Below are 44,659 nucleotides of genomic sequence, written 5' to 3'. Positions count from 1 at the left end.
AGACATCTGCGCCAGCGCGCAATCGTCCCGGTCATTCCCGGCCGCTCAAATCGCAAGCGCGTCATTCGCTACGACGCCAAGCGCTACAAGAGCCGTCATCTCATCGAAAACGCCTTCTGCCGCCTCAAGGACTTCCGGCGCGTCGCAACTCGCTAAGACAAACTCGCCAGGAACTTCCTGTCCGCTGTCGCCCTCGCAACACTCGTCGCATTCTGGATATGATTGAGTCTGAACCCTAAATTGACACAGTCATCAGTCTCGAAAGAGTGTTGGCTGCATAACCCACTTTTTAGCTGTCAGTTCAAAGCGCCATAGTAGTATCGAAAAAAAGAAGACTAACATGAGGTAGATTGAAATGCTAACATTATCAGAAAATTCTAAATTCAATGAAGTAATGAATCGCAAGATGATTTGGTGACACATATAAAGCGCAAAAGATATATTTCCTAAAAAAACAGAAACTTTCCAACTAAAAATACTTTTTGCATTTGCAAAGGCAACAACCCAAAGTATGGCAACAATGCAGAGACCTGACTGAGCAAACCAGATCGCTGTGTACCGACCACCAAACATATACACAAAATGTAGAATTTCTTTCCAAAAAACTAGTGATGTCGCGAGCAAAGCAACGCTGATAATCCGTAAAGCGTACCATAACGCAGGCCGCAATCGTCCCTTCAGATACCTCCAAAGTGGATATGCTGTTACACCAAAGGCGAATTCAAACACCCTTGCTAACGGGTTTATGTACAACACGGCAGTACTAGTAAGCTCACCTGTCAAAGCAGAAGTGTACGGCGGGAGTTGTAACCAGATGCAAATGCCTATAGCTCCAACCAACAAGAGCACCGAAAACAGCAGCCCGAATAACCTCGACCAGAGGATAAGTGGAAAAAAAAGGTAGAAGAATACCTCGGTTGAAATACTCCAACTCACAGAATTAAAGCTGAAAATTAGCCGGAAATCCGGCCACCATGCTTGGACTAAGAAAACGCTCGCTATAAACCGACTTATATACTCAAAACTACTTTGGGCACCCGTTACATCGCCAATCAGCACAGCGGCAAGAACGAGGCAAAGCAAGTGGCTAGGCCACAATCTAGCAAAACGCGCCAAATAAAATCGTTTCCAGTTTACTTTTGATCGATAGACGTGTGCTAGAATAAATCCTGAAAGCACAAAGAAAAACGAAACACCGCTTCCTAATGGAATGTGAGTAAAATCATAAGCAATACCAAAATGACCGCGCATGTGATGTAAAAGCAATGCAAATGCGGCAACAAATCTCAGACTTGTAAGCGCTTTCAGATCTTCCGGCTTTTCCATCAAAGACGTGTACTTATCTGTCTTTTACTCTAAAAAATAACCTCTCATCGATGCCAGGGAAGATTATCAAGCACTTTACCAACAGGATGTGCGAAAATATTTTTTGCTTGACCGGTGATGTACCTTGAAGTGTATATTTCAACTGTGCGTGGTTACCGGCCAATTTTCTGCACCCGGTTAAATTGGAGCTTTATTTCTTATTTGAGAGGCTCGTATGAGTTTTTTTGAAGCAAACGATGACCTGTACCCCAATCAAGCCGTTGCCTACATAATCGCGGAATTTCCAGACGGTTCAAAGACACAGGGATCTGGCGCGCTTATTGGCAACAATGATTTGCTTACTGCGTCTCATGTAGTCTATGACCGCGATCGGGGCGGTTCGGCATCATATGTGGATGTATATTTCTCTTATGACGTCGATGATGGTTTTCACCCACTCCGTAATGGAGTACGCGTCAATTACAAATACGTTCTTGACAACAATGACACGGCCAGGTTCTCGAATGACATTGCAATTGTTTCCTTAAGTTATGCTGCAGGTTTGGAGTTTGGATACTTCGGGCTTAAAACCGGATTTATCGAGGGGGCGATGACAATACTGGGTTATCCGGGCAGCGCCGGCGGTAATTTGATCCAAACAAATGGATGGGCATATAAAGACTTTGATGACGGCGTAATTAGATCTCTTGCACCGGGTTCTGGTAACAGTGGCGGGCCCGCATTCGTATACCATGATGGCACCCCGAGGGTGCAAGGGATTTACAACGGTAGTGCGGCTTTCGGAGACTTTGCTGGGGTCATTACACCTATTGACCCTCATTATGAGTGGATTACGAACATCATCGACAACAATGACCATTTGATTACCAGCGTTCCCGGAACGAACCAAGTCATTATTACCCCTGATCCGATTGACAACAATGAAAGTGGTGACCCGGACCCTGTGGTGTTGGCTCCCATAGAAAACGTCTATAGGTTTTTCAATCCAGATACCGGCTCGCATTTTTTTGCTACCGGAAACACCCAGCGTTCGACTACGGCGATTAATAACCCTGGCTGGTCGGATGAAGGAGCTGCTTTTCAAGCTTCAACAACAGCGTCGTCGGGTACTGTCCCTGTAGTTCGCATGTATAATGAGCAGTCTGGTCGGTATCTTTTTACCGCGAACAATACTGAGATCTCAATCATACAAACACAGGGTTGGACGACACAAGAGATCGGTGTTTGGTACGTCACGCTCGACCTAGACTCATCTCTCGGATACACGACTGGTGTTTACCGACTTTATGTGCCAGCCCTGCAGGGGCATGTTTATTCATCCAACATAACTGAAATCAGTATACTACTCGACACATTGGACGCGAATAATGAGGGTGCCGCATACTATATCAATCCATCTCTAGTGACTGAAGCTAGCGCACCTTTTGAATATGGCCTAAGTGAAGACATGTCGGCTAGCGAAATAAGTAAATTGGTGGGTATAAATTCAGCACCGCACAATACCGATTTCTTATAGCGGTATCAATCACACCTGGAAAGCACTAGGCTTGCCGGAAGGGGGCGCTGGTCAAAAAAGGCCACCCTTAATTCTAGGGTTTCTAAATCTGCTGGTGGGTTCGTTCCGCCCGCCGCAACCGGGAGCGTGCCGCCGTATTCGAACGGTCTACGGCAATTAACCAGATTCATCTGCCCGTTGGTCAAAGCCCAAGATTGGGTTAATTAGCAGATACAATTCAAAGGTAAAAAATGAACCTTTGGCGGTCTCTCTTGAGGATAATGCTTTATCGAATTCTTTTACAGTTCCCTCTTAGCCGTGAGACCGATATCCGAAGTGCTCATCATTAAAACCTACAAAGTTGCTACAGCGTCGTTATCCCCGATCCCCACAAAAGCGATTTCTTCAGCCCTATTCATTTCATTTAGATCGAGCGCTCTATTGCTGGCGGCCGAGGAAGAAATAGACGAGTTCAAATAATAAGCAGCACCTTCATTGTAGGCGCCTAGAGTATCAATCAAATGGCTTATTTCTGCATCGTTAGAAGAGTACACATGCCTGTCCGTCGTCAGGGTATTTGGAACAGATAGCCGTGTTATTTAACGGAGAGATTGGCTCCAAGTTCAACCGAGCCGGAGTAGATGCGGAATTGCAGGCCGTTTTCGGAGGCTTTTTTGATGCGCTCAAGGCGGGCCTTGACGTTGAGGGCCAGCGTCTTGATCTGACCAGTGAAGCCGTTCTTCGTAGTGGTGAATGTGCCGATGTTTGCCATTGTCTTCATTCTTTCGATGTTTCGGGCCACGACCATCGCGGCCTCGATGGCTGTCGAAGAGATCGGGAACGGTCGGCGCGCATTCCTTTGGAACCGAAACGAAGGGGAGGACGGCGGGAAGATACTTTCTTGGCTACCCGCGAGGAATTCGAGCACCGGTTCGAAGGGGAAGAAAGTTTCGATCCGCCGTTGCGTCAAGCCGACCGAGGCGAAGCCGGGTCCCGGTCAGACATGCCTTAATCGAGACCGCTTAGGGCGACGCCTTTGTGACAGATTAAGGAAATGAAGACCTGCGAACGTCGTGTTCGGACCACCCATCTACGGCAGCACCCGAGGCGAGAATGAGCTTGCGTGATTTACGTTGATGCCAGTCTGGAGAACTGTCATTCTTTCAACTCCGAACAGACCGGCAATCCCTGCTTTGTCCGCGTAAGTCCAGCGGCAGGTCGGGATGGCAAATGCCAGCGACGGAAAGGCGAACCGTTGCACATTGCATCAATGCCTCCGACACAGGCTCCCGCGTTGCCCGTGCCGCACCAGGAATACCATCCATGGAAAGAGCGGGATTAGATTGCCTCTGTGAAATGTGCCTGTTGCTGTACGCATCCTGGCAACGACTGAAGTGGACAATCAGCCATCCTTTCCAACCGCAACGAAAAGTGGGAGGCATTGAAGAACGGTGGTCTTGCCGCCCGGGAGCGCACGAAGCGAAGTCAGGTCCGCTTCACGGCTTTGATGGGAGAAGTTTGGGCTGCTTGCTTGATGGTCGTGGCAAATCTCTCGGAGAAACGCCGCGATGACCGAGCTGATAGGCTCGGTGGAAACAAAGCCATAGTCCTTGTCCATCTCGACGCGATTGAACTTGTCGAGAAGGACCCAGCACGGAGATGTAAGGCCAGTGCGCCGACACTCGATTTCAGGAACGTTTAGCGCAACCTGTACATACTGTCCGCCCATGCCGACGCGAATGAGATCATGCGCTGGCTGGGCAATTTCGAGCGGCCACCACTCCTGACATTTGTCACAAACGGATAGCCCTATGGCTCTGACCAACTGCGGCACCGGATCGAAAGCGAACTTGGGTGGCGCTGTTCGGTCCGGTATTACCTGGACACAACCGCCCGGCTCTGACAGGCCGTTCTTCTCTGAGTTCCAAACCGCAGAAATCTGCCATGCCATCGGCCCGTGGATGGCATGCCGAAAAACACGTCTCACTGGGACTGCTGACGTTAGGCCGGTAATAGTCTTCACATAGCGTTTTTGTTTTTCAGCGCAGCGATACAACCCAAGCTAAATAGAACTTCTAGGAAATTACCTAGGATATTAAGAGGTTATTCAATTACTTCGCACATTGTGATTTAGTGTTTTATGGAGTTGATGGCTTCCTAGATTGAAACAGGGATCTATTTCGAAAATGCTCGGGTACATCTGGGGATCAACGCAGCGAAAATTTCTCGTCATTATGCTCGCAACGTTGATTGCCGTGAACGGCCCGCTTTTGCTGTTGTTTTTCGTTGTCACCAAAGACACGCTGGAACGCGAAATGGTCGCGAAACAGCAGGTTCTCGTTGACGTCAACAGCAAGGTCCTGAGCAAGCTGATCTGGGATTTCGACGACGAAAACCTGAAGAAATGGACGGCGGCCATCGCCACGGAGCCAGACATTTTCAGCATCGAAGTCCTGGACGATACCAACAACCGGCTCGCGTTCTTTTCAAACGCCGATGACAGCAACCCGGCCTCTCAAGAAGGCGGAACGCTGTTCTCAAAGGACATCATCCACGTCATTGATGAGAACGACTACAATGTCGGCACACTGAACGTCTGGTTCATGACGGAACGCCTGCGGAGCGCCGCCATCGAACAGGTTGCCTACCCCGCCATTTTGTTTGTTGTCTCGACGATTTCTGTACTTATCGTTGCCCTGCTTGCCAACCGGATCATGATCAACCGGCCCTTGAGCCGGCTGAATGAGGCCATCGAGACCACCCATCGGTCGGGAACCCGCAAACGGGTGGATTGGTCCTCATCAGATGAATTCGGCAGCGTCACGGAAGCCTTTAACGAGATGCAGGACAGCCTCGACAAGGACGAAGCCAAGCTGTTGAAGGCGAACAAGCGCCTGGCATTTCTGTATCACAACACGCCGGTGATGCTTTACTCCATTGATCATGAAGACCGGATCCTGAATGTGTCCGATTATTGGCTGAGCGCCACGGGGTACGCGCGGGAGGCCGTTATAGGGCGCAAATTCAGGGAGTTCCTCCAACCCGATTGCACAGAGGAATATCTCGACAGCCGCAAGCGCCTCTTCTCAGCGGAGCACATGTCTTTTGAAATCACCTCGGTTTTCATCAGGGCCGACGGGTCGCCGCTGGATGTTCTGATCACCGAAATCCGAGATTTCGACAAGAGTTCGACCGGCCGGCAGTCGCTCTCCGTCATGGCTGATATCTGTCAATTGAAAGCCGCAGAGGCAAAGATCCTCCATCAGGCGCGAACGGATTTCCTGACCGGTTTGCTGAACAGGCACGGCTTCACGCACCGGATGAACGAGGCGATCGACGCAGCCGATGCGGACCATGAGATCTCCGTCCTCTTTTTTGATCTCGATAACTTCAAATGGGTCAATGACAATCTCGGTCACTTTGCCGGTGACCAGGTGCTGAAGCTGGTCACACAAAGAGTGTCCAAGCTCTTGAAAACCGATGATTGTTTCGGCCGATTTGGCGGCGATGAGTTCGCCATCTTGCTGTCCGGTGGCGATGTGCGCGCGCGCGCTGTTGACCTTGCAACACGTATCAACCAGGTCCTGAAGCAACCGATCAGCCTTTCCGGCAGGCAGCTGCAAATTTCTGCCAGCATCGGGATTTCCTATTATCCGGAAAATGCGGACACGGCGGATGACCTGCTGCAGACCTCCGATGTCGCCATGTACCGCCAAAAAGGCAGCGGACGGAACGGACACTGCGTCTTTGATGTCCAATTCGGCCAGGAAGCCGCACGCCAATTGGAGGTCAAGGAGCTCATTTCCGAGGCTCTGAAACATGATTGGTTTGAGCTTTACTACCAGCCTATCGTTCATCTCAACGAGCGGAGCATCGTCGGGTTCGAGGGCCTTTTGCGGCTCGTGCACCCGGACATGGGCATCTTGCCGCCTCGAGAGTACATCACGGTTGCAGAACAAACCGGCAGCATTTTGGAAATTGGCGACCGGGTCTTGCGGCTCGGCATGCGGGCGCTCAAAGAGCTTGAGCAGCAACCCGACTGGCAGGACGCCTATGTGACGCTCAACCTGTCAGCGGCCCAGTTCAGGCGGGAACTACCGGACACATTGGCCCGGTACCTTGCGCAACATGATCTGGTGGGCGACCGCTTGGTACTCGAAATCACCGAAACAACTTTGATGCAGAACAGCGCCGACCTGGACGGGCTGATCGAGGATATCCGGAAACTCGGATGTGCCCTGGCACTCGATGATTTTGGGACCGGCTTTTCATCGCTAAGCTACATGAACCGCCTCCACGTTGATACGGTCAAGATCGACCGGTCGTTTGTTCAAGGACTTGGAGATATCTCCAACAAAGATGCGTCCGGCAAGACCGCGCCACTTGTTGAAGCCATTGTCGGCCTGGCGGAGAAGCTGGATCTGACCGTGATAGCCGAGGGCATCGAGACCGAAGAACAACTTGGCAGCTTGACACAACGGAATGTAGTGTTTGGTCAGGGTTTCCTCTTCGGAGACGCCAAACCGCTTGATGTTTGGCTCAATGGGCCTTTGAAAAGCCGGTCAAGCAGATACGCTTTGCCGGACCTGAAAGAGTTGGAAGCCAGGCCATACTGAAAACCATGTCACCGACAAGGGGCAACAGATGAAGGCAGTGACAAGACGGACCGTTCTGGCAGGCATGGCTGTGTTAGCGCCCTTGCCCTCGCTCCGCTTGTCCCGGGCGAGTGCCGACCTTGCAGGCCTCCAGGTGATGACAGAAGAGTACCCCCCCTACAATTACCAGGAAGGGGGCGAGCTCTTGGGGCTCAGCGTTGAGATCATGGAAGAGATCTTCAACCGCACGGCGTCCGGTTACAACCGATCGGATATTGCGCTTCTGCCATGGGCGCGGGGCTACAATCTGACCCTTCAGCGGTCCGGGCACGCCCTCTTTTCGACGACCCGCACACCAGACCGCGAGGACCTTTTCAAATGGGTCGGGCCTTTTGTTCCGACCGTCGTGGGGCTGATTGCCAAAAAGAGCCGTAACCTGAACATCGAGACCGTTCAGGACCTTGAGGAATTGCGGATTGGGGTGGTCAAGGACGATGTCGGGCAGCTCCTTCTGCAGGCCAGGGGCGTGCCGAATGACCGGATCGAAGCGGTGCTCTCAAATGATCAGAATTTCCGAAAACTCATAGCAGGCCGTGTGGATGCCATCTCCTATGAGACCAGAGTGACCCGTTGGGCTTTGCAAACACGTGATGTTGCCCTGGATGAGTATGAAACCGTTTATGAACTGGACCGCGGCGAACTTTATCTCGCCCTCCATCGCCAGACGCCCGATGACCTCGTCGATCTCCTGCAATCGGTGTTCGACGCCATGATCGATGACGGCACCCATGCCCGGATCCTTCAGCGTTATGGGATCGAGTCTTGAGGCCCGCCTTTTATATGCTTCGAATTGGCCTCTGCACATGCTCCCTGACCGGTTAGCGGTCACTTCAGTTCGTCACTGACCGCGTCCAAAAGAGCTTCCAATTCGCCGCTTTCGATCGTTGCCCAGATGATATCTGCGTCGACGCGGAAGTACTCATGGGCAATGTGATCGCGCATTCCGGCAATCAGCCGCCAGGGAATATCCGGATGGCGGGTTGTGACTTCGGGCGGCAACGCCTTTACAGCCTCGCCGATTTCCTGAAGGCAGGCCGTTACGGCGCGGAACGTCTTGCGGTCCTCCAGCGGTGTTTTCAGGAAGGCTGCCTGATCCAGGCCCGCGACAAACGTGCGAATGTCGAGAATGGCACGCAGGATGTCTTCCAGCCGGTGGCGGGCGTCACGCATGGCGCTTCAGAAAATCCGGAGTTCATCGTTTGCGGCAGCCTCGGCCACATGCGGAGCAAGACGAGCGCGCGGCGCCAGATCCACCCGGCCAGGCATGTCGAGCGCGGTCTCCAGAACATCCTTCAAACGCGCGAGATCAAACAGAGACAATTGCGCGCCTTGTTTCGGCTCGTAACTCAAGTCGATGTCGCTACCGGCCTGCGCCTCGCCCCGCGCGAGAGAGCCGAAGAGATAGAGATGGCCGATCCCCTGCCCTTCCAAATCCCCGCGAACGCTCCTCAACCGGGCAATGACATCGGTCGCTGCGAGCGGGCCGGATGACTGGTCATCCACATACTCCTGGACGATCTGCTGCAGCAAATCCTGAACCTTTGCGCCGCGTTCCGCAGCCAGTGCCTTGAACCGGTTTTTCAGTGGCACTGGCACTCGGGCAGATAAGAACGCGGTTTCGGCACTGTCGGAAACGAACTTGGAGGTATTCTGCACTGACATGGAAACCATCATCCGTTATTTTGTGCACAAATGCACGTTACCACGTATAGCGGCCCTTTTTCAATGCTGTTTCAAAGTTGACAGCTGTCAACTCGTTTCTGCGCTCCTGGAATACAGCCGGTCTGATTGGAATTCCATCGGTTCCCCCTTCTCAAACATGCGACACAGTCGACGGTGTCCTCTCCCGGCTATGATCCGTCGTTTCCCGCACAAACGTTCAAGACAGGTCCGGTTGGATTGAAGTACCGTGGGCGCATTGAAGACAGATAGCCCCTGCCCTTCTTGGCAGTTCACAGGACGGACCGACATGAAACCCATCAATCTCTCCGACAAGCTCTCAATGTTTGCCACTCATTGGAATCCTCATGTGGTCGCCGATTACAACACCAACGACGTGATGGTGGTGAAGTTCAAGGGAGAGTTTCCCTTCCATCAACATGAAGACACCGACGACTTCTTCCTCGTCCTTGAAGGCGAGATGGTCATGGACATCGAAGGCCAGGACCCGCATGTGGTGAAAGCCGGGGAGCTCTTCATTGTGCCGAAAGGCGTTGTCCACCGGCCGCGCGCCGAAGAAGAAACCAAGGTCTTGCTCATCGAACCTAAGGGCGTTCCAAACACCGGCGATTCTGGTGTCGAACCGGCACCCAAACCCCGGATCTGATCTTCTGACCAGATACAAGCACCTCATGAGCCAAAGCCATCCGAACGCGCTTGTTTGTTGACAGCTGTCAACTCTCACTTGGCAGCCCCCTGCCCTCACCGGTTCATGAGAGAGTCGAGCATTGGCCGGAGCCGGAATTTCCCGGCTTCCGCCTTCTCGCTCAGAACCCGCAAATATCCGCCAGCGGATTTGATCTCCTCCGCCCTTTCCACCAGATACGCCATCGTCACGATTGCACCGGCTGGCCCCATATGCTGTTGCGCCCGCAGCCAGGCATCTTTCGAAATCCCGAGCATCGGCCGGATCAGCTCCGCCGCCTTTCTGGCATCCGACCAGTTGCCCAGGCCTTCGAGCGCATAATCGGCAAACGACGGACACGCCCGCTTCAGATCTCCGAGGGAGACTTGTTCCGACTCTCCATTGGCGCTTCCCCGGACTTCAGGCGCTTCGGTCTCTTGATGGTACCCCTGCCCGGCTTCCGGTCTACCATGATCAAGGTGTTGCCGTTGCCTGATGTCGGCTGCACGATCATCTATTTCATTTTTTTCTGAGTAATATTCAAATGAGTCGTCTTTGTTTGAATTCTGAATGTGGCGCTCATTACGAGCGTCGTTGCCGCTCATTCTTGATTTTAAATGAGAGATATCCCCGGTTTGTGCAGATGCTTCTTCGCAGTCTCTTTCGCGCAAATCCGCCTCGTCCATTCCAGCCAAGAACGCGCTTTCAACGCGGGCCCGTAAGCGCACCAGACCGTCACAGCGCTGCTTGTGGTCACTGAGAGCACCGTTACGCGCAACCCGGCCGGAGAGCGCTTTAAGCTCGTCCGTGAAACCCAGCCAGAGTGCCGGGCTGTGTGCGCCCTGCCCGTCCTCGAAAGCGGCCTCGATCATCTTTGAAATGTCCCGGAGGTGCAGCGTAATCTCTGCCCGAACCTTTCGGACTTCCGCGGCATGCGCACGTGCCACCTCGGCGTGCTCGAAGACTTCAGGGGCCATCAGAGCGGCAGGAGCCAGGTTGAAGCCAAAGGCGTCACGCACCTCACCGCCCGGCCCTTTGCGGGCGAAACGCTTGCCATTCGCGCTGTCTTTGCGCAGCAGAAGACCCGTTTTAACCAGCGTTGCGATATGCCGGCGCAGGGTTGGCGCGGACATTCCGCGGGTGCGTAAGGACAGTTCGGCATTCGATGGAAAGACGATGATGTCTTCCGACCCGTCCAATTCCTTTTCCGGATGAAAGCTCAAGAGCGCCTCCAGAACCGTGATTGCCCGATCGGACAAGGCATAGACATCGCGGGCCTCTGTCAGGGCGCGCAGGAACTGCCACTTGTCCGTTTTACCCGTCCGGTTGCCGGAGGATTTGAGAGCTGCACGGTCGGTCTCAAGCTTCTCATGTGCCTTGAACAAGGCAAGAGAAAAGGGTCCGCCGCCGAAAGGCGTCGTTGCAATTCGATCCGTCATGTCCATCACCTTCAAAAAGGCAATGAAAAGGCGTTCCCGGTCGCAAAACAGGGGCTCACGTCTTGACAATTTCGGGCGGAAGTGATTCTCTCAGTTTGCTACATACAAAGAGGGCTTCCGGAGCAATTTGCTTTGGGGGCCTTTTTTCTTGCCTTGTTTCCTTCCCTTCCTTGTTTCCAAATCCTTCAGCGCGGCAGTTCCGCCTTCTGAAAGTTTACAGCTGTCAACCGGCCTTGAATTCAGCCGTCTGGCAGCTCCTTGTTCTTGTCCGCCTCGAACGCCGCCAAGAGATCTGGCAGCTGTTTGGCGAGATAGTGGGTGAATCCATCCGGGGCCGTCTTGGCGAGCTGAATGGTCGAGCCCTTGATGTCGGCGATCGGTTTGCCGGACCGGCTTTTGATCGTCTGTTTTTGGGCTGGTTTCGATTTCCGTTTTCCAAGCCGTGTAAACAGGCGCTGGAACCGCTGATCGGAATCACAGGCGAGAAACACCTCGGAGGTGATCTCGTCGCGGGCAATAACCTCCGCGGCCTCTCCGTCGAACATCTCGGCAAGCTGGTGCCAGCGTGGCCGGCCGGCCTTGGGCGCCGGCCCAACAGCCTTGGCGATCGGGTAGGGCACCTTGTCGGCGACCTGCAAGAGCCGGGTCATTTCCGTCTTGTGAACACCGAGCGCGTCCTGGACCAGGGAGCGTTCAAATCCATGATCGATCAGCGAGCGGGCGAAGAACGCGCGTTCAATGAAGGACAGATCCCGCCGCTCGGCGTTCTCTTTACCTTGCGCCAGGATCAGGGCGTCATCGTCGAGATCCCGAACGATCGCCAGAACATTGATACCAAGTTCCTTGGCAGCTCGGATCCGCCGGTGGCCATATGCGGCCTGGTACCAGCCGTCCGCGCGCTTAGCGGCATCGGAATGACGGCGTACAAGAACCGGAACCTGTTGACCCCGGCTTTCAAGGCTGGCTTTCAGTTCCGCAAATCCCGCATCAAGATGCGCTTCTACGGTCAAACGGTCGGCGACGGGCGACGGCTCAATGTGTGACGGATCGAGTGTCACCACCCGCTCGCCAGACTGTTCTTTCAGCTCCTGCGCCATTTGCTCAAGCGACAGCCCCATGGCTTTCACAGCGCCGGAGGCCGAGCGCGGGCGCTCGCTGACAGGATCGCTTTTGGGAGCGGGGGCGGGGGCAGGGGCGGCAGGCACCGCCTTCTTCTCATGCCGGGCTTCTTGCGGCTGTACCGGAGCGGGCGCAGCCGCACTCTCCCCCGGTGCGGTTTCCGGTTCACCAGCAAACAGGGCTTTGAGGCGGTCCTTGCGTTTGGTCATGGCCACAGTGTCTCCGGACGAATTGGATCAAGCAGCCTCAGTGTAAGGCCGCCCCGGTGACCGTGGATAAGTTTTTCAGAAACGTTCATTTCCCTGCCTCCGCACGGCCCCAGGCTGTGAGCATCAGGGTTTCGATCTCAGAGTTGACAGCTGTCAACGACTCCATCGCCCGGTCATAGGTGGCCCGGGTAAAGTTCTCCCGGCCGACCTCGTACAGGGTTTGTTTGGTGAGCCCCGCATCGGAAATCGCCGTCGACTTCACCATGGGAGCGGTTAGAACCCGGTCGCCAAACTGCGCACGCAAGAACCCTGCGATCTGGGTCTGTGGGCCATCCTGCGGCTCATAGCGGGTGACCAGATAACGCAGGAAATCGAAATTCAGCGTACCGCCGGCTTCGCGAACAACGGAGAGGAGATCCGATGTCATGAACAGGAACTGGCTCATGGAGGCCACGTCGAGCATCTGAGGATGCACTGTGACAATCACGGAGCTCGCTGCACAGAGCGCGCCGAGGGTGAGGTAGCCAAGTTGCGGCGGGCAATCGAGCACCACAACGTCGTAATTGTCTTCCACGGACTTCAGCGCCGTCTGGACCCGGGCAAAGAACAGCTCCTGCGGGTCGGATCCGGCCGGCCGGTTTGCCAGATATTGCGGTGTCGTGTGCTCGAATTCCTGAAGTTCCAGATTGCCCGGCACCAGATCCAGCCCGTCGACGTAGGTCTTGCGGATGATCTGCTCGAGCGGCACGCGCTCCGCATCATAGCGGATTGCCCCATAGATCGTGTCGTTGCCGGTGAGATCCAGTTCCGGCTGATAGCCGAACAGGGAGGAGAGGGAGGCCTGCGGGTCAAGATCTACCGCCAGCACCCGGTACCCACGAATGGCAAGATACTGAGCCAGATGGGTTGAGGTCGTGGTCTTGCCGCTGCCGCCCTTGAAGTTGGTGACCGCAATCACCTGGCAGTGTTCGCCGCGCTCCGGATCCCGGTGGCGGACATAGCTGCGCGCCTTCGCGCTGCCCGGCTCGTGCTGGCTGGCGAGATGGCTTCTAAGGGCGTTGATGTCGGCCAGTGTGTAGCTGCGGCGGCCGCGGTCATCCGTTGCCGGGGAGGGGCCATCGCCGGACAGTGCCAACTGGCGCAGATACCCATCGGAGACACCGATAAGTTTCGCAGCCTCGCCGGAGGTAAACGAGCGCATTACTTTCAAGCTCGACGGCGGGAACAGGCGGGCACGCAGCTCCCCGAGCTGAACAGACAACTGTTCGGCGTCTTGCGCAATTTGTTGGTCGGCAGCCATCATCGTGTCGTCAATCCTTGCCTCAAACCCGGACAGGCCAGCTTTTTCGAAAAACGGAAATGTCCGACTGGTTGTGCCCTTAGCGCATGGCCGTAGGGTGACTGCTGCAGTCGGCTTTCCGTTTTCCTCCTGGCCGCAGCATCCTACCTTGGCCCAAAATCATCTCTTCATCGATCCGGAAAGTGTCCGGATCACGACCGGGCGGGGAGGGGGCTTGCACAGATTACCGCTGCGCGTTTGTGTTCCTCACAGTCCTGAGCCGTCAATATTGCGCAGTATCGGCAGATTCGCAAAATGCGGCAACGGCGATCAACGCCATGGACTGTTGTCAGCGCCCACGATCCCCAGTTACGGCAAAACCGTCAATTCAGGAACCGTTGGCGTAGATAAAGCCGGGGAACGTTGTTAACGTCAAGTTTTTTAAGGTTAACGAGAGGTTAACGCAAAGAGCGGGGGGCCTCGTAATATCTGCCAAGTAACCCTTCGCGAGGAACTTCATAGTGTCTTCCGCGCTGTTTCAATGCGCGTTTCCAGCGCATGAATCGCCGCTAGATCCTTGATATCAATTGCTTTTTACGGTCCGGTCGCCCTGGCCCTTGCCGATGAAAGTCCCCAGGATGATTTTGAGGTCAAATACCAGTCCGCGGCGCGCGATATACTCGGCATCTTTTCGCGCAAGACGCACCGGATGGCTCATATCAATGCCTTGGATCTGCGCGAATCCCGTGATTCCCGGCAGGATGTCGAGCACACCCCGCTTGGTGCGTTCCGCAACAAGTTCCTCCTGCACCGGTAGACAGGGGCGGGGGCCCACCAGACTGAGTTCCCCTTTGAGGATGTTCCAGACCTGCGGGAGTTCGTCAATCTTGGTCTTCCGCAGAAACGCTCCAATCGGGGTCACCGCGCTTTCTGAAATCTCATGGGTCCCGGCCTGTCGCGTGTCCTTGCCCATGGTGCGGAACTTGTAGCAGGTGAAGACCTTGCCGCCCTTTCCAACACGCTCTTGGGCAAAGATACCCGGACCGGCAGACCCGGTTTTGACCAGGACCCAGACAAGCAGCAACAACCACCAGAAAATGAGGATGACGGCCAGCGCAAAACCGAGGTCGATCAGCTTGCGGCCAAACCTGTAGACAAGGTTCTCGTCCTTGTTGTCCGCCAGCAAAACCGGCTCATCAGAAGCAACCTTCGTCAGATCCTTACCCACGAACGCCGCAATCCGGTCGACATGAACCACCGGCGCGAGAGCCGAGACGACCGCGAATCCGGCTGTTCGCAAGAATCCCGGCAATTTCTTCAAGATCGCAAGCTTGCCGGCAAAATCATCGCCATAAACAGCAGGAAGGTAAAGATTGAACGCATTCAGATCCGCGACCTGCCTAAGCGCCTCAGCTCCTGCCCGTTTGCTGCGGGCATACGGCGTCTCCGGCCCGTCTGGAAGTGCGTGAAAGCTGGAGAAATTGACAAACACCGGCACGTGGGCGGCCTTGGCTTGCGCGGCGAGCTGTTGTGGAAGCTCGGTATTGACCTTGAAGAAGGTCTCTTCGCTCGCATCAGCATCGTTGTTGACAGCTGCGAGGTTCAAAAAGCAGTCCGCCCCAGAAGCCGCCGCCGGCATGTCATCATAACCGGCAAAGCTGACTTGCGGATCTACAGTGTTAGCGCTCGAAGGTGTGCGCCCGATGGCAACGACCTGATGCCCCGCACCCGTTAAACGTCTCACGAGCTGGCGGCCGACAAAACCGGATGCTCCGGTGATCACATACTTCACTTTATCGCCCTTCCGGCCACCTACAGTCCGCTTGCACGTCTATTGCCGCTGCGGTCATTTCGTACTCAGCACGCGATCAGGTATCGCCCTGCGGTGTTTCCAGCCCGTGCCGGCATTTCAGCTCGATCAACCACAAGACGCTGACCAGGCCCACCAGGCACCACCACCAGGCCTGCCAGGCGCCGTGGCTCACCAGCGCCACCGTCCAAACCGCTGCAACGGTTGAGAGTACAGCGGGAAGCAGATCCACGGGCACGGCGCGGAGCGCGCGGAAAAACAGAAAGATCAGCGCCCCAAAGAGCCCCACACCGACCACCCCAAGCTCATACCAGACCTGGATTGCAAAATTGTGCGGGTGGCCCCAGCCCAAAAACGGCGCTGCAATATCCAGGTCTTTGTAATCGACCGCTGCCATATAGCTGGCATCAACGCCGTGGCCAAGGAAGAAGTGGTTGCTGATCAGGCTGGAAAACGCGGTCCAGATGTCCGCCCGGATCCCAACAGAGCCGTAGGGGAGGCGGCTTGCCAGAACATCCGGGATCAGCGACATCACATGCGGCGAGATCACCGGCATCAAGATGAATGTACCGAGCGTCAAAATCCCAAGAAACCAGATGCCCTTGTCTTTCAGGAGCACAAACACTGGCAGCAGCAGAATTGCGGCGATGAACGCCAATTTTGCCGTCTCACTGTCCGACATGAAGGCTGCAACACCGACGGCCAACACCTCTGCCAACCGCAACCCCGGCACTTTTTTCGCCTGCGGCAGGGCGTAAAGCACAAACGGCAGCATCAGGACCAGCGCGACGGCTGCCCGGTTCATCCGGAAGACCTCTGGCGATGCCCCGACGAGGGCACGCACAGGTGTTCCCAAAATCACTTCGGAAACGAGAAACAAAGCCGTCCCGATGATCGCAAGGGGAAAGAGAATGGACCTGATCAACTGTGCGGACGCACAGACTGCCAGCGCCGCGACACAGAGACCAAAAAGCGCCAGATTTCCGGCAAAATGAACCGTTGTCTCGAGGCTCCGCTCGACCGATGTCGACCAGCCAACCGACAGGCCCATGAAAACCACAAGAACTCCAAACAGGAGCGCGGCCGGGCTTCGGCCTGTGCTTATGCCGGACTGCAGCACCGCCTTGAGACCCCGGTCATTCGCCGCGCACAGCAGCAAAAACGCGGCGACCAAAACAAAAATGGGCGTAGCAATGTTGCGCGACAGAACCATCAAAAACGGTGTTGCGAAGATTGTCACAACAACACTATTGAGGTTTAAATATTTGGAAACGTTCATCTATCCGGTTTCAAACTTTGATTAATCGCGCCAGGTAATCCGTAAAACCGGGAAGCCTGTTTTGATTAGCAAAATATGCGGGCCACACCAAGGCAAATTGCATTCTTTCCAGTATGGTGTTAGCCGACGCAGGAGTATCCACGTTGAGTTGCGCACAAACAGCATGAACTTTTTGAACAAAAGACTGATTGCCATTCTCCATGACGCGTTCATGTCTGGACTGGCGCTGTTTGCCGCTCTCGTTGCGCGATACGGCATCGACTATTTGCCACCAGCGCCGACAGTCGCCGCATGGATTGCAATTTTCGTCGCGATCTCAGCTATCGTCTTCAAGTTCATGGGCCTCGGCCGGGGGCTCTGGCGCTTTGCCTCGCTCGCCGATCTCAGGGCAATTGTTGTCGCCTCGCTGATCAGTATCGTGATTTTCGTTCTGGTGCTCTTCTTGATCACCCGTCTGGAAGCCTTGCCGCGGTCCGTGCCTGTCATCACCTGGTTTGTCATGGTGGTGCTGATCGGCGCTCCGCGGCTTGCCTACCGCGCCCACAAGGATGGCGGCCTTGGACGTCTTGGCGGGCTCGGCAAACCGCCGGAAGGCATCAAGCATGTTCTCCTCGCCGGTCATGTGCGCGACGCCGAGCAGGCGATCCGCACGCACCAGCTGGAACGCTCGGGCCTTTACAAGGTCCACGGCCTGATTTGCGCCAATTCCGCCAAGAGCGGACACAGCATCCGCGGCATTCCGATCCTCGGCAATGTGGATGAACTCTCCGATCTCGCAAAGCGGCTGGAGCGCTCCGGCACACCCGTTGAGGCCATCTTGTCCGTCACGCCCCGGCCCCCGGCGGACTTTACCAAGGCTCTGACGCAATCCGCCGCAGATCTTGGCATCCCAGTGAAGCGCGCGACGCCAAGGCCGCTGGATCTCAGCGAGCCGGATTTTTCCGAACTCACCATCGACGATCTGCTCGGCCGCCCGCCGGTCAAGCTCGACACCAGCCGCATGAGCGATCTGATCAGCGCCCGTACCATCCTGGTGACCGGCGCCGGCGGCAGCATCGGGTCCGAGGTCGTCCGCCAGATCCTGAAGTACAATCCGGCCCGACTGGTGCTTCTGGAGAATTCCGAGTTCGCGCTCTACAAGATCGATCAGGAAGTGCATGGCAGGGCACCCGACCTCTCACGCAGCGCTGTGATCGCCGACGTGCGCGACCGCCAGCGGATCTTTGACGTCATCCAGTTTGAGAAACCGGCCATCATCTTCCACGCCGCTGCGCTGAAACACGTGCCGCTGGTCGAAGACAATCCGCTGGAAGCCATCCAGACCAACATCATCGGCACGCGGAACGTCGCAGATGCCGCCGTTGCTGCGAAGTCGGAAGGGTTCGTCCTGATTTCCACGGACAAGGCCGTCAAGCCGACCAGCATCATGGGGGCGACCAAACGGGCCGCGGAAGTCTACTGCCAGGCGCTTGATGTGTCCGGCACCTGCACCCGCTTCATCACCGTGCGCTTTGGCAATGTTCTGGGGTCCAACGGCTCGGTCATTCCGCTCTTCCGTCAGCAGATTGAAGCGGGCGGGCCGGTGACCATTACACACCCGGACATGCGCCGCTATTTCATGACGATTCCGGAAGCCTCCGAACTGGTCCTGCAAGCGGCAGCCTTCAGCGTCGACAACTCCAACCAGCGCGGCCGCATCTACGTCCTCGACATGGGCGAACCGGTCAAGATCACCGATCTTGCCAAGATCCTGATCTCGCTCGCCGGCCTGAAGCCGGAGAAGGACATCGACCTTGCCTTTACCGGCCTTCGGCCCGGCGAAAAGCTGTTCGAGGAGCTGTTTGAGAGCAATGAGGAAAACCTGCCCTCCGGCGCGGATGGCGTGATCGTGGCAACCGCCAACCAGATGGAATTGAAGACGATCACCACCCTAGTCACCGACCTTCAAGGCGCTGCGTCAAACGGCGATGTGCCCTTAAGCGTTGCGCATCTCTCCACCATCGTGCCGACCCTGACCAACGACAAGCTGGAACGCAAACAAGCATAGGTACCCGGCGGACGGACTTGTCGGGAGTGCGTATTGTGAAAGCTATTTTGAGGAAAGCAGGGTCGCCACTTTTTGAGGCGATATGCGGTCAACGTACGGTTGCCGGCAAGGCAGAAACAAAAAAAACATCAGCCATCTGGCCCGTGGGCCAGAATGGCTAAGGAAATGGCCGTCTAACCAATTCTATCAGACGAAATCGACGTAATAGGCAACGCCTTCATCATTGAACTGCGGGAGATTGGTGTTGATGCTCTCGCGTTCTTCCGGGTTTGCGGTATAGACGTGCCCGCCGGTTTCCGTGTTGAAGAACCGGAACAGCTCGGTGTTGGAGCCATTGTCTTCCGCATAAGCGTAGTAGGCAATGCCTTCGTAATTGAGTGACGGGCTGTTTTCGATCAGGTTCAACCGCTCATCCGCGCTCGCTGTATAGAAATGCGTGCCTGAGTCTGTGTTGAAGAACCTGTAGACGGCAATCCCGGTGTCGGCATTGGCATCGGTACTGAAAACGGCACCTTCGAAGCTCATTACCTCATTGTTGGCAATCACATAGTCCTTTTCCTCCGCACTTGCCGTAAAGAAATGCGTGCCGGTTTCGGTGTTGAAGAAGCGGAAGATTTCGGAAGTACCCGTGTCCGTAACCGGATCACAGCTGTAGTCCGCCAATGCAAACAGGCCGTCTTCGAACTTCACAAACTCAACATCTCGCAGAAGATCCCGTTCACCGAAGTCGCCGACAGCAATGAGATCGTTGCAATCATCGACAAAGACATCGTTGACCGACCCTTGGGCATAGTAGATGTCGTTGCCCGCGCCGCCGACCACATAGGAGGCAAGGCCCGTGTCATAGAGTTTGTCGTGGCCGTCTGTTCCAGCTTGCTGGTTCAAGATCCGCAGGCCGCCTTCATTGGGTAGAACAATGATCGTGCCGCCGGTTACGCCATCAAGACCAAGCTGCGTTTCGAACGTTCCGTCGTTATCCAGGTCCATCTCAAGGGTCGACCCGGTGCCGTTGGCTGTCAGCTTGACTTGGTTCGCATGCGAGATGCCGCCGATATCGATTTTCTCGCCGTATTCGTAGTCGGTGATCTTTTCACCAGCGGCGATATCGCCGTCCAAGAACACGAAAGTGTCGTCGCCTTCACCACCCGTCAGCGTATCGGCATCGGCACCTCCGCGCAGCGTATCGTTGCCGGTTCCGCCGTTCAGCGTATCTGCTCCTTCTTCACCGGCCAGGTAGTCATTGTCCGCACCGCCGTTCAAGGTGTCATTGCCAAGGCCGCCATGAAGCTCGTCATCACCGGCATCGCCGTTCAGCGTGTCATTGCCGCGGCCACCGCCGATCAGATCCGGCCCGTCGCCACCATTCAACGTGTCGTCGCCATCACCGCCGATGATCGTGTCGGCTCCGGCTGCGGCAAAGACAACATCATTGCCCGCAAGTGCAAAAATGATGTCGAGACCATCCGTGCCTTCATGGAAGCCGATGTCTTCCAGATCGATCATCGTCGCCTCGGTAACCTCCGGTTCGACATATGTTACGCTGGTTTGTGCGGCCTGTTTGATTTTGATCGTCGTTGTCGGGGTCGTGCAGCAATTGGCATCGACCTGAAGCTGGCCGCGCTTGTCTCCATCAAGAATGATGGTGCGGTCAACAGTCCCGTCTTTGTCGAGGTCAAGCTTGAGCCGTGTCTGATTGTTGGCGGCGTCATATTCAAGCGAGACGTCTCTTGGCCCAAGCCGCACCCCAGTGATATCAATATCTTCTTCGAATTCGTAGTCAGTGATCCGATCACCGTCATCTAACGTGTCACGATTGAAGTTATTTGGATAATCTGTGTGGAAGTAAAATTGATCCTTACCTGCACCGCCTGTCAGTACATCTGCACCACTTGTTCCAGAAACAAAGTCGTCTTCGTCTGTTGGTGTATTTGTGTTCGGCATTTTCTTCTCCTATGTTTGGAATACACTAAGAGAATACACGAATACCGGTATTGTTCTGTGTTTTGGATCACGAATTTACTTTACGGAATATTCGTAGTTTTCGCAGGAGCAATGGCGGTGAATGGATGACTCTCGGCCCTGTTTGCGGCTCATCATCCCGAGCGCAGCAAAGCGGCCGCCCAAAGCTTGGAACATGATACGGCCCACGCTCAGGGCCGGAGAGGCGGGCTGGTAGGAATGGAGGCCATAGGCCGGATTGGCCTCGGCAGTTCACAAGGCCTGGCCAGCCGCGATATGCCGGTTGAGTGGGGCATTCGAAAGGCGTGCCAACCGGAACGGGCTTACGCTCCGGATTGTTCAGACAAGCTGAAGAGACCAAGCGCTGCGACAGTCGCAGCATCTTTGATGTCGCCTGAGCGGATCATGTTGGTGATCTCAGCGCGGGTAAATGCGGCCGTTGCCATATCCTGCTCGGTACTCTCGCGTCTGGCCTCGCCGGACACCAGCCCTTCGGCGAGATAGACGTAAAACCCCTGATTGGAAAAGCCATAGGCTTCGAAGAGATGGCCAAGCTTCGTCAGGGACTTGGCTTTAAAGCCGGTTTCTTCCTCCAGCTCGCCAAGCGCCACCTGTTCAAGATCCGCGCTTTGTACGCTCTCCCAGGAGCCTTGCGGAAACTCCCAATACCGGCCGCCAACCGGGTAGCGGTATTGCTCAACAAGCTGAAACCGGCCATCGTCATGCCGAGGGATGATCAGCGCGAAATCCGGCTTGTCGACAACGCCATAGATGCCCTCCGATCCATCCGGAAACCGCGCCGCGTCCTCGTGAACCTGCATCTACCGGTTCTTGTAGACGGTCTTGCGGCAGAGTTTCTCAGTGTTTCTCATGAGCTGCTTCCTAGCTCATTCAAACGAAATGGCCAAATCGAGAACTGAGTGCTATGCGATATCCACGTACCCCACGATGCCCTCATAATTGTATTGAGACAGCGTGTTTATAATATTGTCTTTTTCAGTCTCGTCTGCGGTGTAGAAATGGGTTCCCGTTTGCGTGTTGAAAAACCGGTACAGGGCGAAGTCGTCTGAATCTGCTGTACTGTGAAGATAATAGGCTATGCCTTCATAGTTAAACTGCGGAAGCGTAGAAATAACTGTGTCCCGCTCAGTCGAGCTTGCAGTAAAGAAATGAGTGCCAGTTTCGGTATTAAAGAACCTGTAAAACTCGACCGCATTTGCATCACTGCTGCTCACACTGCGGTACGCGACACTTTCATAATTGTAAGCGGCGAGATTATCGTTGATTGAAGTCGCTTCGGAATGGTCCGCTGAATAAAAATGTGTCCCTGTCTCGCTGTTGAAAAACCGATACACACCTAAGGCAATACTGGGGATCGAGACGTTCGGCCCGGTCTCTGTCACGTTGAGCACGTAAGTTCCCGGGTCAGTATCTTGTCTATTAAGACCCGCGACCTGGATTACAGCAGCATCTTTGTAGGTTTCATAGAAATCCAGAGGCACACCACCCGATTTTGCTTCGATGTAGTAAACTCCGCTCGTCGAAGGTGTGAAAGAAATACTGGCGTTGTTCCCGGTTCCTGAATCGTCATCAGAACCTCTCGTAGCGGTCCCGTCGGTATCGTAAAGATACAAATATGGATCCAGCAGCGTCCCAGCACCGGTCGAGGAACCGGCGAGATCAAACGTATAGGTGTTCCCAGCGGTAAGGTTTACAGCGAACCAATCAGTGTCGCCTACGAGTTCAAATTTACCGGAGACTGCCGTTCCAATCCAGTCGCCACGTTAGCCTCCCAAAGGTTTGATAACCGAACATCGAAGGCCAAATATATTGGAGTTGGCAACTTTTGTTATTGTGTTGAATGCGTAATGGATACCAATCGCAGATCCAGCTTGGGCTCACACATCAACGTTTCCTGAGTTTCAAATTTGATGGCACTTTGAGTGGCACGAAACTGGCTCGACACCTAGGGTAGTTAAGCCAGATCAACGTAGTAAGCGACGCCCTCATAATTAAGGTGACCCAAAGTTGAAATAATGTTGTCGCGTTCGCTTTCTGATGTCGTGAAAAAATGACTACCGTTCTGCGTATTGAAGAAACGGTATAGTGCAACACCCCCGCCATCGGCCGACGTATGAGCATAGTAGGAGATGCCTTCATCATTCATTGATGGAAGGTTCGCACGAATATTGGCGGCCTCATCGGCACTAGCTGTGTAAAAATGTGTTCCGGTTGCTGTGTTATAAAATCGGTATACTGCTGCTCCACCGTTATCTGCGGTGGCATTGGAATCGAATACGTTTCCTTCATAGTTCATCGCAGAATTATTACTAATGAGGTTGTCTCGCTCCTCGATGCTTGTGGTATAAAAATGATTTCCGATCAGCGTGTTGTAGAAACGATAGACTTCGTAAGGGCTGTTATCTGCATCGGTTACCTCTTCGACGCTTGGAATATTGCCAAGATGGGGAGTAATCGCTAATCGAAAATCCACTTCGCCCGGGAGACCCCCGCTTTCAATAATCTGATCGGTCGTTCCATTGTATTCGTATCCGTACACTTGGACGATCACAGTCTCGCCCGTAAGGTGCCAAACCGCCTCAGAATCCGGAAAAACATCACGTGACCATGTTGCTGCTGACGTGTCGATGTCAGGACTATTGTTTATTAAGTAATCGTATATTTGGGTTACCACAGAGGTTGCCTGAGCCTCATATATCGACGAACTATGCTCTCCACCAGTCATGACTCCCATCATGTCGCCTTCAATTTTTGAGACGCCCTGAACAGGCAAAACAACCAGATAATTGGCATAGTCACCGACGGTACTTGTGGTGAAAGTCGCTCGCACGGATGCCAGTTGATAGGTATCGAACCTGTAGTAGTCGACCGGATCTTCTGTACCAAAGGCGTTTACGTCATCGAATTCCCAAAAATTAATTGAAGATACGACATCAGGTGAGGGATTGCTGGCAAAGGCCAATGTGCCCAGGTCCGTCGCTGTGCCCTGCGAGTCGTTTTTGAAGATCTCAACCATGTCCGCCCCCCAGCAAGTTACGTTATTGTTTCAGATACGAAAATATTGAATTTCTAATCATCAAGATATTTGATAAAATCCTACGATTCCACATTTGGCAAAATATAACGGAATTCAGTATTTGATGTTATTGCCTTTATAACGTAAGGGAATTTCCGTATTTGAGATGATAACAGTGGTGTCCCCCCATTGGGTGGTCCGGATTAATTTTTAGTGCATCGTCGGTCTCTGGTCTATCGGAACGATGCTTTCTGGCGCTGGGGGACGATATCCCAAGGCGCTGTGCGGCCTGACGGTTTTGTAGTGAATGCGCCACTTCTCGATAAGGATTTGTGCCTCTCGTAGGCTGTAGAACAGCTCACCGTTTAACAGCTCGTCCCTGAACCGTGCATTGAAGCTTTCGCAGTACCCGTTCTCCCAGGGCGAACCTGGTTCGATGTAGGCTGTCTTGGCCCCGACGGCGGCGATCCAGTCGCGTACTTTCTCGGCAATAAACTCCGGGCCATAGCACGTCGGGAATACGGGCTGCAGATGGGTTATGGCCTCCTGCGCAGCCCTCACATAGCGCAGCGGGTGGCCATAACCGGTCACAGGTCTCAACAGTGGTTTTACATGAACCACACCGCTGAGGAGACCGGCTATGACCGCCAAACATTCTACCGTTTCGACCTTGCTTGTCGCCATCGACATTTCCAAGCACCGCCACGAGGTGTTGATCGCGATCCCGGGAAAGCGCCGCCGTCGTCGTTTGACAGTCATGAACACGCTGGAAGACTTCCAACGCCTTTGCAAGGCCCTGGCCAGCTATGATCTGCCGGTGCGGATCGGGTTCGAGGCGACCGGCAACTATCACCGGACCTTGGCCCACCATCTGGGCCGAGCCGGATTTGAGCTCAAGCTGGTCTCTTCGATTGGCCTGGCGCGGACGCGCGAGGCGCTGCACAACAGCTGGGACAAGAATGACCCCAAGGACGCCCAGGTTATCTTGCACATGCTGGAGATCGGTGCCGTGCAGTTTTTCCATGACCCGTTGGTGACCGGTACGGCCGACATCCAGGAGCTATCAAAGACCCACGAGATCGTTTCACGTTCGAAGACCGAACTCTGGCACCGCATCTTGACGCATTACCTGCCGCTGTATTTTCCGGAAGTTGACCGCTTTCATCGAAACTCGCGGACGGATTGGTTCTTGGCTTTCCTGGAGAAGTACCCATCGCCACACATGATCACCGCCATGAGCCGGGAGGCCTTCATCGCAGATGCCTGGGCGGTTGTCAGCCGCAAAGTGTCTAAAGAACGCCTGCTTTCAGATATTTACGCTACTGCCGTCGGTTCGGTTGGTCTGCCGGTTCATCCGGACTCTGATGCCGTTCGCATGTTCCGTTTGGTACTGGCCGAGGGGCGCAGCCTGATCCGGCAACGCGATGAGATCGAGGCCCGGGCCGTCAAGCTGCTGTCTGGTCTATCCGACTACCAGTTGCTGACGACCATTCCCGGTATCGGTCCGATCAACGCCATGACCATCCTGGCTGAGGCTGGCGATCTACGTCGTTTTCGCCATCACCAGCAGTTCCTGAAGTTCTGCGGAATGGATCTCGCCACCGTCCAGTCAGGCATGTTCCGCGGCCAAAGCCGAATCTCGAAGTACGGCAACGCCCGGCTGCGACGTACCCTCTGGATGGCCGGCCAAACCGCGGTGCTAAAGAAGACTAACAGCTTCCGCGACAAGTTCGAACGCTACATCTCAAAGGACCGGCACAATGCCCATCTGCGCCGCAAAGCCTACACCGCAATCGCTGCCAAGATGGCGCGCACTGCACACGCCGTAGTCAAGCACGGCGAACCCTATCGTCCCTTCTTCGAGGGGATGAGCCCAGGCGGAAAGACCTCTCTCTGAAGAGCCGTGGAGGCAGCTTGCTGACCTCGTAGATAATGTTCGGGCTTTCTGCTTGGGATCTGGAATCTCGTATTGAGGACGGTGAGAGCCGCCAACAGGCGTACTCTGTGTTTGCTATGGAAGAGATCATTTCTTGACGGCAGAGCCCGTCTGGGCAAACGTAACAGGGCATTCGGAACGCCGGATGCCCCATGACCTGCTGACTAAAGCAGCCAATTCTTTCCGACATAGGACGTTGTCTGATCTGATGTTGGCTGGAACACCTCGAAGGATGAAGAGATCCGTCAGCACATCAATCACGTCGGTGGAGTTCAGCCTTCGCTTCACCCGGATTGCCAGGCACTCTCGGGAATACTCGTCCAGGATGTTCAGAGTCCGGAATGCCTTTCCTTCATTGGTTCGGCAATGCACGAAGTCATAACTCCAGACATGATTGGGATACTCTGGTCGCAACCGGACACATGATCCGTCGTTCAGCCAGAGCCGCCCTCTCTTCGGTTGTTTCATAGGAACTTTCAGCCCCTCTCGTCGCCAAAGTCGCTCAACACGCTTGTCATTCACATGCCAACCGGCCTCTCTGAGCAAAGCAGCAATCCGACGGTAGCCGTAACGGCCATACTGGCGGGTCAGCTCAATCATATCCGCCACAAGACGTTCTTCGTCAGCGCGCCCTGCTGGACGTTTCCTCTGCGTGGATCGGTGCTGACCCAAAACACGACAGGTTCGACGCTCTGACACGCCGAGATGTTGGCGGATATGATCGATGCAGGCGCGACGACGGGCGGGGCTCAGAAGTTTCCCTTTGCGGCCTCTGACAAGATCAGCTTGTCTAGGGTCAGGTCAGAGACCGCCTTGCGCAGCCGCTCGTTCTCTTTCTGAAGGCGTTTGAGTTCTTTCAGTTGGTCGGTTCCCATCCCACCATACTGCTTGCGCCACCGATAGAACGTCTGCTGCGTCACGCCGATCTGTCGAACCGCTTCGGCAATCGTTGCGCCTTGTCCTTGCAGCACTTCAACTTGCCGAAGCTTCGATACAATCTCTTCCGGCTTCTCTCTTTTCCCAGCCATCGCTGATCCTCCAATTTGTGGGATAATCTATCCCAGTTGGTGGACCACTTTCAGGGGGCTAATCCAACAGTGTTTTGGAAACCACTTTGAATGTCCCGTTAAGACAGCGAGACAAACACCATTTCACTTCGACTGCCCGGCAGGTCGACAAGGCTCTGAATGTAACCTCATCAGCTTCGCTGCAAACGGAAAGAACTTGCGAATAGTTCTATCTAAATTTCCGGATTAGACACTGTATTTTTGTCATTGACAAGAAAATCATTAAGGCTTTGAGACAGGTCAACGCGATTGTTTCACATTTATGAATATTGTCCTCCAAAATGATGGAGGAGCCAATGGTTGAGATATTCAAAAACGATACAAAAGCCACCGCGACAGATTTGGGCACTCTGGCATTTGCCAGTAACCTTCCGACGGATGTTATCGCCAAGACAAATATTTGGGAATTTGATCATGTTTTCAGCGTGATAGATCCGCCAATCAGCGGCGATATCTACGATTACTACAGCTTCGATCCCTATCAACTCGCTTCAGTTAGAGTCAACTTCACTGCAAACTCCACGGGCGATTACGCGAACCTCATAACTGTGATACCTGTTCAAGGTGTCTCAAAGATTGACGGCCGCCTCAGTGGCGTCTGGACCGGTGGTGAGCATGTTAACTCTCCGTACGAGATCGCCGGTGAGACTTTCATTGACAACAATCTCGACGTCTTCAAGGCGGCTAATCCTCAGATTGATACGACAGCGCTTTCTTGGGGCCGTGACGAGTTTCCAGATTCCGAAGCAATTTGGTACCTGACTGGAGAAACCGTCATTCTTGAGGTTACAGGGTTCGAATTCGACGGCACAACAGATCAAATTATTGCCAATGGAAACAACCCTGAGCAGGTGGATTATCGCTTAGCCATAAATCCCCATGTCGGTGCCATCCCAGATGTTACACTACCAGATGACACCCCAGATGCGGATAACAGCCCCTATGAAATTTATCGCTTTTTCAACACGCTAAATGGGTCTCATTTTTTCACGACAAGCCAGGCAGAACGTGACTCGATAATTACGAATACACCGACCATGTCTTATGAAGGCAATGTTTTCGATTCAAATGCGACGGCAGCAAATGGTGGCTCGGCGGTCTATCGGTTTTTCAACAGCGTCACCGGCACCCACTTTTACACGGCGAATGCCGACGAAGCTGCTAACATCTCCGCAAACCTTCCAGAATTTATCGATGAAGGTATCGTTTACTATGCTCACTCATCTTCAGATAGTGGCGGCACAGCTCTCTACCGATTTTACAACACTGCAAATGGCAGTCATTTTTTTACAACATCAGGCACCGAGCGTGACGAGATAATTAATACCCTAGGCCACTACAACTATGAAGGCGTCGCATTTTACGTCGACATAGCGTGACCATAACCCTAAAGGTCGGCTTCTGACCGACACGCCTTAACAGTGCCGTTGGATGAAAATTCATCCGACGGCACGTTTATCAGTACCGGTAATCCGCTGCATGAGTTTTGCGGCCGTGACCTCCAGCGCGAACTTGTCGTCGAACAACTGGCGTGCTGCTTGTCCGTATTGACCGGCCAGCTTCCTATCCGTGAGCAGCTGGCCCAGGGCCTCCGCCAGCAATTCCGGCTGGCGCGGCGGCACAAGACGCCCCGTTTGTCCGTCGAGAATTGCTTCCCGGCACCCATCCGCATCGGTGGAGACGATCGGCATGCCAAAGGCCATCGCGTTCAACAGCGCAAGCGGCAGACACTCCATCGTCGAAGACTGCACATAGACTGACGCACCTGCATAGTGCGCCGCCAACTCGTCCGGCGGCAGGTTCGGGATCAACTGAACACTGCCGCGCAAATCGTCCTGAAGCACACGAACCAGCAGATCCCGGCTCAGCGCATTCATCGCCGGCGAATGCGCCCCGATAATATGAAGTTCCGCTTCCAAGGGGATCCAGCCGTTTTTCCGACCAAGCGCAAAGGCTTCAATCAGGCTCCGGGTGCCCTTGCGCGGGCCTGTCGACTGGACCGACAAGTACACCGGCTTGCCGCTGGCAGCATCTGTTTCGGCGACCCCATCGGGGCGGCCGCATGTCTTGTCAAAGCCGCTCCAATAAAAGACTTCGCCGTCATAGCCCTCGTCCGCCCATTTCTGGCGTGTTGCGTCCGAGCCGAAAAGGAAGGTGAGATTGCCCGCCTTGGCCCGCGCTTCCAACCGCGCCAGCATTTTGCCAGACCGCATAACAAGCGAAGGTTCATAGGTTTCGTGAATGTACCAGAAGGCCGGGCCGGACCATTTTTCAAGAAGCGGCAGCGCCAACGGCCAGCTGGCGAAGGAATTGATCAGCAAAGGCCCACTTCCGGACGTCTTGGACCGGTAGTGGCGAATGCGAAGCCGTGAACCGACACCCGCAGACCCCTTGGCACCGATGGTGAGGACCGGCTTCAAGAAGCCCGGAATGCGCGGATCAGCTGCCAGCCGCGTCAAGAAATTCCCCGCGCGTCCCAAGAGGTGAGACACCTTTCCTTCGGTCGCCACCGGGCTGTTCATTCGGGTGTAATCGTCCAACAGCGGGCCTGTCCGCAGACTGATGACCCGGCTCGCAACACCCATGCCATGGAGCGCGGAGGCCACATCGCGCAGGAGCACCGGCGCACCGGTGCGGCTCAGCTCATGGCTGATCAAGGTCACGGACGATTGCTTCTTGTCCCCTTGCGGAGACTGAGCCAATACAGGAGCAGCGGCCCCAGATTGCGCGGATGCCTTCTTCGCTTCGACCACGTCCCTGTCGTACATCAGGCTGGCAGTCGCCTTTTCCAGATGCGGCGGCCATGGCGTGCTTGCCAGGGAATAACAATCCCGGTCGAATTTCGGTGCAATCGGATTCTTTGGCGGAACTTCCGCAACCTGCTTCAGGTATTTCGCGACGATACCAGCGACTTCATCGGTAATCCGGTCATCACTTTCACCAATCGTGTTGCTTGCATGAACCCGGTAGGCGTACAGCTTGTCGCGGATGAGGACCGGCTCTTCCAGAGCACTCGCGCGCAACATGAAATCGAGATCATGCGCATAGCGGTAATCCTCGAAAACACCGATGTCTTCCATCAACGAGCGGTGAAAGACGAAGTTTCCGGTCGACACGCCGATGTTATAGCGTAAGAGCAGGGACGAGATGTTCGGCGCGATGTCCAGTTCCTGCATTTTCAGGTCGGAATACCAATGCCGCCAACGGTGATCGGCTGGCAAGGGCTTGCCGTCATCGTCGATCGGATCGACATACGTGCAGACAAACCGGGCCTTATGCGCCATGGCCGTTTCGACACACCGGCGGATCCGTCCGGGCAGGAAATAATCGTCCGAATTCAGGATTGCCAGGTATTCGCCCGTGGCTTTCTCAAGCCCCTCATTGATGGTGTTGTGGGCGCCCTTGTTCTCCCGACCGCTTACATGGATTGTGAGGCCATCTTCGGTCTCCAGACCGTCGACCGTCCGTTTCAGGACATCAAGGCTGTCGTCCTTCGAGCCATCGTCTATGACGATGATTTCCAGGGGACGCCAATCCTGCTTCACAATCGACATCAAGGCTTCGGCCACATAATGCGCGTGATTGTAGACCGGCATTACAACCGAGACCAAAGGAGTGGCAGAGGTGGATTTCGTCATTGATCAGCTGAGTCCAGCAGGGTCGAAAATAGGGTGGAAGACTGCCGCAGATCAGACAGCATGCGCGCATATCCTTCAGGGAACGTCAGGCTCGGTTGCCAATTCAGAACAGACCGGGCTTTTGAGATATCAAGGACGCTGACCGGAATGTCGAAACTGCGGCCGTCCTGATAGGTCACGATAGGCTCCAGGTCCAGGTCATTGCGCAGGACGTCCAAGATCTCATTCAAGGAGACGCCTGCCCCGCTGCCGATGTTGAACACCGGTTGGCCGACTGCTGAAATTGCCTCTTCCGGCGCATCGGTCAAAGCCACCATGGCGGCGGCCAGATCCGCGATATGGATGTAATCGCGCACCACGCTGCCATCGCCCCAGATGGAGATCGGCTTTCCATCGAGCGCCTGAAAGATGAAAGTGCTGGCCGCACCCTGGCGTTTTGCCGGGTTCTGGCCTGCGCCATAGGGATTTGAGATCCGCGCGATCCGGCAGTCGACACCATGCGACTTGCGGTAATAACCGAGATAGATCTCAGCGGCAGCCTTCGAAGCACCGTAGGCGTTGGTCGGATTGAACGAATGCTCTTCATTCACTGGCGTTCGGGTGATCGGTCCGTAGACCGTTCCGCCGGATGAGGAAAAGATCACCTTGGTATTGATCCCGGCCGTCTTGCGGGCACGCAGGACTTCCAGAAGGGAAACCATCTCACGCAGGTTCGCATCAAGATCCGTAACCGGATCTGCATCCGCTGTCGCCGGAACCGTAGTCCAGGCATAATGGTGGATGACATCGACGCCGTCGACCAGCCTCATCCAGTCGACTGGGCTCTTGCCCACCTTTCGGAATTCGGCCGGAAGCACCGCGCGCATGTCGTCTGACGGTTCGACGACATCTGCAAGGATCACGGTATCGCCGCGCCGGTGCAAGGCCAGCGCAACATGGCGGCCGATAAACCCGCACCCGCCAAGGATCAGGTGCACACTCATCGCTGCACCTCGGGCAAATGGGACGTAGCATAGCCATATCCGGCCTGTTCCACGGCAAACGGCAGAACCCGTTCCAATGCATGAAGGAGCGTGCCGTCTTCCGGCAACGGTTCGAGAGGATAGTCGGACCAATCAAGGCCCAGATCAAACATCGGCTTCAAGGCTTCGCGGCGAGCCCAGAACATTGTACCGACTGGCCAGTCAAAGGCGTTCGGCAACGGAGCCATGCGCCCCATCTTCCGGGCCAAGTCTTGAGCAACCTTGAAGTTCTTATCCCAGCCGATGAGGTGCGGATCTTCAGGAAAAACAAGGCCAAGCTTTGGATCTGCCTTGAAAGCCGCAAGACAAGCATCTGCCGCCGCATTTTGTCCGCCAATTAGATGTTCCCACAAGAAGGTGCGCCACGTGTCACCCATGCTGGCATCAACATGAGGTGATTTCTTGCCATGGATATGACCAATGACCTCATATTGCTGGAGTATATTCAGATCGAGGCCACTCAGGAACGGACCGATGTCCCGCCCGGCGTTGCGGACCACTTCGACTTTAACCGTGCCTGGCAGCACCACCCGAGACAGGGCCTGCATGGCGTAATCAGCCCTTTGATCATCCGGTACGGTGATGATCACATCAACGGTGCTGGCGTTCGACTGGAGTTTTTCCAAAAACTCATCAATCAGATCGGCATAGAAGAAATGCCCGTGCAGCAGAGCTTTGATCCCGGCCGCCGCAGGTTTCTGGCCGGAGAGCTCAATGACATCATGGGTCCAGCGGCCTTCTTTCTTTCCGTTTTCCAGCCAATCTGCCAGAGGATCCCGAGGACTGTCCGGGTTCATCAGATCCTCGAAATAGATCAAGGGATTAAAGCCTGCGAGCGGTCGGCGCAGATCGGTTGGTATCAGCTTCGATCCGGTGGCGCGGGAAACACGGGACCTCAAGAGATAAGTGTGCAGGAAATCCTGCGGGTATTTGTCAGCTGAATTGCTTCCGCCGAACACATTCTCGTTGAATGCAGGTGGTTCTGTAGACCGGATCAGCTGATAATCATTGTCGATCAACTCAGCATCCTGTTTTGCTAGTGCTCCAATGCGGATCAGATTTTCGACATAGGCTCCAAGGTCCAGGTGGCTGCTCACCAAGTCCGCGCTTGCTTTGGAGTGCGCTGCATACGCGTCTTTGTCATCGGCAAGTGTATGAATCGACCCCACCATAGGTTCCAGATCCAGGTAAGGTGAAACCAGGGTCTTCAAAGTGGCGTCAACGGCCAGAACGTCGGCAACGCTGCTGCCGTTTTCAAAGCAGAATACCGGTTTTCCGACAGCGGCAGCCGATACCGCAAACCGGGACATTGCATCGAGCGGCGCGGTCAGAGCAAAAGCATCGGCCAGCCCGATGCCTGCTTCAGCCGCGTTGTTTGAACTTACGATCTGGCAGCGGTCCTCAATCCCGGCTCTCCGGATCTGTTCAACAATCAGACGGGAATAGGCATTTCCATCTCCGCTGTTCACGTCGCTTGTAAGCCAAACAAATTTCAACTGCCGGCCCGATTTCGTCGCAGAACCGGCCTTTACGGCGAGTGCAAGGAATGTCTCGATGCCTGATTGCGGACCCAGGTCTCCAGCGCCGGCAACAACAAAAACATCCGTTTCATCATCCGGCCTGATCCGGGAACGAAGCGCCGCATCTGCGACAATCTCTTGTCCGTCAACGCTCCCAAAGGCCGCCGGTGCGATAATGTCCTTCTGTCGGCGGGACAGATAAGTATGCTCAGCCTCGAAAGAGGCGGCCACTGTGTGGGATGGGAAGACCAACCGATGAGCCCACGGCAGAAATTCGTAAGCGCTGCCGAACGGACGAACCGCGGAAGAAAACTCATCGACCAGCTGAACGATGCCAAGGCCAGCTGCGGCTAGGCCGCGGACATTGATCCGGCTCTTGAGTGACAAGGAGATTGCAAACTCGGGATGAAGTTCAGCAACAATGCGCGCAAGAACTTCATTGCGGTCAATCGCCTCCATGTCGTTTTCATCCGAAAACTCCACGACGGCCACATTCCGGCTGGTAAACACCTCAGCCTGGGCGTCCCCCGGTTGAATCAGGACGATCACGTCTTTTGACGCCTGCAACTGCTTTATCACGTTCAATGTGAACGACATTTCCACGGCAGTCAGATCTGGCTCCACCAGGAGCAAAACTCTGGCTTGGTCCGTATCAGCCAGAACCGGCATGCTCATCCGTTTGGCTGGCGTTACGCAGGGCCGATCTTCAGCCTGGCCGAACAGTATGTAATGGCGCAGAAGACCGAAACCGGATGTGTCGACGTCCGGATTGCGGCGGGCATAATAATCCGGGTCAAACCCGGTAGACGGCGCCTGGCGCTGTGCCTCGCCGGTCTGGAGATAATGCTCAAGCGGATCCTGGTTGGCCGCTCGTGCCTGATCCGTGAGCGCATAGACATTTTCATCAAACAGACCACTTGCCCGAATTGCTTCTATGGCCGGATCCGTTTCGACTTCAGGCGCGCCTTTCAGCATCCGCGCCAGCTTCGCCTTGACGCGTTTGCCCGCCCGGGTGGCAAGTTCTTCATATCCGACAGCCATTGTGCCGGTTTGTATGAGGCTGGCGAACTGCCGCTTGAGCGTTGCCCGATCCTGAAGTGCCTGCGGATTGCCGCTGTTGTAAAGCACGTTCAGAGCTTCGTTGATCTCTTCGAGGTTAAGGCTGACGGCACCGCCAGTATTTACAGCGAGGCGGTCCCATTTCAGAGCCTTTGGCATCATGCTTTCGCGCTCGTCCAAAAAGGCATCACGCTGCGCTGAGATTGTATCCCGGTCCCGAGTGACTGCACCGAGCTCCAGATTGACCTCATGCAGCCGGTTCAAAATGTCCTCGCCCCAGCGTTGTTTATCGCAAAGCTGGACGGCGCGCATGTGCGCGTCTCCCAATAGCGAAAAATAACCGCGCACAGTTGCGACCGTGTCGTCGCCCCTAGCGCTGTTGAACAAAAGCACAAGCAGCGGATCCAGATTTTCTAGAGGCTGACTGCCGGTGTAGGCCACGCCAAGACCATTGGAATGCAAAAATTCGAAGGTCGGGTAATTGGCCTTGATTTCCTGGAAATACTGCCAGACGCCGAAATCTTCCCGGTACACATTGGTGTCGTGGAAGAGCACGATGCAGCGGTCGCTCATCTTTGGCAGGTAGGTCTCGAAATCCTCGCGCACCGCCTCATAGGTGTGGAGGCCGTCGATATGCAAAAGATCAACGCTGCCATCTTCTATCTGCTCGCGGCCAGCGGCAAAACTCATGCGCATCAGGCGGGAGAAATGGCCAAAACGCGGGTCGTGCCAGGATTTCAGGTCCGCATAAACATCTTCGCCATAAAGACCGGCTTGCTCGTCTCCGAACCAATGATCAATGCCGAAACACTCTGTGTTGAGCTGGTACTTGGCAACAGCCTGCGCGAAGGTGCAATAGGAGTTGCCAGTGTGGACACCAAGTTCAACAAACCGGCGCGGCTCTGAAACAGCCATGATCCAGGCGGCGAACGGTAAATGTCCGGCCCAAGAGTCCGGATGCACAAGGCGGTCCGGGATCGACAGAGCCGGTTCCATGCCGCGTTTGCTGGCGCAAATCGCCTGCCAGAGGGTTGTGCTGTCTTCGGAGATCGGTCCGGCCGGTTTTGTCATTCTATGCTCAAATTCCATGCGCTTTGAAAATCCGTGCAAACCACAGCACAGCTTGAGATCTTATGCGCTTTTAAAGACTAATCGCCGGGATTGCCATTGGCGGAGGCCAAAGAAATATCCAGCATTGGAATCCCCATCAGGCCGCTTACGGTCTGGCTTGAGTGCGATTTGAATATCAACGCATCATGCATCCAATGGTGCTGCACGTGTTCTTCTTGCGTCCCATCGGCAACTGCAACGGCAATCACATAAGATCCCTTCGGCAGCGCCGGCATCGGGAAACGGAACTTTGCGGTAAACGTTGTGCCAGCCTCAAAACGGACGCTGGAGGACCCGTCCTCCTGATAGGTTGTCAGAAAGGTGTTGTCCCCAAACAGCGCCTGACCCAGCCGGTCTTTGATGTAGAAACCGACGATGGGTTGGTTCAGATCTTTTTCAGCCTTGATATCGACCGACAGGATCGTTTCTTCGCCGCCGACAATCCAACGGTAAGACTTGCCGTCTGGATCGGTGAACCGGACATCGGTGATCCGTGCCCCACCGGCACCAAAGTCACCACCGTTGTTTTCTTGAAAGGCGAAAACCTCGAGGTCGTTTCGCAGATTGCTTCCGTTCACCCACTCACGCCGGCCATCAATCCAGTCTTCTGGCGGAACAATAACTCGGTCATCCCCGCCTGAAACATCCGCTTCTTCTTCTCCCGCCTCTTCAGCGTCTTCGGCGTCGGACGGTTTCACATCATCCTGGAACATCTCACCGAAATAGAGTTCACAGACAGCCTTGGCGCTGCCTTCGGCCTTGAGTTCACCACCATCCAACCAGATCGCCCGGTCACACAGACCAATAACCGCAGCTGTGTCATGGCTAACAAAGAGGATAGTGCCGTTTTCGCGGAATTTCCTTAAATACCGCATGCATTTCTGGCCAAACGCGACATCACCCACAGCTAATGCTTCATCTATCACGAGAACGTCGGCATCAACGTGAGCGATAACTGCAAAAGCCAAACGAACAAACATTCCGCTGGAATAAGTCTTTACAGGCTGTTCAATAAACTGGCCAATATCCGCAAAGGCGACAATATCATCAAACCGATCATCGATTTCCGCCTTGCTCAGCCCGTACAATGCGGCGTTGAGATAAACATTTTCCCGGCCGGTAAAATCGGGGTTGAAACCTGCGCCGAGCTCCAAAAGAGCGGCCACCCGACCATGAATATTGACGTTGCCTTCGGTCGGCGTCAGCGTGCCGCAGATCAATTGCAACAGCGTTGATTTTCCAGAACCGTTGCGGCCGATGATGCCGACTGCCTCTCCCTTGGAGACATTGAAGGACACGCTTTCCAGTGCAGTGAAGCGCGTATGATACTTGCGCTTACCAAAGCTCACCAACTCAGCAAGCCGGTGGATCTGGCGAGTGTACAGACGGAACTTTTTAGTCAGTCCGGAGACTTCGATGACGTTTTGTTTTTTGGCGTCAGAGGACATCGGAAAATCCTCGTCTCATACGCTGGAACGCGGCAAAACCGGCGGCAGCGACGCCAAGCGAAACAACGTAATAAATGGCAAGCCCCGTCCAGTCCGGCGCCGTGCCGGTGAAGACCACGTGGCGGGACTGCTCTATGATGAAGGTCAGCGGATTGAACATAAATATCGGCCAAAGATGATCCGGCAGCATCGAAAGCGGATAGAAAACGGGCGACATAAACAGCAGAACAGTCGCTGCAAGGCCCATAAGCTGGCCGATATCACGAAGATACACCGATGCGCCCGCAATCAACCACGAAATGCCACACAACAGAATTGTAAACGGGAGTATGATAACAGGCAGCCAGAGAGCGCCAATTGAAATTGACCCGGTCACAAACAGCTTAAACGCCAGGAAAATAAACAATCCGACAAAGTACTGAAGCAGAGCGGTGGAGACAACCATTACCGGAAAAATCTCAAGTGGAAAGACCAGACGCTTCACCATATTGGCGTTAGAGACAATGATGCTCGGCGCCCGGGTAATGACCTCCGAAATGAAACTGTGCGTTATCAATCCGATAAAAAGGGTCAACGCAAATCCAAGAGTACCGTCAGTTGCCGGCGCCCCCTTGGCCGCCCATCGCATTTGGAAGACCGTACCGAACATGAAAGTGAAGATGGCCAGCATCAGGAGAGGAACAAAGAACGTCCACGCCAGCCCCATGACGGAACCGCGGTAACGGCCCAGCATGTCCCTTTGGAACAGTGGTGCAGCAATATTCACATATTGATTGAATTTGCTTGCTGGTGTGGTCTTGTCTGCCAAGGTCATTCACCAGTTCCTAGAGATTTTTTTGTCAACTTCATTCGGACTTTTTTCTTAGTTCATGCGGGTTCTGCGCGGAATACGGTATGAATCAGAAGATCTCAAGTGTGTTCCGATGGCACGACCCGTTTCCGGCTATGGCGCAGCCACTAGATTTGCAAAATGGCGGAAGCATGTTGCCATCCGCCATTCTTGTAATTCTGTCTGTTGGCCCGGATTACTTCACCAGTCCGAGGCGTGTTCCGGAGTAGACCTTGTTGCGGAGCGGACCCCACCACCAGTCGTTTTCCAGGTACCACTTGATGGTCTTCTCGATGCCGGTGTCGAAGTTTTCTTCCGCGCGCCAGCCGAGTTCGATCTCCAGCTTTGTCGCATCGATCGCATACCGCGCATCGTGGCCCGGGCGGTCTTCCACATAGGTGATCAGGCGGTCGTGCGGCGCGGTCTTCGGGCTGTGCTTGTCGAGGATCGCGCAGATCGTCTTGACCACGTCGAGATTGGTGCGCTCGTTGCGCCCGCCAACATTGTATTTCTCGCCAAGACGACCCTTAGAGACGATTGTGTAGAGCGCCTTCGCATGGTCATCGACATAGAGCCAGTCGCGCACATTCATACCCGTGCCGTAGATCGGCAGCGGCTTGCCGTCGAGCGCGTTCAGGATCATCAGCGGAATGAGTTTTTCCGGGAAGTGGTATGGGCCGTAGTTGTTGGAGCAGTTGGAGAGCACCACCGGAAGGCCATAGGTCCGGTGCCAGGCAATTGCCAGATGATCACTCGCAGCCTTGGAGGCAGAGTAGGGTGAGGACGGATCGTACGGCGTCGTTTCCTTGAAGAGACCGTCGTCACCGAGCGATCCGTAGACTTCATCGGTGGATACATGCAGGAAGCGGAAGGTGTCTTTCTTTTCGCCTTCCAGGCTGTTCCAGTAGGCGCGCGCGGCCTCCAGCATCGCCATGGTGCCGACCACGTTGGTCTGAACGAACTCCGCCGCGCCCGTGATCGAGCGATCCACATGGCTTTCGGCCGCCAAGTGCATGATATAGTCCGGCTGGAACTCGGCCACCGCCTGGATCATCTCCGGCCCGGCGCAGATGTCTTCCTTCAGGAACTTGTGGTTCGGCGCGTTGTCGACCTCGCGAAGGGAATCCAGATTGCCGGCATAGGTCAGCTTGTCGATCGTCAGGACTTCGGCCCCGACATTGCGGACAAGATGGCGGACCACTGCGGATCCGATGAAGCCGGCACCGCCGGTGACAATTACACGCGTCATGATTTTACCTGAAACCCTTAAATCTCGATGGAGCCTTTAAAGCGCAGTCGTTCCGTCGTCCGCAACCTTCTTGAGATATTTGCCGTAGGCCGTCTTCTGGAACATATCGGCGAATTTCAGAAGTTCGTCTTTTGTCATCCAGCCGTTGAGATAAGAGATCTCCTCGATGCAAGCGACGTTGAGGCCCTGCCGCTTCTGGATGGTGCGAACGAACTCGCCTGCTTCCAGAAGGCTGTCATGGGTGCCGGTGTCGAGCCAGGCGTAGCCACGGGACATGCGCTCCACGAAAAGATTGCCCGCTTCCATGTAAATCCGGTTGAGATCGGTGATCTCATATTCACCGCGCGCTGACGGCTTCAAGTTCTTGGCATAATCCACGACCTTGTTGTCGTAGAAATAAAGACCTGTCACCGCGAGCCGCGACTTCGGCTTGGCCGGCTTTTCTTCCAGCGAGATCGCCCGGCCTTCTGAATCAAGTTCCGCAACGCCGTAGCGCTCCGGATCGTCGACCTCATAGGCAAAGACTGTCGCACCTTCGGTGCGGCTGGTCGCGCGATCCAGCAAAGTGGTCAGGCCGGCGCCATAATAGATGTTATCGCCGAGGATCAGCGCCACATCATCATCGCCGATGAACTCTTCCCCCAGCGTAAAGGCCTGAGCGAGGCCATCCGGGCTCGGCTGGATCTTGTAAGAGATCTCGAGGCCCAACTGGCTGCCATCGCCGAAGAGCCGCTTGTAGCTGTCGATGAACTCCGGGGAGGAGATGATCAGGATCTCGCGGATCTTGGCGAGCATCAGAACCGACAGCGGATAATAGATCATCGGCTTGTCGTAAATGGTCATCAGCTGCTTGTTGACGGCGAGCGTTGCCGGATGAAGCCGGGTGCCGGACCCGCCTGCGAGAATAATGCCCTTCATCACGATAAACCTTTTTCCTTGTCGCCCATCAGTTCCTCAACTGTGCTGGCCAGAGCGGCGCGCCATTGACAGGGCTCAATACCAAAATCTTGGGTCAGCCTGGACGTGTCCAGTGCGGAATTCGCCGGGCGTTTGGCCGGTGTCGGATAGTCCTTGGTGGGGATCGGAGCGACCGCCGGAACAGCCAGGCCGCGCGCCTCTAGGAGACGGAAGATTTCCGAGGCAAAGCCGAACCAGGTCACAGCCTCATCGCCGCAGTAATGGTAGACTCCGCTTGGCACGTCTTTATCCGTGAGTTGGCGCAGGATGATCGCCTGAGCGGCCCGAGCAATGCCCGGTGCTGCGGTTGGGCAGCCGGTCTGATCGTCCACGACGGTCAGCTGCGGCCGGTCCGCCAGGCGGATCATTGTCTTGACGAAGTTGGCGCCGATTGCGGAAAACACCCAGGCGGTGCGCAAGATCACATGCCGGCAGCCCGAAGACTGGATCGCCAGTTCCCCAGCCGCCTTCGACGCACCATATACACCTTGCGGGTCAATCGGATCTGTCTCGACGTAGCGGCCGGTCTTGGCGCCATCAAAAACATAGTCCGTGGAGATATGAACCAGCGGAATGTCGAGCTCTTTCGCAGCCTCTGCAAAGGCAGCCGGGGCCAGACCGTTCACCTTGAATGCTGTCAGGAGATCATCTTCGGCCTTGTCGACCGCGGTATAGGCGCCGGAGCTGATGATGGCATCGAACCCGCCGTCCCGGACGTAAGTGCTAATCTGGTCAGCGTTGCTGAGATCGAACTCAGAGCGGGAGGGCAGCACAAGTTCCGTGCCTTCCGGCCAGTTGAGATTGCCAAGAGAACCGCCAACCTGGCCCGTTCCGCCCGTGATCAAAATCCTGGTCATGATCTTATGGCTCGATCTCGACAAGTGTCATCGGCGTGCCGTCATAGTCGAACGGCGAGTCGAAGTCGGCGAGCCCTTGGTGCTGCGTGTCCTTGCCGCTGAGGATCGGCTCGGCTCCGTCAGCGAGCGGCCAATCAATTCCGATATCGGCATCATTCCACATCAGCCCGGCATCGTTTTGCGGCGAATAATAGTTGGAGACCTTGTAGGTCACCTCGGTGTTGTCTTCCAGCGTCACGAAGCCGTGGGCATATCCGGCCGGAACCAGCAACTGATCGCCGTTTTCCGCAGACAGTTCCACACCAACCCATTTGCCAAAGGTCGGGGAGCCCTTGCGGATATCGACGGCCACATCAAAGATCTTGCCGAGGATGCAGCGGACCAGCTTGTCTTGCGCAAAGGGCGGTGTCTGGAAATGCAGGCCGCGCAGTGTGCCAGCCGGCACGGAGAGCGAGTGATTGTCCTGAACGAAGTCACAGGTGATCCCGAGCGGCTCCAGCTTTTGCTTGTTGTAGCTCTCGGTAAACCAGCCACGGTCGTCGCCAAAACGGCGTGGATGAATGAGTGTGACGTTTCCGCTCATATCTAAAAGTCGCTCACCTGAATTGGGATATTCAAAAGGCCATAGGGACAAGATGTGTTAGTGTCCGGTGTCTACCAACCGAATAAAGCAACTATTTTGAGCCTTCGGTGATCATCGGATTTTGCGGCCATCGCATACGATGATCACGGGGTGAGGTCAACGAATTTCGCGGTTTCCGTCAACCAAACGCGGGATTCGCCGCTTTGCTTTTACTCAACAACGGCCGCCGGCACTAATTGTCTCGTGGCGCTTAAGCCAGATCAACGTAATAGGCGACGCCCTCGTACGTGTAGTGGCCAAGGGTCGCGATGGTGTTGTCGCGTTCGGTTTCCGAAGTCGTATAAAAATGCGACCCGTTCTGGGTGTTCAGAAACCGGTAAAGAGCTGTGCCGCCGCCATCAGCTGTCAGGCTGGCATAGTAGACAATGCCTTCATCTACGAATTGCGGCAGGTTATTGCGAATATCCGCCGCTTCGTCAGCGCTAGCTGTGTAAAAATGTATACCGTTTGAGGTATTATAGAACCGATAAACTGCCGCACCGCCACCCGCTTCTGTCGCGTTTGAATCAAATGCATTGCCCTCATAGGTCATAGTTGGTGTGTTAGTGATGACCGAGTTGCGCTCTTCAATGCTGGTGGTGAAGAAATGGGAGCCCGTCAGCGTGTTGTAAAACCGGTAAATCTCGAAAGGACTACCGTCCGCATCGGCGGTATCGACGGGCAACGTCACGAATGTTTCCGAACCGGAGTCGGAAACGGATGTGTCGATTGTTGGTGTTCCGCTCGGATCGGTTTCGTGCCCAAACCAGACATGCGCAACACCCTTGTGCATGCCAATCCCAATCGCAAGCCAATCCTGCAGCCAAGGCGATTGATTGGTGATGACATCATTATGCCCGGGAGATGACTGCCAATTCGCCAAAGCGTTGGCAGCCGTCATGATCGTGTTGGTTACAAACGATCCGACATAACCAGTGCTGATTTCATAGCCGTTGCCGGTGTAGCTTGTTCCAATCCGCGTGGGCGCGTTCCACATGTTCGGATAGGTGCTTGAATCGGAGCCACTATAAGGCGCGTCGCTCCACGAATGCCCCTCATAAGCGCCTGTATTGTAAACTGTATCCAGCACGTGTCGGCCGGCGGTCGCCGTAAGCCCGGCGGAGAGGGGAATCGTGCTCAGCCCGAGCGTCCCCCGATAGTCCATAATCAGATTATAGAGCGTCAGCTCATCGCCATCGATGGTGTCTTCTGACGTATTCAAGTAATAATTTGTTGCCATGTTGAGACTCCATTCCCCGGAAATTGACGACCCCGGCGCAGTCACAGCCCAGTCACGCGAGCATTACAAACCCAAGCGCATTCCATGTCAAAAGGACTGTCAGCAAACTGCAAAGAGATTGCAAGCGTGGAATACCTTAAGCTGTAGGGTTTCCGATTGCGCGAATTAACTATTTTGTTAACCCTTTCCAAATACTCAAGAGAGGAGCAACATCCCGGTTTTTGGCGCTTTTCAAACAGTGCCAGGGCAGCTGGCGCGTTGATTGACCGGGCGACAGTCACTTTACAGTCACAACCAGTACTAATTCCTGAGACCATATGAAATACGCCGGTGCTTTCATTGCATTGCCACATTTAATCTTATAAGAACGTCGGCAAATTGATTTCGGTAATTTGACGCCGAATATGGTACGTTTCTTCTGCGAAGCAAAATTAGGAACCCAAATGGTATCGAAGACACCGCTCCAGGCTGCTTACGGCAAATTTCGAGCCATTATTTTCACGACTTTCGTCTTCAGTTTTTGCATCAACATGCTGTTGTTCGCTTCGCCGATCTACATGTTGCAGATCTATGACCGGGTCTTGGGAAGCCGCAACGAAACAACGCTTCTGATGATTTCGATCATCATCTTGTTCTTGTTGATCATTTACGGTGTTCTTGAGTTCATTCGCTCGCGCATGCTGGTGCGGGCCGGTCAGCAGTTTGACAACGTTCTTTCAGAGTCACTGTTCAGCCGTGCGGTCAAGCTGCGCCTCTCCAATCCGAAAGCCGGCGCCGAATTCATTCTGGCCGACGGCGACAAGATCCGCGAGTTCTTGACCGGCACCGGCATCCTCGCCTTTTTCGATGCTCCGTGGACCCCGGTTTTCATTGCCGTTTGCTTCATCTTCCACCCGTGGCTTGGCTTCCTCGCCCTTGGCGGTGCGCTCGTCATTTTTGCTCTCGCAATTGTCAACGAGTTTGCGACCCGCAAACCGCTAAAAGAAGCAAACAACGCGTCGCAGGGCGCCAACCAGTTTGCAGGTGCTGTTCTACAAAATGCTGAAGTCATTCGGTCAATGGGCATGGAGAAAGCACTTGGTGACCGCTGGCGGGACCGCCACGGCTCCGTGCTCGGTGCTCAGGCCGATGCCAGTGACCGGGCCGGTGCGATCCTGACGTTTCAGAAGTTCTTCCGAATGACCATCCAGTCGGCCATTCTGGGCCTTGGTGGTTATCTCGCGATCAAACAAGAAATCTCTCCCGGCATCATGATTGCGGCGTCAATCATGATGGGCCGCGCGCTCCAGCCTGTTGAGCAGGGCGTGCAGCAGTGGAAGACATTCGTTGCCGCTCGTCAGGCCCATGCCCGCCTGAAAGGTCTGTTCGACTCGGTTCCTGGGGATGAGCAGCGCACCGAGCTGCCGGACCCCAAAGGTGTCATCACTGCTGAGAACCTGTCGTCGGTTCTTCCTGGCACCCGGACTGCGTTTTTGAAGAACCTCAACTTCCAGATCAATCCCGGTGAGACAATTGCGGTCATCGGGCCGTCCGGATCTGGTAAATCGAGCTTGATCCGACACCTCGTCGGTGTTTGGCCTGCAGCTGTGGGCACAGTCCGGATCGACGGCGCGGACATTGCCCACTGGAACGCAGACCAGCTTGGCCAGCATCTCGGCTACTTGCCACAGGAAGTCCGCCTGTTTGCCGGCACGATTGCCGAAAACATCTCCCGCTTCACTGGCGGCGAGTCCGAAGAGGTCGTTAAGGCCGCTCAGCTTGCCGGTGTGCACGACATGATCCTGCGTCTGCCGGACGGATACGAAACCCAGGTCGGGGATAACGGTCAGCAGCTCTCCGGCGGTCAGCGCCAGCGCGTCGGCCTGGCCCGAGCGATGTTCGGCATGCCGCGCATCATGATCCTTGATGAGCCGAATTCCAACCTCGACAGCGATGGTGAAAACGCGCTTCTGGAAGCCATCAAGGCGATGAAAGAGCAGAAGATCACGGTTGTACTCGTCACACATAAGACAAATCTACTTGCCATATGTGATCGGGTTCTGGTGATGCGCGAAGGTCAGATGCAGGCTTTCACCACGCCGCAGGAACTGTTCAAACCGGCCGCCGC

The 44,659-nt window shown here is 54.9% G+C and carries 31 protein-coding genes and 4 pseudogenes (1 of these 35 running past the window's edge); 10 read left to right on the top strand and 25 right to left on the bottom strand.

Translation table 11 applies throughout. The annotated features are described in order from the left end of the window. Positions 1 to 222, top strand: a pseudogene (locus RBB44_RS24060) (IS5/IS1182 family transposase); the annotation flags it as partial. A 30-nt stretch (positions 223 to 252) separates the two neighbouring features. Here RBB44_RS24060 and RBB44_RS24055 read toward each other — a convergent pair. Next, the gene (locus tag RBB44_RS24055) at positions 253 to 1,326 is read right to left on the bottom strand and encodes an acyltransferase (RefSeq protein ID WP_306150223.1); all 1,074 of its coding nucleotides are present in this window, start codon (positions 1,324 to 1,326) and stop codon (positions 253 to 255) included. 214 nt (positions 1,327 to 1,540) lie between these two features. Here RBB44_RS24055 and RBB44_RS24050 point away from each other — a divergent pair, with 214 nt between their 5' ends. Beyond that, entirely contained in the window at positions 1,541 to 2,842 is a 1,302-nt protein-coding gene (locus RBB44_RS24050) for a trypsin-like peptidase domain-containing protein (RefSeq protein WP_306150222.1), read from the top strand. Positions 2,843 to 3,434: 592 nt separating this feature from the next. On the opposite strand, the pseudogene RBB44_RS24045 reads toward RBB44_RS24050, so the two are convergent. Continuing rightward, a pseudogene (locus RBB44_RS24045) lies at positions 3,435 to 3,593 on the bottom strand (DUF736 family protein); the annotation flags it as partial. Positions 3,594 to 4,568: 975 nt separating this feature from the next. Here RBB44_RS24045 and RBB44_RS24040 point away from each other — a divergent pair. The 3 genes from RBB44_RS24040 to RBB44_RS24030 all read left to right on the top strand — a co-directional run bounded on the left by RBB44_RS24040 (position 4,569) and on the right by RBB44_RS24030 (position 8,242). Beyond that, positions 4,569 to 4,628 (top strand): hypothetical protein, encoded by a 60-nt coding sequence (locus RBB44_RS24040; protein ID WP_306150264.1) that lies wholly within the window; start codon positions 4,569 to 4,571, stop codon positions 4,626 to 4,628. A gap of 379 nt (positions 4,629 to 5,007) precedes the next feature. Next, positions 5,008 to 7,437 (top strand): EAL domain-containing protein, encoded by a 2,430-nt coding sequence (locus RBB44_RS24035; protein ID WP_306150221.1) that lies wholly within the window; start codon positions 5,008 to 5,010, stop codon positions 7,435 to 7,437. A gap of 28 nt (positions 7,438 to 7,465) precedes the next feature. Beyond that, on the top strand, positions 7,466 to 8,242 hold the full coding sequence (locus tag RBB44_RS24030) for an ABC transporter substrate-binding protein (RefSeq protein WP_306150220.1): 777 nt from the start codon (positions 7,466 to 7,468) through the stop codon (positions 8,240 to 8,242). 59 nt (positions 8,243 to 8,301) lie between these two features. Here the strand turns inward: RBB44_RS24030 and RBB44_RS24025 are convergent, their stop codons facing one another. Beyond that, the gene (locus tag RBB44_RS24025; protein WP_306150219.1) at positions 8,302 to 8,646 is read right to left on the bottom strand and encodes a DUF86 domain-containing protein; all 345 of its coding nucleotides are present in this window, start codon (positions 8,644 to 8,646) and stop codon (positions 8,302 to 8,304) included. Positions 8,647 to 8,652: 6 nt separating this feature from the next. Beyond that, positions 8,653 to 9,138, bottom strand: a complete 486-nt coding sequence (locus RBB44_RS24020; RefSeq protein WP_306150218.1) for a nucleotidyltransferase family protein — start codon at positions 9,136 to 9,138, stop codon at positions 8,653 to 8,655. 307 nt (positions 9,139 to 9,445) lie between these two features. Here RBB44_RS24020 and RBB44_RS24015 point away from each other — a divergent pair, with 307 nt between their 5' ends. Further along, positions 9,446 to 9,802 (top strand): cupin domain-containing protein, encoded by a 357-nt coding sequence (locus RBB44_RS24015; protein ID WP_306150217.1) that lies wholly within the window; start codon positions 9,446 to 9,448, stop codon positions 9,800 to 9,802. 95 nt (positions 9,803 to 9,897) lie between these two features. Here the strand turns inward: RBB44_RS24015 and repC are convergent, their stop codons facing one another. The 5 genes from repC to RBB44_RS23990 form a co-directional block, all read right to left on the bottom strand. Continuing rightward, positions 9,898 to 11,259 (bottom strand): plasmid replication protein RepC, encoded by a 1,362-nt coding sequence (repC, locus tag RBB44_RS24010; RefSeq protein ID WP_306150216.1) that lies wholly within the window; start codon positions 11,257 to 11,259, stop codon positions 9,898 to 9,900. Between the two features lie 239 nt (positions 11,260 to 11,498). Beyond that, on the bottom strand, positions 11,499 to 12,587 hold the full coding sequence (gene repB / locus RBB44_RS24005) for a plasmid partitioning protein RepB (RefSeq protein WP_306150215.1): 1,089 nt from the start codon (positions 12,585 to 12,587) through the stop codon (positions 11,499 to 11,501). A gap of 85 nt (positions 12,588 to 12,672) precedes the next feature. Next, positions 12,673 to 13,887 (bottom strand): plasmid partitioning protein RepA, encoded by a 1,215-nt coding sequence (gene repA / locus RBB44_RS24000; RefSeq protein WP_306150263.1) that lies wholly within the window; start codon positions 13,885 to 13,887, stop codon positions 12,673 to 12,675. Between the two features lie 562 nt (positions 13,888 to 14,449). Next, positions 14,450 to 15,658: a hybrid nucleoside-diphosphate sugar epimerase/sugar transferase gene (locus RBB44_RS23995; protein WP_306150214.1), complete on the bottom strand. Its 1,209-nt coding sequence runs from the start codon at positions 15,656 to 15,658 to the stop codon at positions 14,450 to 14,452. Between the two features lie 76 nt (positions 15,659 to 15,734). Then, positions 15,735 to 16,955 (bottom strand): O-antigen ligase, encoded by a 1,221-nt coding sequence (locus RBB44_RS23990; RefSeq protein WP_306150213.1) that lies wholly within the window; start codon positions 16,953 to 16,955, stop codon positions 15,735 to 15,737. A gap of 163 nt (positions 16,956 to 17,118) precedes the next feature. Here RBB44_RS23990 and RBB44_RS23985 point away from each other — a divergent pair, with 163 nt between their 5' ends. Further along, positions 17,119 to 19,002 (top strand): nucleoside-diphosphate sugar epimerase/dehydratase, encoded by a 1,884-nt coding sequence (locus RBB44_RS23985; protein ID WP_306150212.1) that lies wholly within the window; start codon positions 17,119 to 17,121, stop codon positions 19,000 to 19,002. Between the two features lie 186 nt (positions 19,003 to 19,188). Here RBB44_RS23985 and RBB44_RS23980 read toward each other — a convergent pair whose 3' ends face one another. From RBB44_RS23980 to RBB44_RS23960, 5 genes and pseudogenes are all read right to left on the bottom strand, one after another. Beyond that, on the bottom strand, positions 19,189 to 20,943 hold the full coding sequence (locus RBB44_RS23980) for a hypothetical protein (RefSeq protein WP_306150211.1): 1,755 nt from the start codon (positions 20,941 to 20,943) through the stop codon (positions 19,189 to 19,191). Positions 20,944 to 21,284: 341 nt separating this feature from the next. Beyond that, entirely contained in the window at positions 21,285 to 21,782 is a 498-nt protein-coding gene (locus tag RBB44_RS23975; RefSeq protein WP_306150210.1) for an NUDIX hydrolase, read from the bottom strand. Positions 21,783 to 21,884: 102 nt separating this feature from the next. Further along, positions 21,885 to 22,733 (bottom strand): pre-peptidase C-terminal domain-containing protein, encoded by an 849-nt coding sequence (locus RBB44_RS23970; protein ID WP_306150262.1) that lies wholly within the window; start codon positions 22,731 to 22,733, stop codon positions 21,885 to 21,887. A gap of 203 nt (positions 22,734 to 22,936) precedes the next feature. Then, positions 22,937 to 23,998, bottom strand: a complete 1,062-nt coding sequence (locus RBB44_RS23965) for a hypothetical protein (RefSeq protein WP_306150209.1) — start codon at positions 23,996 to 23,998, stop codon at positions 22,937 to 22,939. Positions 23,999 to 24,208: 210 nt separating this feature from the next. Further along, a pseudogene (locus tag RBB44_RS23960) lies at positions 24,209 to 24,502 on the bottom strand (transposase); the annotation flags it as partial. Between the two features lie 136 nt (positions 24,503 to 24,638). Between RBB44_RS23960 and RBB44_RS23955 the strand changes: the two are divergent. Further along, positions 24,639 to 25,895, top strand: a complete 1,257-nt coding sequence (locus RBB44_RS23955; protein ID WP_306150208.1) for an IS110 family transposase — start codon at positions 24,639 to 24,641, stop codon at positions 25,893 to 25,895. 189 nt (positions 25,896 to 26,084) lie between these two features. On the opposite strand, the pseudogene RBB44_RS23950 reads toward RBB44_RS23955, so the two are convergent. Then, positions 26,085 to 26,962: pseudogene (locus RBB44_RS23950) on the bottom strand (IS3 family transposase); the annotation flags it as partial. A 335-nt stretch (positions 26,963 to 27,297) separates the two neighbouring features. On the opposite strand from RBB44_RS23950, the gene RBB44_RS23945 reads away from it, so the two are divergent. Next, positions 27,298 to 28,380, top strand: a complete 1,083-nt coding sequence (locus tag RBB44_RS23945) for a hypothetical protein (protein WP_306150207.1) — start codon at positions 27,298 to 27,300, stop codon at positions 28,378 to 28,380. A gap of 60 nt (positions 28,381 to 28,440) precedes the next feature. Here the strand turns inward: RBB44_RS23945 and RBB44_RS23940 are convergent, their stop codons facing one another. The 10 genes from RBB44_RS23940 to RBB44_RS23895 all read right to left on the bottom strand — a co-directional run bounded on the left by RBB44_RS23940 (position 28,441) and on the right by RBB44_RS23895 (position 42,552). After that, positions 28,441 to 30,639 carry a glycosyltransferase gene (locus tag RBB44_RS23940; RefSeq protein WP_306150206.1) on the bottom strand — a complete coding sequence of 733 codons (2,199 nt, stop codon included), beginning with the start codon at positions 30,637 to 30,639 and terminating at the stop codon, positions 28,441 to 28,443. After that, complete coding sequence (locus tag RBB44_RS23935; protein WP_306150205.1) at positions 30,636 to 31,622, bottom strand: NAD-dependent epimerase/dehydratase family protein; 987 nt, start codon at positions 31,620 to 31,622, stop codon at positions 30,636 to 30,638. The genes RBB44_RS23940 and RBB44_RS23935 overlap by 4 nt, the downstream gene beginning before the upstream one ends. Next, positions 31,619 to 35,311: a rhamnan synthesis F family protein gene (locus tag RBB44_RS23930; protein WP_306150204.1), complete on the bottom strand. Its 3,693-nt coding sequence runs from the start codon at positions 35,309 to 35,311 to the stop codon at positions 31,619 to 31,621. Before RBB44_RS23930 ends, RBB44_RS23935 begins: the two co-directional genes overlap by 4 nt. 77 nt (positions 35,312 to 35,388) lie before the next feature. Beyond that, positions 35,389 to 36,798, bottom strand: coding sequence for an ABC transporter ATP-binding protein (locus RBB44_RS23925; RefSeq protein ID WP_306150203.1), 1,410 nt, complete (start codon positions 36,796 to 36,798; stop codon positions 35,389 to 35,391). Beyond that, entirely contained in the window at positions 36,788 to 37,612 is an 825-nt protein-coding gene (locus RBB44_RS23920) for an ABC transporter permease (RefSeq protein ID WP_306150202.1), read from the bottom strand. Before RBB44_RS23920 ends, RBB44_RS23925 begins: the two co-directional genes overlap by 11 nt. Before the next feature lie 211 nt (positions 37,613 to 37,823). Next, the gene (gene rfbB / locus RBB44_RS23915; RefSeq protein WP_306150201.1) at positions 37,824 to 38,876 is read right to left on the bottom strand and encodes a dTDP-glucose 4,6-dehydratase; all 1,053 of its coding nucleotides are present in this window, start codon (positions 38,874 to 38,876) and stop codon (positions 37,824 to 37,826) included. Positions 38,877 to 38,912: 36 nt separating this feature from the next. After that, a complete protein-coding gene (rfbA, locus tag RBB44_RS23910; RefSeq protein ID WP_306150200.1) occupies positions 38,913 to 39,794 on the bottom strand; it encodes a glucose-1-phosphate thymidylyltransferase RfbA in 882 nt (293 codons plus the stop codon). Continuing rightward, a complete protein-coding gene (gene rfbD, locus RBB44_RS23905) occupies positions 39,794 to 40,690 on the bottom strand; it encodes a dTDP-4-dehydrorhamnose reductase (protein WP_306150199.1) in 897 nt (298 codons plus the stop codon). The genes rfbA and rfbD overlap by 1 nt, the downstream gene beginning before the upstream one ends. Positions 40,691 to 40,694: 4 nt before the next feature. Beyond that, positions 40,695 to 41,273 carry a dTDP-4-dehydrorhamnose 3,5-epimerase gene (rfbC, locus tag RBB44_RS23900; protein ID WP_306150198.1) on the bottom strand — a complete coding sequence of 193 codons (579 nt, stop codon included), beginning with the start codon at positions 41,271 to 41,273 and terminating at the stop codon, positions 40,695 to 40,697. 250 nt (positions 41,274 to 41,523) lie between these two features. Further along, the gene (locus RBB44_RS23895; RefSeq protein ID WP_306150197.1) at positions 41,524 to 42,552 is read right to left on the bottom strand and encodes a hypothetical protein; all 1,029 of its coding nucleotides are present in this window, start codon (positions 42,550 to 42,552) and stop codon (positions 41,524 to 41,526) included. Positions 42,553 to 42,995: 443 nt separating this feature from the next. Here RBB44_RS23895 and RBB44_RS23890 point away from each other — a divergent pair, with 443 nt between their 5' ends. Further along, a protein-coding gene (locus RBB44_RS23890; RefSeq protein ID WP_306150196.1) for a type I secretion system permease/ATPase crosses the window boundary here: on the top strand, positions 42,996 to 44,659 show its 5' portion. 73 nt of this gene lie beyond the right edge of the window; only the first 1,664 of its 1,737 coding nucleotides appear in the window; it begins with the start codon at positions 42,996 to 42,998; the stop codon falls past the right edge of the window.

Source organism: Roseibium sp. MMSF_3247 (genome assembly GCF_030733765.1).
GTDB lineage: Bacteria > Pseudomonadota > Alphaproteobacteria > Rhizobiales > Stappiaceae > Roseibium.
Note: the sequence above shows the minus strand (reverse complement) of the source record. Positions and strands in the feature narration are given on the sequence as shown.

Coding starts and splice junctions, on each gene's coding strand:
- RBB44_RS24055 (WP_306150223.1), bottom strand. CDS start 1,326: ATGGAAAAGCCGGAAGATCTGAAAGCGCTTACAAGTCTGAGATTTGTT.
- RBB44_RS24050 (WP_306150222.1), top strand. CDS start 1,541: ATGAGTTTTTTTGAAGCAAACGATGACCTGTACCCCAATCAAGCCGTT.
- RBB44_RS24035 (WP_306150221.1), top strand. CDS start 5,008: ATGCTCGGGTACATCTGGGGATCAACGCAGCGAAAATTTCTCGTCATT.
- RBB44_RS24030 (WP_306150220.1), top strand. CDS start 7,466: ATGAAGGCAGTGACAAGACGGACCGTTCTGGCAGGCATGGCTGTGTTA.
- RBB44_RS24025 (WP_306150219.1), bottom strand. CDS start 8,646: ATGCGTGACGCCCGCCACCGGCTGGAAGACATCCTGCGTGCCATTCTC.
- RBB44_RS24020 (WP_306150218.1), bottom strand. CDS start 9,138: ATGTCAGTGCAGAATACCTCCAAGTTCGTTTCCGACAGTGCCGAAACC.
- RBB44_RS24015 (WP_306150217.1), top strand. CDS start 9,446: ATGAAACCCATCAATCTCTCCGACAAGCTCTCAATGTTTGCCACTCAT.
- repC (WP_306150216.1), bottom strand. CDS start 11,259: ATGACGGATCGAATTGCAACGACGCCTTTCGGCGGCGGACCCTTTTCT.
- repB (WP_306150215.1), bottom strand. CDS start 12,587: ATGACCAAACGCAAGGACCGCCTCAAAGCCCTGTTTGCTGGTGAACCG.
- repA (WP_306150263.1), bottom strand. CDS start 13,887: ATGGCTGCCGACCAACAAATTGCGCAAGACGCCGAACAGTTGTCTGTT.
- RBB44_RS23990 (WP_306150213.1), bottom strand. CDS start 16,955: ATGAACGTTTCCAAATATTTAAACCTCAATAGTGTTGTTGTGACAATC.
- RBB44_RS23985 (WP_306150212.1), top strand. CDS start 17,119: ATGAACTTTTTGAACAAAAGACTGATTGCCATTCTCCATGACGCGTTC.
- RBB44_RS23980 (WP_306150211.1), bottom strand. CDS start 20,943: ATGCCGAACACAAATACACCAACAGACGAAGACGACTTTGTTTCTGGA.
- RBB44_RS23975 (WP_306150210.1), bottom strand. CDS start 21,782: ATGCAGGTTCACGAGGACGCGGCGCGGTTTCCGGATGGATCGGAGGGC.
- RBB44_RS23965 (WP_306150209.1), bottom strand. CDS start 23,998: ATGGTTGAGATCTTCAAAAACGACTCGCAGGGCACAGCGACGGACCTG.
- RBB44_RS23955 (WP_306150208.1), top strand. CDS start 24,639: ATGACCGCCAAACATTCTACCGTTTCGACCTTGCTTGTCGCCATCGAC.
- RBB44_RS23945 (WP_306150207.1), top strand. CDS start 27,298: ATGGTTGAGATATTCAAAAACGATACAAAAGCCACCGCGACAGATTTG.
- RBB44_RS23940 (WP_306150206.1), bottom strand. CDS start 30,639: ATGACGAAATCCACCTCTGCCACTCCTTTGGTCTCGGTTGTAATGCCG.
- RBB44_RS23935 (WP_306150205.1), bottom strand. CDS start 31,622: ATGAGTGTGCACCTGATCCTTGGCGGGTGCGGGTTTATCGGCCGCCAT.
- RBB44_RS23930 (WP_306150204.1), bottom strand. CDS start 35,311: ATGACAAAACCGGCCGGACCGATCTCCGAAGACAGCACAACCCTCTGG.
- RBB44_RS23925 (WP_306150203.1), bottom strand. CDS start 36,798: ATGTCCTCTGACGCCAAAAAACAAAACGTCATCGAAGTCTCCGGACTG.
- RBB44_RS23920 (WP_306150202.1), bottom strand. CDS start 37,612: ATGACCTTGGCAGACAAGACCACACCAGCAAGCAAATTCAATCAATAT.
- rfbB (WP_306150201.1), bottom strand. CDS start 38,876: ATGACGCGTGTAATTGTCACCGGCGGTGCCGGCTTCATCGGATCCGCA.
- rfbA (WP_306150200.1), bottom strand. CDS start 39,794: ATGAAGGGCATTATTCTCGCAGGCGGGTCCGGCACCCGGCTTCATCCG.
- rfbD (WP_306150199.1), bottom strand. CDS start 40,690: ATGACCAGGATTTTGATCACGGGCGGAACGGGCCAGGTTGGCGGTTCT.
- rfbC (WP_306150198.1), bottom strand. CDS start 41,273: ATGAGCGGAAACGTCACACTCATTCATCCACGCCGTTTTGGCGACGAC.
- RBB44_RS23895 (WP_306150197.1), bottom strand. CDS start 42,552: ATGGCAACAAATTATTACTTGAATACGTCAGAAGACACCATCGATGGC.